Annotated in this window: 43 protein-coding genes, 6 pseudogenes and 1 riboswitch (1 of these 50 running past the window's edge); of the genes and pseudogenes, 31 read left to right on the forward strand and 18 right to left on the reverse strand. The window is 57.0% G+C overall.

Annotation, left to right across the window (positions count from 1 at the left end; genetic code table 11):
* The 5 genes and pseudogenes from HA48_RS22230 to aceK all read left to right on the forward strand — a co-directional run.
* Positions 1–251 (forward strand): hypothetical protein (locus tag HA48_RS22230; RefSeq protein ID WP_208613086.1); only part of this gene is annotated, 251 nt, incomplete at its 5' end.
* A 116-nt stretch (positions 252–367) separates the two neighbouring features.
* On the forward strand, positions 368–1297 hold the full coding sequence (metA, locus tag HA48_RS00005) for a homoserine O-acetyltransferase MetA (RefSeq protein WP_128599205.1): 930 nt from the start codon (positions 368–370) through the stop codon (positions 1295–1297).
* 268 nt (positions 1298–1565) lie between these two features.
* Positions 1566–3163 (forward strand): annotated as a pseudogene (aceB, locus tag HA48_RS00010) (malate synthase A).
* Between the two features lie 16 nt (positions 3164–3179).
* Positions 3180–4482: pseudogene (gene aceA, locus HA48_RS00015) on the forward strand (isocitrate lyase).
* A 47-nt stretch (positions 4483–4529) separates the two neighbouring features.
* Positions 4530–6266 (forward strand): bifunctional isocitrate dehydrogenase kinase/phosphatase, encoded by a 1737-nt coding sequence (gene aceK, locus HA48_RS00020; protein WP_128599207.1) that lies wholly within the window; start codon positions 4530–4532, stop codon positions 6264–6266.
* On the opposite strand, the gene iclR is transcribed toward aceK, so the two are convergent.
* On the reverse strand, positions 6263–7093 hold the full coding sequence (gene iclR / locus HA48_RS00025) for a glyoxylate bypass operon transcriptional repressor IclR (protein ID WP_128599208.1): 831 nt from the start codon (positions 7091–7093) through the stop codon (positions 6263–6265). The two genes, aceK and iclR, sit on opposite strands and share 4 nt — an antisense overlap.
* A gap of 149 nt (positions 7094–7242) precedes the next feature.
* Here iclR and metH point away from each other — a divergent pair, with 149 nt between their 5' ends.
* Positions 7243–10974: a methionine synthase gene (gene metH / locus HA48_RS00030; RefSeq protein ID WP_425270650.1), complete on the forward strand. Its 3732-nt coding sequence runs from the start codon at positions 7243–7245 to the stop codon at positions 10972–10974.
* 137 nt (positions 10975–11111) lie between these two features.
* Here the strand turns inward: metH and HA48_RS00035 are convergent, their stop codons facing one another.
* The 5 genes from HA48_RS00035 to pgi form a co-directional block, all read right to left on the reverse strand.
* The gene (locus HA48_RS00035; RefSeq protein ID WP_128599210.1) at positions 11112–13202 is read right to left on the reverse strand and encodes a YjbH domain-containing protein; all 2091 of its coding nucleotides are present in this window, start codon (positions 13200–13202) and stop codon (positions 11112–11114) included.
* Complete coding sequence (locus HA48_RS00040) at positions 13202–13930, reverse strand: capsule biosynthesis GfcC family protein (protein WP_128599211.1); 729 nt, start codon at positions 13928–13930, stop codon at positions 13202–13204. Before HA48_RS00040 ends, HA48_RS00035 begins: the two co-directional genes overlap by 1 nt.
* Positions 13927–14574 carry a YjbF family lipoprotein gene (locus tag HA48_RS00045; protein WP_128599212.1) on the reverse strand — a complete coding sequence of 216 codons (648 nt, stop codon included), beginning with the start codon at positions 14572–14574 and terminating at the stop codon, positions 13927–13929. The genes HA48_RS00040 and HA48_RS00045 overlap by 4 nt, the downstream gene beginning before the upstream one ends.
* Before the next feature lie 77 nt (positions 14575–14651).
* Positions 14652–14900: an exopolysaccharide production protein YjbE gene (yjbE, locus tag HA48_RS00050; RefSeq protein ID WP_128599213.1), complete on the reverse strand. Its 249-nt coding sequence runs from the start codon at positions 14898–14900 to the stop codon at positions 14652–14654.
* Positions 14901–15422: 522 nt separating this feature from the next.
* Positions 15423–17069, reverse strand: coding sequence for a glucose-6-phosphate isomerase (gene pgi / locus HA48_RS00055; RefSeq protein ID WP_128599214.1), 1647 nt, complete (start codon positions 17067–17069; stop codon positions 15423–15425).
* 401 nt (positions 17070–17470) lie between these two features.
* A riboswitch (Lysine riboswitch) is annotated at positions 17471–17665 on the forward strand.
* A 110-nt stretch (positions 17666–17775) separates the two neighbouring features.
* Here pgi and lysC point away from each other — a divergent pair.
* Positions 17776–19131, forward strand: a complete 1356-nt coding sequence (lysC, locus tag HA48_RS00060; RefSeq protein ID WP_128599215.1) for a lysine-sensitive aspartokinase 3 — start codon at positions 17776–17778, stop codon at positions 19129–19131.
* 260 nt (positions 19132–19391) lie between these two features.
* Entirely contained in the window at positions 19392–20315 is a 924-nt protein-coding gene (panS, locus tag HA48_RS00065) for a ketopantoate/pantoate/pantothenate transporter PanS (RefSeq protein WP_128599216.1), read from the forward strand.
* 256 nt (positions 20316–20571) lie between these two features.
* Here panS and HA48_RS00070 read toward each other — a convergent pair whose 3' ends face one another.
* The 3 genes and pseudogenes from HA48_RS00070 to HA48_RS00080 form a co-directional block, all read right to left on the reverse strand.
* The gene (locus HA48_RS00070; RefSeq protein WP_128599217.1) at positions 20572–20895 is read right to left on the reverse strand and encodes a DUF805 domain-containing protein; all 324 of its coding nucleotides are present in this window, start codon (positions 20893–20895) and stop codon (positions 20572–20574) included.
* Between the two features lie 43 nt (positions 20896–20938).
* Positions 20939–21262, reverse strand: a complete 324-nt coding sequence (locus tag HA48_RS00075) for a hypothetical protein (protein WP_208613087.1) — start codon at positions 21260–21262, stop codon at positions 20939–20941.
* Between the two features lie 334 nt (positions 21263–21596).
* Positions 21597–22189: pseudogene (locus tag HA48_RS00080) on the reverse strand (YhgN family NAAT transporter).
* A 218-nt stretch (positions 22190–22407) separates the two neighbouring features.
* On the opposite strand from HA48_RS00080, the gene asd reads away from it, so the two are divergent.
* The 6 genes and pseudogenes from asd to glgP all read left to right on the forward strand — a co-directional run bounded on the left by asd (position 22408) and on the right by glgP (position 33298).
* On the forward strand, positions 22408–23517 hold the full coding sequence (gene asd, locus HA48_RS00085) for an aspartate-semialdehyde dehydrogenase (RefSeq protein WP_128599218.1): 1110 nt from the start codon (positions 22408–22410) through the stop codon (positions 23515–23517).
* A 358-nt stretch (positions 23518–23875) separates the two neighbouring features.
* Positions 23876–26061, forward strand: a pseudogene (gene glgB / locus HA48_RS00090) (1,4-alpha-glucan branching enzyme).
* Positions 26061–28031, forward strand: a complete 1971-nt coding sequence (gene glgX, locus HA48_RS00095; protein ID WP_128599219.1) for a glycogen debranching protein GlgX — start codon at positions 26061–26063, stop codon at positions 28029–28031. Before glgB ends, glgX begins: the two are co-directional and overlap by 1 nt.
* A 10-nt stretch (positions 28032–28041) precedes the next feature.
* Complete coding sequence (gene glgC / locus HA48_RS00100) at positions 28042–29334, forward strand: glucose-1-phosphate adenylyltransferase (RefSeq protein ID WP_128599220.1); 1293 nt, start codon at positions 28042–28044, stop codon at positions 29332–29334.
* Between the two features lie 63 nt (positions 29335–29397).
* On the forward strand, positions 29398–30831 hold the full coding sequence (gene glgA, locus HA48_RS00105) for a glycogen synthase GlgA (protein ID WP_128599221.1): 1434 nt from the start codon (positions 29398–29400) through the stop codon (positions 30829–30831).
* 19 nt (positions 30832–30850) lie between these two features.
* Positions 30851–33298, forward strand: coding sequence for a glycogen phosphorylase (glgP, locus tag HA48_RS00110; protein ID WP_128599222.1), 2448 nt, complete (start codon positions 30851–30853; stop codon positions 33296–33298).
* A 78-nt stretch (positions 33299–33376) separates the two neighbouring features.
* Here glgP and HA48_RS00115 read toward each other — a convergent pair whose 3' ends face one another.
* A complete protein-coding gene (locus HA48_RS00115) occupies positions 33377–33934 on the reverse strand; it encodes a DcrB family lipoprotein (RefSeq protein WP_128599223.1) in 558 nt (185 codons plus the stop codon).
* Positions 33935–34050: 116 nt separating this feature from the next.
* Positions 34051–34716 carry a 7-cyano-7-deazaguanine/7-aminomethyl-7-deazaguanine transporter gene (locus tag HA48_RS00120; RefSeq protein ID WP_128599224.1) on the reverse strand — a complete coding sequence of 222 codons (666 nt, stop codon included), beginning with the start codon at positions 34714–34716 and terminating at the stop codon, positions 34051–34053.
* Between the two features lie 308 nt (positions 34717–35024).
* Between HA48_RS00120 and tusA the strand changes: the two genes are divergently transcribed.
* Entirely contained in the window at positions 35025–35276 is a 252-nt protein-coding gene (tusA, locus tag HA48_RS00125) for a sulfurtransferase TusA (protein ID WP_128599225.1), read from the forward strand.
* 13 nt (positions 35277–35289) lie between these two features.
* Here tusA and HA48_RS00130 read toward each other — a convergent pair whose 3' ends face one another.
* Both HA48_RS00130 and HA48_RS00135 read right to left on the reverse strand, forming a co-directional pair.
* The gene (locus tag HA48_RS00130; RefSeq protein WP_128599226.1) at positions 35290–37560 is read right to left on the reverse strand and encodes a zinc/cadmium/mercury/lead-transporting ATPase; all 2271 of its coding nucleotides are present in this window, start codon (positions 37558–37560) and stop codon (positions 35290–35292) included.
* A gap of 93 nt (positions 37561–37653) precedes the next feature.
* Positions 37654–38283, reverse strand: coding sequence for a lysoplasmalogenase (locus tag HA48_RS00135; RefSeq protein WP_128599227.1), 630 nt, complete (start codon positions 38281–38283; stop codon positions 37654–37656).
* Between the two features lie 162 nt (positions 38284–38445).
* Here HA48_RS00135 and HA48_RS00140 point away from each other — a divergent pair, with 162 nt between their 5' ends.
* Positions 38446–38802 (forward strand): DUF2500 domain-containing protein, encoded by a 357-nt coding sequence (locus tag HA48_RS00140; protein ID WP_128599228.1) that lies wholly within the window; start codon positions 38446–38448, stop codon positions 38800–38802.
* 22 nt (positions 38803–38824) lie between these two features.
* Here the strand turns inward: HA48_RS00140 and HA48_RS00145 are convergent, their stop codons facing one another.
* Both HA48_RS00145 and rsmD read right to left on the reverse strand, forming a co-directional pair.
* Positions 38825–39094: a DUF1145 family protein gene (locus tag HA48_RS00145; RefSeq protein WP_128599318.1), complete on the reverse strand. Its 270-nt coding sequence runs from the start codon at positions 39092–39094 to the stop codon at positions 38825–38827.
* A complete protein-coding gene (gene rsmD, locus HA48_RS00150) occupies positions 39084–39683 on the reverse strand; it encodes a 16S rRNA (guanine(966)-N(2))-methyltransferase (RefSeq protein ID WP_128599229.1) in 600 nt (199 codons plus the stop codon). The genes HA48_RS00145 and rsmD overlap by 11 nt, the downstream gene beginning before the upstream one ends.
* A 231-nt stretch (positions 39684–39914) precedes the next feature.
* Between rsmD and ftsY the strand changes: the two genes are divergently transcribed.
* From ftsY to rpoH, 4 genes are all read left to right on the forward strand, one after another.
* A complete protein-coding gene (ftsY, locus tag HA48_RS00155) occupies positions 39915–41396 on the forward strand; it encodes a signal recognition particle-docking protein FtsY (RefSeq protein ID WP_128599230.1) in 1482 nt (493 codons plus the stop codon).
* A 5-nt stretch (positions 41397–41401) separates the two neighbouring features.
* Positions 41402–42070: a cell division ATP-binding protein FtsE gene (gene ftsE / locus HA48_RS00160; RefSeq protein ID WP_128599231.1), complete on the forward strand. Its 669-nt coding sequence runs from the start codon at positions 41402–41404 to the stop codon at positions 42068–42070.
* Positions 42060–43046 (forward strand): permease-like cell division protein FtsX, encoded by a 987-nt coding sequence (gene ftsX / locus HA48_RS00165; protein ID WP_128599232.1) that lies wholly within the window; start codon positions 42060–42062, stop codon positions 43044–43046. Before ftsE ends, ftsX begins: the two co-directional genes overlap by 11 nt.
* Positions 43047–43286: 240 nt before the next feature.
* On the forward strand, positions 43287–44144 hold the full coding sequence (rpoH, locus tag HA48_RS00170; RefSeq protein ID WP_128599233.1) for an RNA polymerase sigma factor RpoH: 858 nt from the start codon (positions 43287–43289) through the stop codon (positions 44142–44144).
* A 216-nt stretch (positions 44145–44360) separates the two neighbouring features.
* Here the strand turns inward: rpoH and panM are convergent, their stop codons facing one another.
* Positions 44361–44747 carry an aspartate 1-decarboxylase autocleavage activator PanM gene (panM, locus tag HA48_RS00175; RefSeq protein WP_128599234.1) on the reverse strand — a complete coding sequence of 129 codons (387 nt, stop codon included), beginning with the start codon at positions 44745–44747 and terminating at the stop codon, positions 44361–44363.
* 403 nt (positions 44748–45150) lie between these two features.
* On the opposite strand from panM, the gene HA48_RS00180 reads away from it, so the two are divergent.
* From HA48_RS00180 to ugpQ, 10 genes and pseudogenes are all read left to right on the forward strand, one after another.
* Complete coding sequence (locus HA48_RS00180) at positions 45151–46278, forward strand: branched-chain amino acid ABC transporter substrate-binding protein (protein WP_128599235.1); 1128 nt, start codon at positions 45151–45153, stop codon at positions 46276–46278.
* 171 nt (positions 46279–46449) lie between these two features.
* On the forward strand, positions 46450–47376 hold the full coding sequence (gene livH / locus HA48_RS00185; RefSeq protein WP_010615899.1) for a high-affinity branched-chain amino acid ABC transporter permease LivH: 927 nt from the start codon (positions 46450–46452) through the stop codon (positions 47374–47376).
* A complete protein-coding gene (locus HA48_RS00190; protein WP_128599236.1) occupies positions 47373–48644 on the forward strand; it encodes a high-affinity branched-chain amino acid ABC transporter permease LivM in 1272 nt (423 codons plus the stop codon). The genes livH and HA48_RS00190 overlap by 4 nt, the downstream gene beginning before the upstream one ends.
* A complete protein-coding gene (livG, locus tag HA48_RS00195; protein WP_128599237.1) occupies positions 48641–49408 on the forward strand; it encodes a high-affinity branched-chain amino acid ABC transporter ATP-binding protein LivG in 768 nt (255 codons plus the stop codon). The genes HA48_RS00190 and livG overlap by 4 nt, the downstream gene beginning before the upstream one ends.
* A gap of 1 nt (position 49409) precedes the next feature.
* Positions 49410–50123 (forward strand): high-affinity branched-chain amino acid ABC transporter ATP-binding protein LivF, encoded by a 714-nt coding sequence (gene livF, locus HA48_RS00200; RefSeq protein ID WP_128599238.1) that lies wholly within the window; start codon positions 49410–49412, stop codon positions 50121–50123.
* 242 nt (positions 50124–50365) lie between these two features.
* On the forward strand, positions 50366–51682 hold the full coding sequence (gene ugpB, locus HA48_RS00205) for a sn-glycerol-3-phosphate ABC transporter substrate-binding protein UgpB (protein WP_128599239.1): 1317 nt from the start codon (positions 50366–50368) through the stop codon (positions 51680–51682).
* Between the two features lie 60 nt (positions 51683–51742).
* Positions 51743–52633, forward strand: coding sequence for a sn-glycerol-3-phosphate ABC transporter permease UgpA (gene ugpA, locus HA48_RS00210; RefSeq protein WP_128599240.1), 891 nt, complete (start codon positions 51743–51745; stop codon positions 52631–52633).
* Positions 52630–53472, forward strand: a complete 843-nt coding sequence (ugpE, locus tag HA48_RS00215) for a sn-glycerol-3-phosphate ABC transporter permease UgpE (protein ID WP_128599241.1) — start codon at positions 52630–52632, stop codon at positions 53470–53472. The genes ugpA and ugpE overlap by 4 nt, the downstream gene beginning before the upstream one ends.
* Before the next feature lie 102 nt (positions 53473–53574).
* A pseudogene (ugpC, locus tag HA48_RS00220) lies at positions 53575–54545 on the forward strand (sn-glycerol-3-phosphate ABC transporter ATP-binding protein UgpC).
* A pseudogene (ugpQ, locus tag HA48_RS00225) lies at positions 54542–55284 on the forward strand (glycerophosphodiester phosphodiesterase). Before ugpC ends, ugpQ begins: the two co-directional pseudogenes overlap by 4 nt.
* Here the strand turns inward: ugpQ and HA48_RS00230 are convergent.
* On the reverse strand, positions 55281–55568 hold the full coding sequence (locus HA48_RS00230) for a DUF2756 domain-containing protein (protein WP_128599242.1): 288 nt from the start codon (positions 55566–55568) through the stop codon (positions 55281–55283). The pseudogene ugpQ and the gene HA48_RS00230 overlap by 4 nt on opposite strands.
* Before the next feature lie 201 nt (positions 55569–55769).
* Between HA48_RS00230 and ggt the strand changes: the two genes are divergently transcribed.
* A complete protein-coding gene (ggt, locus tag HA48_RS00235; RefSeq protein WP_128599243.1) occupies positions 55770–57521 on the forward strand; it encodes a gamma-glutamyltransferase in 1752 nt (583 codons plus the stop codon).
* A gap of 85 nt (positions 57522–57606) precedes the next feature.
* On the opposite strand, the gene HA48_RS00240 is transcribed toward ggt, so the two are convergent.
* Positions 57607–57671 carry the end of a GNAT family N-acetyltransferase gene (locus tag HA48_RS00240; RefSeq protein ID WP_128599244.1) on the reverse strand. 430 nt of this gene lie beyond the right edge of the window, so only the last 65 of its 495 coding nucleotides appear in the window; its start codon lies beyond the right edge, outside the window — the gene reads right to left on this strand; the stop codon is at positions 57607–57609.

Here is a 57671-nt window from a genome sequence, read left to right on the forward strand (position 1 = left end):
GACGTTCAGGGCTTTTTTACGTCTGCAGATCGTGCATAACCCTCTTTTTAACCCTCAACATTAGTGTTTTACTCGCCATAGTCTTAGTTCCCGTAAAAAAAATAACCCTGAAAAGTGTTTTAAAATTACTCAATAGCGGTTTTGAAATCACGAATCCGGCGAAAATAGCCGCTAAAAATCATCTCTTGCCCCGCCCTGTACTCTGTTGCGATGTCACAACTGACCGGCCAAAAAATCGTTATCCCATCTAAAGCTGAAACATTTTCATAAAGTGCATGAAGGCTCGACATAATGCACTGACCAGGCTAATCTCGGGCATCTGGATGTCTAAACGTTTATATGGTTATCAGTAAGAGGTAAGCAGGTTATGCCAATCAGGGTCCCCGACGAATTACCGGCAGTGAATTTTTTACGCAATGAAAATGTCTTTGTCATGACCTCATCGCGCGCCAGTGTGCAGGAAATTCGCCCGTTAAAAGTGCTGATCCTTAACCTGATGCCAAAGAAAATCGAAACGGAAAACCAGTTTTTACGCCTGCTATCCAACTCGCCGCTGCAAATTGACGTTCAACTGCTGCGGATCGATAGCCGCGAGTCGCGCAACACGCCCAGCGAGCATCTGAATAACTTTTACTGCAATTTTGAAGACATCCAGCATGACAACTATGATGGCCTTATTGTCACCGGCGCGCCGCTGGGGCTGGTTGATTTCAACGATGTTGCCTACTGGCCGCAGATTCAGCGTGTGCTGCACTGGGCGAATGAGCATGTCACATCAACACTGTTTGTCTGTTGGGCTGTGCAGGCTGCGCTCAACATCCTCTATGGCATTCCTAAGCAGACTCGCCAGAACAAACTCTCCGGCGTGTATGAGCATCAGATTCTGCATCCGCATGCCCTGCTGACGCGTGGCTTTGACGATAACTTCCTTGCACCGCACTCACGTTATGCTGATTTTCCCAGCCAGCTGATTCGTGATTACACCGATCTGGAGCTGTTTGCGGAGTCAGAAAGCACGGGTGCCTATCTCATGGCGAGCAAGGATAAGCGCCTGGCTTTTGTCACCGGCCATCCTGAATATGATGCGCTGACGCTATCCGGTGAATACCATCGTGACTACGAAGCCGGGCTACATCCGGAAGTCCCGTTTAACTACTTCCCGCAGGACAACCCGGAGCTGCCACCGCGCGCCACCTGGCGTAGTCACGGTAACTTACTGTTCTCTAACTGGCTCAACTACTATGTCTACCAGATCACGCCGTTTGATCTTCGTCGTATGAATCCAACACTCGAATAATCCCTTCGTACGCTTGCCGGTTAATGCCGCGACAACCTCTGGCTGTCGCGGCATTTTTTTATCTGCGCTAAATATATGGAAAGTATTGCCTTTAATTCGCTGGATTAAATTACTTTTTAATCAGCTAGTTATTCTATATTTAATTCAAAAATGGAAATAGTTTTTGAAATTAAAATAAAAATCATTATGCTCTGATCTTGCCGGTTAAAAAACACCCTACATAACGATCCGTCTGAGACAGGGCGGATCAAACCAGGAGGCAGCCCGCATGACAGATACGGTTATCAACACACGCTTACCTTTAGCCAGCCCTTTTCCCACGCGGAACAGCAGCTGTTTACGCCACAGGCGATCGATTTCCTGCACTCTCTGATTGCCCGCTTTGCGCCTGAACGTGAACGCTTACTGAAAGCACGTCAGCAGCGTCAGCAACATTACGATCAAGGCGCCCTTCCGGATTTCGATTCGGAAACCGCTTCCATTCGTGAGAGCGAATGGCAGGTACGACCCATTCCACAGCTGCTGCGCGATCGTCGTGTGGAGATCACCGGCCCACCGGATCGCAAAATGGTCATTAACGCGCTGAATGCTAACGTCAATGTGTTTATGGCGGACTTTGAGGATTCGCTGGCGCCAACCTGGCAAAAACTGGTTGAGGGGCAGCTGACGCTGCGCGATGCCGTTAATGGGACCCTAAGTTTTACCAGTGAAACCGGCAAAATCTACCAGCTGCGTTCCGACCCCGCTCTGCTGATGTGTCGCGTCCGCGGGTTGCATCTGGATGAGAAGCACGTTGAGTGGCGCGATCGTGCCATTCCCGGCGGACTGTTCGATTTCGCTCTCTATCTGTTTCATAACGTTGAAGCGCTGCTGGAGAAAGGGCACGGGCCATGGTTTTACCTGCCGAAAACCGAACACGCGAGTGAAGTCGCCTGGTGGCGTGAGATCTTCCGCTTTAGTGAGGATCGTTTTGATCTGCCACGGGGCACGATTAAAGCGACGGTGCTGATTGAAACATTGCCGGCGGTGTTTCAGATGGACGAGATCCTGTGGGAGCTGCGCGATCACATTGTCGGACTGAACTGCGGGCGCTGGGATTACATCTTCAGCTATATCAAAACTCTGGGTCAGCACAGCGATCGTATCCTACCGGATCGCCAGCAAATCAGCATGGATCAGCCTTTCCTGGATGCCTATTCGCGGCTGCTAATCAGAACCTGTCATCGCCGTGGCGCGCTGGCGATGGGCGGCATGTCGGCTTTAATCCCGAGCAAAGATCCCGAGCGTAACGCCTGGGTAATGCAGAAAGTGCAGGAAGATAAAGCACGCGAAGCGGGTAATGGCCACGATGGCACCTGGGTGGCGCATCCCGGTCTGGCTGACATCGCGATGGCGGAGTTTGACCGCCAGCTCGGCGATCGCCCTAACCAGCTGCACGTCAGTCGCGATCAGGATTCCGCCATTACCGCTGAACGCCTGTTGCGCCCCTGCCGTGGTCAGCGAACGGAAGCGGGGATGCGCGCCAATATTCGCGTTGCGCTGCAGTACCTTGAAGCCTGGATCAGCGGCAACGGCTGCGTACCGATCGATGGCCTGATGGAGGATGCCGCCACCGCTGAGATCGCCCGCACCTCTATCTGGCAGTGGATTCACCACAAGCAGATCCTCAGCGACGGTCAGCTGGTAACGGCAGCGCTGTTTGAGCAGTTTCTCGATGAAGAGCTGGCGGCCCTGCGGCACAGCATCGGTGAGGAGCGCTTCCGACAGGGCCGTTATGACGATGCCGCCGCCTTAATGGCGCAGATCACCACAGACAAAGAGTTAGTCCCTTTCCTGACGCTGCCGGGCTACCGCCTGCTGCCCTGAACCTGGAGATAGTGCTATGTCGAATCGTACACAACAGATCGCTCAACTGGAATCGGACTGGCGTGGGACACGCTGGCAGGGCATTACGCGCCCGTACAGCGCTGAAGAGGTTATCAACCTGCGCGGCTCGGTTAACCCGGCCTGTACGCTGGCGGAACGCGGTGCGCACAAACTGTGGGCGCTGTTGAATGGCTCGTCCCGTAAAGGTACATCAACAGCCTTGGCGCTCTCACGGGCGGGCAGGCGGTACAGCAGGCTAAAGCCGGTATTGAGGCGGTCTATCTCTCTGGCTGGCAGGTCGCAGCAGATGCCAATCTCGCCGGGCAGATGTACCCGGACCAATCACTCTACCCGGTGAACTCCGTACCGAACGTGGTGGAGCGTATCAACCAGAGCTTCCAGCGCGCCGATCAGATTCAGTGGGCCAGCGGGCTGTCACCCGACGATGAAGCGTATATTGACTACTTCCTGCCGATAGTAGCGGATGCTGAAGCCGGCTTTGGCGGCGTACTCAATGCCTTTGAACTGATGAAGGCGATGATTCAGGCGGGTGCGGGCGCGGTACATTTTGAGGACCAGCTGGCGGCGGTGAAGAAGTGCGGTCATATGGGCGGCAAAGTGCTGGTGCCTACCCAGGAAGCGATTCAGAAACTGGTGGCTGCCCGTCTGGCTGCGGATGTCATGAATGTGCCCACGGTATTGATAGCGCGTACCGATGCCGATGCCGCTGATCTGATTACGTCAGACTGCGATGCACGTGATGCGCCCTTTATCACTGGCCAGCGCACAGCGGAGGGCTTCTTCCGTACCCGTGCCGGCATTGAGCAGGCGATCGGTCGCGGGCTGGCGTATGCGCCGTACGCCGATGTGCTGTGGTGTGAGACCTCCACGCCGGATCTCGCTCTGGCGCAGCGTTTCGCTGAAGCCATCCATGCGCAGTATCCGGGCAAGCTGCTGGCCTACAACTGCTCGCCATCGTTTAACTGGAAAAAGAACCTCGACGATCGCACTATTGCCCGCTTCCAGCAGGCGCTGAGCGACATGGGTTATCGCTTCCAGTTTATTACTCTGGCCGGCATCCACAGCATGTGTTCAACATGTTCGATCTGGCGCACGCCTACGCGCAGGGTGAAGGCATGCGCCACTATGTAGAGAAAGTGCAGCAGCCGGAGTTCGCCGCGCGCGAAAAAGGCTACACCTTCTCTTCACATCAGCAGGAAGTTGGCACCGGCTATTTTGATCGCATCACCAATGTGATTCAGGGCGGGGAGTCGTCGGTCACCGCGCTCACCGGTTCTACCGAAGCCACACAGTTCTAGCCTTCACGCTGGCCCACGGAGGGGCCTTGTCTGCCGGAGCACTGCCTATGTCACCAGGAGAATCCCTGATCGCCCATACTATCCTGCAGGGTTTTGACGCCCAGTATGGCCGGTTTCTTGATATCACCGCCGGGGCGCAGCAACGCTTTGAGCACGCCGACTGGCATGCGGTGCAGCAGGCCATGAAAGCCCGTATCCACCTTTACGATCACCATGTCGGCCTGGTCGCCAACCAGCTGCGTATTTTGAATGCGCGATCGGACTGGGATGAGGCGTTCTGGCTGCGGGTCAAAAGCCACTATGAAACGCTGCTGCCCGGCTATCCGCGACATGAAATTGCCGAAAGCTTCTTTAACTCGGTGTATTGCCGCTTACAGGGACACAGCCATCTGTTTCCTGAGCGCCTGTTTATCTTTCCGTCGCAGCCCGTGGTGACCGCGCCGGAGCCGCAGCGCCCCATCTCCCGGCTGTACCGTCCGCAGCCGTGCTGGCAGGCGACGCTGCGCCAACTGCTCAACGATATTCCGCTGCGCCTGCCGTGGCAGGATCAGACGCGTGACATCGGCTGGATTGTACGTCATCTGCATGAGCACTTTAGCGCCGCCCAGCTGGCACACGCCACGCTGGACGTGGCCAGTGAGCTGTTTTATCGCAATAAAACCGCGTGGATTGTCGCGCGCCTGCAGCTGAGCGAAGGCGACATCGTGCCGTGCCTGCTGCCGATTCAGCGCGATGATGCCGGACGTTTGTGGATCGACACCTGCCTGACTGACGGCAATGACGCCAGCATTGTGTTCGGCTTTGCCCGCGCCTATTTCATGGTCTATGCGCCGGTACCGGCGGCGCTGGTGACGTGGCTGCAGCCGATTCTGCCGGGTAAAACCGTGGCGGAGCGCTATATGGCTATTGGTTGCCAGAAGCACGGCAAAACCGAGTGCTATCGTGAGTATCTGCACTATCTGGCCCACAGTCAGGAGGATTTCACCGTCGCGCCCGGCATACGCGGCATGGTGATGCTGGTGTTCACGCTGCCGGGCTTCGATCGCGTCTTCAAAGTGATCAAAGATCGTTTTGCGCCGCAGAAAGAGGTGACCGATGCGCAGGTGCGCGCCTGCTACCGCCTGGTGAAAGAGCACGACCGCGTAGGGCGCATGGCTGATACCCAGGAGTTCGAATACTTTGCCCTGCCGCGTGCGCGTATTCCGGCCGCGCTGCTGGCGGAATTTCAGCGTGATATCCCGGAAAAAATCGAGGTACGTGATGATGTCGTGATCATCCGGCATCTGTGGCTGGAGCGGCGCATGGAGCCACTCAATCTGTGGCTCATGCAGGCTACGCCAGCACAGCGCCAGCACGCGATTGAAGAGTATGGCGATGCCATTCGTCAGCTGGCGGCGGCGAATATCTTCCCTGGCGATATGCTGTTTAAAAACTTTGGCATGACGCGCCACGGCCGCGTGGTGTTTTACGATTATGATGAGATTCGCCCGATGACGGAGTTGGTGTTCCGGGATGTGCCGGCCGCGCGTCATGAAGAGGATGAGCTGCAGGCCGAACCCTGGTACAGCGTCGGGCCGGATGATGTGTTTCCGGAGACGTTCCGCTATGCGCTGTGCAGCGAGCCGGCGACCGGCAAACTGTTACAGACTCTGCACCCGCAGCTGTTTGATGCCGGCTGGTGGCGCGCGCTGCAGGCACGCATCCGCGCCGGGCATATTGAAGAGGTGATCGCCTGGCGCGCGGCACAGCGCTTCAGCGCGCGCTACGCCTCGGTAGTCGCTTAACGGCCAGAGTAAGTTTGCGTTACCTGTTTGGCGGCACGAATCACCAGCGCGCCGAGTTCGGTGATGCGGTCATCGGTCATGCGCGCCAGCGGGCCGGAAAGCGAGATCGCTGCAAAAGGCTCGCCATGCTCATCGTAGACAGGCGCGGCAACGCAGCGCAGGCCAAGCGCGTGCTCCTCGTCATCGTGGGAAAAGCCCATCTTGCGGATCAGCGCCAGATTCTCTTTCAGGCTGTGCGGCGACATCAGCGTCTTTGGCGTGTAGTAGTGCAGGCCTTTCTGATGCAGCAGCGCGGTGACCTGTTCATCGCTCAGATGGGCGAGAAACGCTTTACCCGCGCCGGAGGCGTGCATCGGCAGCTTACCGCCGATCGGCGCGGACATACGCATCAGCTGGGTGCACTGCACCTGATCAATAATCACCGCCTGATAATCACTGAGATCCAGCACCGCAAGGTTGACCGTTTCACCGGACTCCTCCATCAGCTTACGCAGCACCGGATGCACGATAGCCAGCAGATTACGGCTCTGCAGGAAGCTGCTGCCGACCACAAACGCGTGAGAGCCGATCGTCCACAGGCCGAGATCGCCCACCTGATGCACAAAGCCCTGCTGCTGCATGGTGGTTAACAGACGATGCGTGGTGGAGTTGGGCAAACCGGCCTGCTGCGCCAGCTCGGTCAGGGCCACGCTACCGTGAGATTCGGCAATCAATTCAAGTAAGCGCAGGCCGCGGGTCAGCGACTGAACCTGGCCGCCGGCCGGGGCACTGGCTGCCGTGGTGGTACGGGGTTTTTTGCCGCGTTTTGCGGGCACCGGGGTTGCCATAACGTCTCCAGATTCACTGCAGTTGTGGAAACCATTTTCGTTTTAAACGGCATGAATGCAAACGCTGGCTTACTGGTCGGATCTGCCAGCGAGCGCTTCCAAAAATGTCACATCTGCCTGACTTTTGCTCACCCTAAAGTTATGCCAGTATGTCTGGCTGGTATCTTAGCCAGCGTAATGACGCGGACGGGGCGAGAGTGAGCAACAAAACAGACAGGCTGCATCAGCAACTGGCACAGCGCATCATGATTCTGGATGGCGGCATGGGCACCATGATCCAGAGCTACAGATTAAGTGAGCAGGAGTTCCGCGGCCGCCGTTTTGCCGACTGGCCTTCTGATTTGAAAGGCAATAACGACCTGCTGGTGCTGACCAAACCGGAGGTGATTCGCGAGATCCACGATGCCTATCTGGCCGCGGGCGCCGATATTCTGGAAACCAACACCTTCAACGCCACCTCCATCGCCATGGCCGATTACGCCATGGAAGCCCTTTCAGCGGAGATCAATTTCGAAGCAGCCAAACTGGCCCGCGCCTGCGCCGACGCGTGGACGGCAAAAACACCGCATCGTCCGCGCTACGTCGCGGGTGTGTTAGGCCCGACCAACCGCACCTGCTCAATCTCACCGGACGTTAACGATCCCGCTTTCCGTAATATCACGTTCAATCAGCTGGTGGAGGCCTACCGTGAATCGACTCACGCGCTGATTGCGGGCGGCGCTGACCTCATCATGATAGAAACGGTGTTTGATACCCTGAACGCCAAGGCGGCGATTTATGCGGTGCAGGCGGAGATGGAAGCGATGGGCGTTGCGCTGCCGCTGATGATCTCCGGCACTATTACCGATGCCTCAGGCCGCACGCTCTCCGGCCAGACCACGGAAGGGTTCTACAACTCGCTGCGCCACGCGGAACCGCTGTCATTTGGCCTGAACTGCGCGCTGGGCCCGGATGAGCTGCGTCAGTACGTGCAGGAGCTGTCGCGCATCGCTGAAGGTTACGTCACCGCGCACCCCAACGCCGGCCTGCCCAACGCGTTTGGTGAATACGATCTGGATGCTGCAACCATGGCCGAACAGATTGGCGAATGGGCACGCGCTGGCTTTCTTAATATCATCGGCGGCTGCTGCGGGACCACGCCGGCACACATTGCTGCCATGGCGGCTGCGGTTGAGGGCGTAACGCCACGTCCGTTGCCGGTGATTCCGGTAGCCTGCCGCCTCTCCGGCCTGGAGCCGCTAAACATTCAGGCCGATTCGCTGTTTGTGAACGTGGGTGAGCGCACCAACGTCACCGGCTCGGCAAAATTTAAGCGCCTGATCAAAGAAGAGAAGTATAACGAAGCGCTGGATGTGGCGCGTCAGCAGGTGGAGAGCGGCGCGCAGATCATCGATATCAACATGGATGAAGGCATGCTGGATGCGGAAGCGGCCATGGTGCGCTTCCTCAATCTGATTGCCGGCGAACCGGATATTGCGCGAGTACCTATCATGATCGACTCCTCAAAATGGGAGGTGATCGAAAAAGGGCTGCAGTGTATCCAGGGCAAGGGCATCGTTAACTCCATCTCCATGAAAGAGGGCGTTGAACCCTTTATTGCGCACGCACGGAAAGTGCGGCGCTACGGTGCGGCGATGGTGGTGATGGCGTTTGACGAGGTCGGTCAGGCAGATACCCGCGCACGTAAAATTGAGATCTGCCGCCGCGCCTACAAGATTCTGACTGAAGAGGTCGGTTTCCCGCCGGAAGATATCATCTTCGACCCCAATATTTTCGCGGTAGCCACCGGCATCGAAGAGCATAACAACTATGCGATGGACTTCATCGGCGCCTGCGAAGATATCAAACGCGAACTGCCGCACGCGATGATCTCCGGTGGGGTATCGAATGTCTCGTTCTCGTTCCGCGGCAATGACCCGGTGCGCGAAGCTATTCACGCGGTATTCCTCTATTACGCTATCCGCAACGGCATGGATATGGGCATCGTGAACGCCGGTCAGCTCGCCATTTACGACGATCTGCCCGCCGAACTGCGCGACGCGGTAGAGGATGTGATCCTGAACCGCCGCGACGATGGCACGGAGCGTCTGCTGGCGCTGGCGGAAAAGTACCGCGCCAGCAAAGGCGATGGCGAGCAGGAGAAGCAGCAGGCGGAGTGGCGCAGCTGGGAGGTAGTTAAGCGGCTTGAATACTCGCTGGTGAAGGGCATCACTGAGTTTATTGAGCAGGACACGGAGGAGGCGCGTCAGGCCGCCGCCCGCCCGATAGAGGTGATTGAAGGGCCGCTGATGTCCGGCATGAACGTGGTCGGCGACCTGTTTGGCGAAGGTAAAATGTTTCTGCCGCAGGTGGTGAAATCGGCGCGCGTAATGAAGCAGGCGGTGGCGTATCTCGAACCCTTTATACATGCCAGCAAAGAGGCCGGACGCAGTAACGGCAAGATCGTGCTGGCGACGGTGAAAGGTGACGTGCACGACATTGGCAAAAATATCGTGGGCGTGGTGTTGCAGTGTAATAACTACGAAATTATTGACCTTGGCGTGATGGTGCCGAGTGACAAAATCCTGAAAACGGCCATAGAAGCGAAGGCCGATATTATCGGGTTGTCCGGGCTGATCACGCCGTCGCTGGATGAGATGGTCAACGTGGCGAAAGAGATGGAGCGTCAGGGCTTCACCCTTCCGCTGCTGATTGGCGGCGCCACCACCTCGAAAGCGCATACGGCGGTAAAGATCGAGCAGAACTACAGCGGCCCGACGGTGTATGTGCAGAATGCTTCACGCACGGTGGGCGTGGTGTCATCCCTGCTCTCCGCGACGCTCCGGGACGATTTCGTGGCCCGTACGCGCAAAGAGTATGAAACGGTGCGCATTCAGCACGCGCGGAAAAAGCCGCGTACGCCGCCGGTCAGTTTGCAAGTGGCGCGTGACAACGCTTACGTCATCGACTGGGAGAGCTACACGCCACCGGTGGCGCACCGCACCGGTGTCAGCACGGTCGATGCCAGTATCGAAACGCTGCGTAACTACATCGACTGGACGCCGTTCTTTATGACCTGGTCGCTGGCCGGCAAATACCCGCGCATTCTGGAAGATGAAGTAGTGGGCGAAGAGGCGCAGCGTCTGTTTGCTGACGCCAACGCCATGCTGGACAGGTTAAGCGAGCAGGGCACGCTGAAGCCACGCGGTGTCGTCGGGATTTTCCCGGCCAACCGGGTTGGCGATGACATTGAAGTGTATCGCGACGAGAACCGCAACACGGTGCTGTGCGTCAGTCATCATCTGCGCCAGCAGACCGAGAAAACCGACTTCGCCAACTACTGCCTGGCGGACTTTGTGGCGCCTAAATTTAGCGGCAAAGCGGATTATCTTGGTGCGTTCGCCGTCACCGGCGGGCTGGAAGAGGATGCGCTGGCTGAGGCGTACGATAAGCAGCACGATGACTACAACAAAATCATGGTGAAAGCGGTGGCCGATCGTCTGGCAGAAGCCTTCGCGGAGTATCTGCATGAGCGGGTACGCAAGGTGATCTGGGGCTTTTCCGCTCATGAGAATTTAAGCAATGAAGAGCTGATTCGTGAAAATTATCAGGGGATTCGTCCGGCGCCAGGCTATCCGGCCTGTCCGGAACATACCGAGAAGGCGCAGATCTGGCAGCTGCTGGATGTGGAGAGCCACACCGGCATGAAGCTGACTGAATCCTTTGCTATGTGGCCCGGCGCGGCGGTTTCTGGCTGGTACTTCAGCCATCCGGAGAGTAAATATTTCGCCGTGGCGCAGATCCAGCGCGATCAGGTAGAGGATTACGCGGCGCGTAAGGGGATGAGCGTCAGTGAGGTCGAGCGCTGGTTAGCGCCCAACCTTGGATACGATGCGGACTGAGCCGTGTTGCGCAAAAAATTGCATAATCCGCCGGTCGCCATTAATGGCGACCCTGCATCGCCTGCTTTTGTCTTTCGTAGGGTGCGCATTCATGCGCACCGGAAAACCTGCGCGGGCGATTACCCCCGCGCGGCTGGTTAATTAAAACGCGCATCGCGATCTGACGTCAGGTCATACAGCTGGTACTTACGGCCCAGCATCTGGCCACCGTCACGCGTCAGCGGTACCCAGTTCACCTGCGCACGACCGCGGGTTGGCGTCACGGTAAACAGATCCATCGGAATCGAAATATAGAAACCTTTGGTGAAATCGCCTTCGCCGTACGCTTCTGCCGACACATTGGTTTTGGTGGCATAGAACCCGACCATCACGCCGCTGTCGAAGCGCTTCGATACATCCAGCGTTACGCCCTTATCCTTCGCCAGATATTGGCCAACGCTGGCTTTCACCAGCACATCCTGCATGAACCACGGACGCCAGTATGCGGTCAGATGACCGGTTGGCGCCTTATAGTCGGTGAACTTCATCATGTTGTCCCAGTCGCGCTGCTTCACGTAGTTTGCATCGAGACCAACCGCCCAGTTGCTGTCCACCGGACGGTACAACACTTCGCTGCCCACGCCGCCATACATGGTCTCCAGGTAACCGCCATACACCTGGCCGTAGAAACCATTGCCCAGATAGCGCATGTAGTTGGCCTGCAAATCATTCACGTAGACGTTGTTCGCCACGTAATCGCGAATGTGCGTGCGCACGCGTGGCAACGTGGAGTCCGCCGGCGCGCCATTGTAGTTAAACTTGTCGTAGTTGTTGGCGATGTTACCAAACAGGCTACCGCCCACCAGCAAGTGGTCGGTCAGCCAGTAATCGACATTGCCCATCACGCCAAGCTGATACATGTAGAAGCTTTCCGGGCCGCCAACCGACTGATTCAGCACCGGCGACAGGCTGTAGTTCAGACGCTCTTTGCGAATGAAAAAGCCCTGCTCGGTGTTACCCGCATCGACCGGCTCTTCACGCGTCTGCTGCAGCGGCTGCTCATGGCCCAGCGGATAGCCGCTTAGCGTGTTGTGCAGGCTGGTTACGCGGGTGCGCGTTGTCACCTGCGGCATATTGAAGCGCGATTCGGTAACATCGATGGTATCGATGCCGGCAGGCAAATTATTCATGATGATGCGGTTAGCGCGATCCACGCCTTCACGCGTATCGCGATATTTGGTCTGCTCACCGGAAACGTACAGCGTGCTGCCGCGGGTTTGAATACGCGGCCCGCTCAGGCCGGCGTTGTACTTCAGCTCCGTCAGTTGGTTCGCGACCACCGTCGGCTCCAGCAGCTCGCCCTGCGGCTGCGGCTGATAAGCCGGTTTGGCGCTGTCGATATGCGACTGATGTAAATCGTTGAAGTTGGTGCGTACCGTTACGCCGAACATAAAGGTGTTGCCGCGCTCGTAGCTGGCATTGATATCTGCCCAGTCGGTAAGGCGATAAATGGCGCCGACGTTTACTTTGCTGCGCTGCTCCAGGCGGCCCGCAAAGTCATCCTGATAGTCGTTCCCTTCATACTCCAGCTTCAGGCGCAGCGGCTGCCACGGCGTCTGATACTCTACGCCGCCAAAGAGGGCAGCCGGGCCGTGAAACATCTGTGAACCATTGATTGAGCCTGCTGAACCGCCGCCGGTGCGGCTGCAGAAACTGTCGCTGTACGAGCAGAACGGGTTCCTGATGCTGCCGCTATTGCCCAGGTAACCCCAGCCGATACCGGCGGTGAAATCAAACGGGCCCCAGGCTTTGCTGGCCACCAGATATTCGCTGTCGAACAGGCCGGTGCCGCCCAAATCGCGCGAGCCAACCGCCACTTCCGGCAGCCAGTAGCTCTCCTGCCACAGGCGTAATTTCACGTCGAACGCTTTATCTTTGTAGCTCTGATTGCCGCTAAACCCCTCTACCGCGCTGTAGCGACGGGTACGTACATCGGTGTAGCGCACGGTGGTCTCCAGCCAGGGAAACAGCTGTAACGACGCGGAGTAGTAGCGATACTGATCGTTATCGCGGAAGTTCAGGCTGAATTCGCCCTCTTTCGCCATACGCGCGGTAGGCGTCTGCATCAGACCAACGCCACCGAAATCCGATTGAGAAGGGCCGATGGGCTGCGGCCAGGTTTCAGCGTGCACCTGGCAAGCCGCAGAGACAGAAACAGCCAGCAGGCTGAGAAGCAGTTGTTTTTTCATCAGTCTGGAATCCGGTGAGTCAGGACGGAGAGCATGCGCGCATTCAAATCAGCCTGGCCCCAGGGCAGGCTCCACGAGGTAAAACCGAGCCAGATCACGCTGCCAGGTTCGACTTCAATGTGGCGTTGATTCCAGTAAGCAATCGGCACCTGCTGTGTTGCGCCAGAGGGCGCAATGACCGTCGCGATGCTGCGTTCGCCGCCGGACAGACGATCGTGGGCTGCCAGGTAGTCCCGCACCGTGCGGCCAGGCTGCCAGCTCTCTTTGCCGGGATTGCTCAGCGCACCGAGCACCAGCACCTGCGTGGGCGGCGCGACGGTATAGAGATCGTAGCTGCCCAGTAACGTGCGGTTGGCTTCGGGACGCAGCCGCACCCAGTCAGGATCGAGTGAGGTAAACAGGCGGCCCGTTATCTGCAGCGTGCTCAGCTGGTGGATCACTGAACCGATAGTTGCCGCCAGCGACTCACCGCTCCCGGCCTGCCAGGCTCGCAGATCGGCCAGCAGCTGTTTCTGCTGCTGCTGCGCGACCACCGTGGCGTCGCGGCTGGCGATCACCGTACCAGGCCACCAGGTCTGCAGCGCCGGATTGGTGACCAGCTGGCTCAGATTCTGAGCGTGATCGATGCGCAGTGACGTCTGGCCATGGACCGTGACCTGACTATCGGCCTGCGCGACACCCATAACGGGCAGGGCCAGTATGGCCAGCAGAGAAGTTATTTTTTTCATGATTTTGCCGGCTTCAGAAGGGTAGTGACAATCGGATACGCGTCAGCGGCGAGCGTCTGCTGCGCCTGCAACACGGTGCCATCGCGGTTATCGATCCAGAATGTGTTCTGCCACGTCGCACCCAGGCTATCGATGCGCACGGTCTCATGCCAGACGCGGCACGCCACCTGTTCACCCGCCAGGTTCAGCACGCTGTCATCGCCGCGCTGAAAGGTTGAGACGGCGGTAGCAGCGCGCACGTTAGCCTGTTCGCGCCACTGGACAACGCGCGTCCAGCCGGCCCCATTGTGCAGATGCAGCGCATCGGTCAGCGGGTCCTGTGCCAGATTGCTGACATCCTCCAGGTTATCGGGCAGGCCAAGGGTTTTCACCAGGCGGCCATGCCGGAACACCAGCATGGCTTTATCCTGTGTAATCCACTTCTGCAGGCCATTTTCGTTGTAGCCCAGCACCACAAAAATACGCGGGCCGTCATTCACACGGGCGTACATGCTGGCGTAGGGCAGGTTTTGTACCTGTTCATCGGTGATGGTGACATCGTCCGGTCCGTTGATGGCCAGCATCACGGTCTGTTCGAGGCCTTTTTGCGTTTGAGTACAGGCCTGCAGCAGCAGGCAAAGCAGCAGCAAAGAGAGTTGGCGCACTGTGTATCCCTGTCTAAATCGAACCAAAAAGCAAAAAATAACCACACGGCTGTGTGGTTATGTTTAAAGGTGCTACATCAACGTGTGGTGCTCGTTGTGGTGGTGGTCGTTGTACCGGTATTGGCACCGTCGCCGCCGCCAGCGGCAGCAACGCCAAGCCCTACTAACGCACCGAGCGCGCCGATACCGACGGCTGTGCTCGCACCGGTCGAGATTGCTCCCGCCTGTGCGCCCGCTGCGGCACCCGCTTCTTCCGGTGCGGCAATCGCAGAGGAGGAGACGGCAACGTAAAGGAGGGCTGCACTGGCAACCATAAGTTTTTTCATAACATTCTGTCCTGCATTTAGATAAAGCATGAATGAAGGATTTACCCGGATTTTGGGCGGGTTCAGTATAGGGCAACAAATTACCAGAGTTCAGCACAAGGAAAAGAGGGCGATCAGGCAAGGCATTTCTGGTGAAAAATAAGGCGAATTGGCGATAGCTGCTTTTTTTAATTGTGCTTTTTTGGCGAAGTGACATGTTTGCGCTGTTACGCGTGGCGCGGCAGGATTTTCTGCTTTTGCATTAAAAATTGGTACGGAATAGGAATATTCAGATTTTCCTGAAAGGCGTTAAATAGAAACCTCAGGATAATCATTAAGATGGATTCGATTTACCCGCTAAACAGATCCATTTTTAACTAAAAATTGCCAGAGGCAATCTTTAAATCTTCCGATTTTCCTTAGGTCACTTTAAGAATTTTCTAAGCGAGTCGCGGCGGGAAAGTCGCAATATTGCGACGGGGATGGATTGACGAACATAAATAAGGCGGCATTTCAGCCGCCTTATTCCGGTTGACCAGTAAATTAACGCCAGGATTTATAGCGGTTAATTAAGCCATTGGTGGAACTGTCATGGCTGGCAATCTGCGCATCATTCTCGAGCTCTGGCAAAATACGGTTCGCCAGCTGTTTGCCCAGCTCAACGCCCCACTGGTCAAAGGTGAAGATATTCAGAATTGCGCCCTGCGTGAAGATTTTATGCTCATACAGCGCAATCAACGCGCCAAGGCTGAACGGCGTAATCTCGCGCAGCAGGATGGAGTTGGTTGGACGGTTACCTTCAAACACCTTGAACGGCACGATATGCGCTACAGATTCAGCAGACTTACCGGCATCGGTAAACTCTTTCTCCACCGCTTCACGGGATTTACCAAACGCCAGCGCTTCGGTCTGCGCGAAGAAGTTCGACAGCAGTTTCGGATGGTGATCGGCCAGCGCGTTGTGGGTTTGCGCCGGTGCAATGAAGTCGCACGGGATCAGTTTGGTTCCCTGGTGAATCAGCTGGTAGAACGCATGCTGACCGTTGGTGCCTGGCTCACCCCAGATAATTGGGCCGGTCTGATAATCCACCGGATTGCCGTCGCGATCGACATACTTACCGTTAGACTCCATATTGCCCTGCTGGAAGTAGGCGGCAAAGCGATGCATGTACTGATCGTATGGCAGGATCGCTTCGGTTTCAGCACCGAAGAAGTTGTTGTACCAGATGCCAATCAGGGCCAGCAGCACCGGCAGGTTCTGCTCAGCTGGCGTGGTGGAGAAGTGCTTATCCATGGCGTGCGCGCCGCTCAGCAGCTGCTCGAAGTTGTCGAAGCCGATAGACAGAATGATCGACAGACCGATTGCCGACCACAGTGAATAGCGGCCGCCAACCCAATCCCAGAACTCAAACATGTTGTCGGTATCGATACCGAATTCACCTACCGCTTTACCGTTGGTCGAGAGGGCGGCAAAGTGCTTCGCTACATGCTGCTGATCGCCTGCGGTTTTCAGGAACCAGTCACGCGCGCTGTGGGCGTTGGTCATGGTTTCCTGCGTGGTGAAGGTTTTTGACGCCACGAGGAACAGGGTGGTTTCCGGGCTCAGCGTCTTCAGCGTTTCGGCGATGTGCGTGCCATCCACGTTAGACACAAAGTGCATGTTGAGGTGATTTTTATACGGGCGCAGCGCTTCGGTCACCATGAAAGGACCCAGGTCCGAGCCACCGATACCGATGTTCACCACATCAGTAATGGGCTTGCCGGTATAACCTTTCCACTCGCCGCTGATGATGCGCTCAGAGAAGGCTTTCATCTTCGCCAGCACCGCATTCACTTCCGGCATCACATCTTTACCATCGACCAGAATAGGCGTATTGCTACGGTTACGCAGGGCAACGTGCAGTACGGCACGATCTTCCGTACGGTTGATCTTCTCGCCTGAGAACATCGATTTAATGGCACCGGCCAGGTCAGTCTCTTTAGCCAGCGCCTGTAATTTGTCGAGGGTTTCCTGGGTGATGCGGTTTTTTGAGAAATCCACCAGCATCTGATCATCAAAGGTGGCAGAGAATTTCGCAAAACGATCGGCATCCTGCGCAAACAGATCGGCGATTTGCACCGACTTCATCTGTTCAAAATGCTGCTGCAGCGCTTGCCAGGCTGCGGTTTGTTTCGGATTGATATTTTTCATGGCAACACTCTTGTTGAAATAAGAACCGTCATTCCCTCCGGGCGCGTCCTGCTGGCCCGGCATGCTTAGCTTCACTTACGGCTTACAAGCTATACCCTAAACAATTCGCGTTTCAGTATGACCACAGTTGCTACTGAAGGGAAAAAATTTGTCACCGTAGCCGCCGTGTTTCAGGTAAATCCGGCGGCAATTGTCCGCGGAATAGCGACAAAAATCCCTGTGCCGCATCAGCAAAAAGTGAGGTTACGACACACCGACTTTTACTTTAGGCTGCTGTCCGCAGGCGCGCTTGTTCAACGATGCGCAAACCCAAGTGTAAAAATGATTTACCCGCGCGCCACAAGGCTGGACAGCAGAACAATTAATCGATAATTTATGCGCGCGACTTGCACCTCCGGGTGCAAGCCAGAAGAGGCGCGTCGCCCAGGCAGTGTGTTCAAGGACCCGTATCCAGCGAGAACACATCAGGGGGTGCGACGCCGAGGTGGCGCAACACGCGGAGTGTTGTGCTGTCGGCTGCAGGGGCTGAATCCTCTGGGTTGTCACCAGAATCGTCCGCAGTCGGACGATTCGCAAGGTGAAGTGCTTTTGGTGACTCATCTCCTGATCTTGTCTGTCCAATTCTGCTCTTCTCTTGTGCCAAGGCTGTTACCCGATCTTCTCTTCCGCGTATGGGAGGAGATAACCTGACACGAGGTTTTGTTACATGTCTCAATCGTTGATCGTGGCAAAATTTGGCGGCACCAGCGTTGCCGATTTCGATGCCATGAACCGCAGCGCGGACATTGTGCTGTCCGATGCCAATACACGCTTAGTGGTGCTCTCGGCTTCTGCCGGTATCACCAACCTGCTGGTCTCTTTAGCGGAGGGACGCGAGCTGGAGCAGCGTGCTTATCTGCTGGATGAAATCCGCACCATTCAATACGCCATCATTGATCGTCTGCAGTCGCCTGAGGTTATCCGTCAGGAGATTGATCGCATGCTGGAGAACATCCTGATGCTGGCGGAAGCCGCTGCGCTCGCCACCTCCACAGCGTTAACCGATGAGCTGGTCAGCCACGGTGAGCTGATGTCCACGCTGCTGTTTGTGGAGATCCTGCGTGAGCGCCAGGTGAACGCTGAGTGGTTTGATGTGCGTAAAGTGATGCGCACCAGCGATCGCTTTGGACGCGCTGAGCCAGATGTGGCGGCGTTAAAAGCGTTGACCGCCGTGCAGCTGGCGCCACGCATTGCGGAAGCGCTGGTGATTACCCAGGGCTTTATTGGCAGTGAAGATAAGGGCCGAACTACCACGCTGGGCCGTGGCGGCAGCGATTATACCGCTGCACTGCTGGGTGAAGCGCTGCATGCGGCGCGGATAGATATCTGGACTGACGTCGCCGGCATTTATACGACCGACCCACGCGTGGTACCGGCGGCGAAACGTATCGAGGAGATCACCTTCGAAGAAGCGGCTGAAATGGCGATCTTCGGTGCCAAAGTGCTGCATCCGGCGACCTTGCTGCCCGCTGTGCGCAGCGACATCCCGGTGTTTGTCGGCTCAAGCAAAAATCCGGCTGCAGGGGGTACGCGCGTCTGCAATGAGACCAAAAACCCGCCGCTGTTCCGCGCGCTGGCGCTGCGTCGTAAGCAGACCCTGATGACGTTGCACAGTCTGAACATGCTGCATGCACACGGCTTCCTCGCCGAAGTGTTTGCCATCCTCGCGCGCCACAATATCTCTGTCGATCTGGTCACCACCTCCGAAGTGAGCGTGGCGCTGACGCTGGATACCACCGGCTCCACCAGCAGCACCGACAGTCTGCTGACACAGGCGCTGCTGACCGAGCTGTCATCGCTGTGCCGCGTAGAGGTTGAAGAGAACCTTGCGCTGGTGGCGATTATTGGTAATAACCTGTCGAAAGCCTGCGGCGTGGGCAAAGAGGTGTTTGGTGCGCTGGAGCCCTTCAATCTGCGCATGATCTGCTACGGCGCCAGCAGCTACAATCTGTGCTTCCTGGTACCCACGCCGGATGCTGAAGAAGTTGTGCGTGCGCTGCACAAGAATCTTTTTGGCTCCTGATACGCCAGGCTCACCTGTTAAGCCGGACAATGTCCGGCTTTTTTATTGCCTGGTGCGCAGCCTGACGGCTTTTCGGAGAGATTGCAGCGTAATTTCCAGGCCAGCAGGCTGATTTCCAGCAGCCGATAGGCATTTAGGCTGCTCTGCGTACCTCAGGATAATGAAATGTTATGATCCGCTGTCTGCCTGCGGTCGTTCCCCGCAGTGCACTTCATCTGTGGCAAATCACACTATAAAGAAAACGCTAAGGACATCGCTTCATGCTCGCCAAACTTACCCGCCTGTTCCCACTCTGGGCCGTGCTGCTCTCCGTTGCGGCCTACTATTCGCCGTCAACTTTCCTCGGTATTGGTCCGTGGGTCACTTATCTGCTGATGCTGATTATGTTCGGCATGGGCGTAACGCTAAATATTGACGATTTTAAACGCGTGCTGGTGCGTCCGGCGCCGGTTGTTGCCGGCACCTTCCTGCACTATCTGGTGATGCCGCTGGCGGCCTGGGCGCTGGCGAAGCTGTTCCAGATGCCGCCGGATCTGGCTGCCGGCATGATTCTGGTGGGCAGCGTTGCCAGTGGCACCGCATCCAACGTGATGATCTATCTGGCGAAAGGGGATGTAGCGCTGTCGGTTACCATCTCATCGGTTTCTGCGCTGGTGGGCGTCTTTGCTACGCCGCTGCTGACGCGCTTCTACGTGGATACGCACATTCAGGTGGATGTGGTTGGCATGCTGCTAAGCATCGTGAAAATTGTGGTGATCCCGATTAGCCTCGGCCTGATCATCCACCATTCGATGAACAGCGTGGTACGCCGCGTTGAGCCTTATCTGCCGGCGTTTTCGATGGTCTGTATTCTGCTGATCATCAGTGCGGTGGTCGCGGGCAGTCAGGGCTTTATCGGTTCGGTGGGCCTGATGGTGATTGCAGCGGTGATATTGCACAACGCGATTGGTCTGCTCGGTGGTTACTGGGGCGGTAAGCTGTTTGGGTTTGATGAATCCACCTGCCGCACGCTGGCGCTGGAGGTCGGTATGCAGAACTCTGGCCTGGCGGCCACGCTGGGCAAGCTCTACTTCTCACCGCTGGCGGCCCTGCCTGGCGCGCTGTTCTCGGTCTGGCACAACCTCTCCGGTTCTCTGCTGGCGGGTTACTGGTCGGGTAAAACGATTGAGAAGAAGCAGAAATAATGGGTTATGCATATTGGTCGCCATCAATGGCGATCGGTTAAGTATCATAGATCTGTTGATACCGGTGCGCATAAATGCGCGCCCTACAAAAAAAACCGCAATGACCTTGTACGGTCGCCATTCATGGCGACCGTACATGCTTATCGGACAAGTGTGTCGCCATAAATGGCAATTCAACAATATTCGACCGGTGCGCTAACGCGTACCTTTAAAATATGAAAAAATTTACTTAATCCTCTTCATGGGCCAGACCGATTTATTCTTTTTTTACTGATGCAGGAAAAGCCAGAAAGGGGAAGAGTAAATAAGGTGCAACGATTAAAAGAATAAACACTCCCCGTGAATATCCCGCATCGTTTATTCTTCTGCTGCCACAAGCCAGCGATGGCATAACAAAGAGCAGTAAAGGAATCCATGCTATTTCATTAGTGAGTGAAGCAAACATGCTAAGATAACAACAAAACCAGATAATCTGGAACATCATAAAAGCGATGTAATATAAGCGGCTATCTTTGCCACTATAATCAAACGTCTTAATCAATCCATTTTTTATTGGTGTTAATAAGAGAGTCAGCGCCATTTTTTTCTAACCACCATAAAAATGATGAGAGACAGCAAGGCTGCTAAAGCATAAGCGGTAGCAAGGCTAAAATTATCAATATGTACCCCGCATAATCCAGTGCGAACCGGGTGTCTTTATCAGCGGAGTTATGTTGGATGAGATGTGCGCCTGATAATATTTTTATTCGCTGCCACAAGGAAATGTTATCTGCAGTGATTTTATGACCTTCGAGATACACGTCCTGTTTGCGATAAAGTTGGTAAACCATTTTGTGAACCTGGATCAGCGAGGCGCCAATACCATGCCAGTTAAGCGCATCACGGTTGTAGATCCGTTCGATGATAATGAATATCCCGGTTCCTTTATAAGATTCAATATTGTTCATAGCGTCATCCTCCTTGAGTTAGTGGATTATAACTAATGATTAGAGTTGCTTACAATAAAAAATCAGGAGACTTGTCTATTGTATACCGGGAGATAGCAATGGTTAACGCATGTTATCTCTGGTACTGCTTTGTTTATAAAGGACTTATTCACTTTTCATGATGGTTGCCTGTAAACAGGCAACCCATTTTTATTATTTGGATTACTAATTTTTTATAATATTACCATTAGCGTTTTAGAGAACTCTGCGTCGCGATACCCGGGCATCGCGGTACTGTTCTCGTCAGCCCACCTGTGCCGCCAGTGAATCAGCAGAACCGCCAGCACGCCAAACACTACAGCTTCAGGTAAACCCGAATCCCGTCCAGGAACATCTGCGTCGCCAGCATAATTAATATCAGCCCCATCAGGCGCTCAAGCGCGTTAACGCCCTTATCACCGAGCAGGCGCAGGAATAGGCCGGACATCAGTAAAATTGCCACGGTTACGCCCCAGGCGATCAGCAGCGCGCCCACCAGGTGCGTCATTTGATGGGGATACTGATGCGAAAGCAGCATCAGTGTCGCCAGCAGTGACGGGCCGGCAACCAGCGGAATCGCCAGCGGCACCAGGAAGGGCTCTTCACCGGCCGGCAGGCCGCTGGTACTGGTCTCGCCAGAGGGAAAAATCATGCGGATAGCGATCAAAAACAGAATTACGCCGCCGGAGATCGACACGGTTTCGGTGCGCAGATTCAGGAAGGTCAGAATGCGCTCGCCGGCAAACAAAAACAGCAGCATCAGTGCCAGGGCGATTAGCAGCTCGCGGATCAGTACCACACGGCGACGCTTTGGCTCCAGATGCTTCAGCACCGACATAAAGATCGGCAGGTTGCCCAGCGGTCCATAATCAACAACAGCAGTATGGTCGCGGATATCATCTCAGTCATTATTAGTAAACCATCCCTTCAGGTCGGCCACGGCCGTTATTAGTTGTACTGCTGAAAAAGTTAGCGCAATCGAATTAATTCACTTGCCAGAAGTGCTGCATTTTGTAGAGTTGAGGGTCCCAGGTAAACCTGAATTACGCAGACTGGCGTATAAACCGCGTCAGATCTTTTACTCGCACCATACAGGCCTCGGCCAGAGCTCCTGAGACGGACAGAAAATGAAGAATGTAGGTTTTATTGGTTGGCGTGGCATGGTCGGCTCTGTGCTGATGTCACGCATGAGCGAAGAACGTGATTTCGATGTCATCAATCCGGTCTTCTTCTCCACGTCGCAACTGGGTCAGGCTGCGCCAGCGTTTGGCGGCAAGTCCACCGGGGCGCTGCAGGATGCTTTTGATATTGAGGCGCTGAAGGCGCTGGATATTATTATCACCTGCCAGGGCGGCGACTATACCAGTGAAGTCTACCCGAAGCTGCGTGAGAGCGGCTGGCAGGGCTACTGGATTGATGCGGCTTCCACGCTGCGCATGAAAGAGGATGCCATCATCATTCTCGATCCGGTCAACCATCAGGTGATTCGCCAGGGGCTGGATAACGGCATCAAAACCTTCGTGGGCGGTAATTGTACCGTCAGCCTGATGCTGATGTCGCTCGGCGGCCTGTTCGCGAACGATCTGGTAGAGTGGGCATCAGTGGCCACTTACCAGGCCGCGTCCGGCGGCGGCGCGCGGCATATGCGTGAACTGCTGACGCAGATGGGCATGCTGCACGATCACGTAGCCAAATCGCTCCAGGACCCGGCATCCGCGATTCTCGATATTGAACGTAGCGTCACCGATTTCACCCGCTCCGGCACGCTGCCGACGGATAACTTTGGCGTGCCGCTGGCGGGCAGCCTGATTCCGTGGATCGACAAGCAGCTCGACAACGGCCAGAGCCGCGAAGAGTGGAAAGGTCAGGCCGAAACCAACAAGATCCTCAATACGGGGAACATCATTCCGGTTGATGGCCTGTGCGTGCGCGTTGGCGCGCTGCGCTGCCACAGCCAGGCGTTTACGCTGAAACTGAAAAAAGATGTGCCGCTGAACGAAATCGAGCAGCTGCTGGCTGCGCACAACGAGTGGGTGAAAGTAGTCCCTAACGATCGTGAGATCACGATGCGTGAACTGACCCCTGCAGCGGTAACCGGCACGCTGACAACTCCGGTGGGCCGTCTGCGTAAGCTGAACATGGGGCCGGAGTACCTTTCTGCCTTCACCGTGGGCGATCAGCTCCTGTGGGGCGCGGCCGAACCGCTGCGTCGCATGCTGCGTCTGCTTATCGACTAAGCGCAGCGGCAAACCAGTCAGGCCGGGGGTTCCCGGCCTTTTTTATAACGTCCGGCTGCAAAACTTAATGCAAATTGCGCCCGACAAGTGATCCGCTTCCCCTTTTTGCTCGTCAGATAAGAATTTTTTGCGTTCCTCCCTGGCAACTGCCAACCCCAAGCTATGATTTAACAGTAATGTGCCGGTTGTTAACTGTTTTTACTTTGTGAATTGAATAGTTGTTGTACACGGCAGACATCTTTTCCATGGACGGTGTCCTTGCTTGCTGCTGTATGTATGGCTCAATGAAAAGCAGCGCACCAGTAGCGACATTGTCGTCTCTGCGGTCGCCTGCGCCAAAAATCATAGGAAGAAAGTCATGTCAGAGCTTCCCGATCGCCAGGCGATCAATGCCCTTTTTGCCGGGAATTATGCCGATCCCTTTTCTATCCTTGGGATGCACCAGACGCTACAGGGTCTGGAAGTGCGTGCGCTGCTGCCGGATGCATCCGAAGTGTGGGTCATCGAAACCAATACCGGGCGCAAATGTGCCCAGCTTAAATGCCTTGATTCACGCGGCTTTTTCAGCGGCGTGATTCCGCGTCGTAAAAATCTGTTCCGTTACCAGCTGGCGGTGAACTGGCACGGCCAGCAAAACCTGATTGATGATGCCTATCGCTTTGGTCCGCTGCTGCCGGAGATGGATGCCTGGCTGCTGGCGGAAGGCACGCACCTGCGCCCTTACGAAACCATGGGGGCCCATGGCACCACCATTGATGGCGTAAGCGGTACGCGCTTCGCCGTCTGGGCGCCAATGCGCGCCGCGTCTCCGTAGTGGGTGAATTCAACTTCTGGGATGGCCGCCGCCACCCTATGCGATTCCGCCGCGAACTCGGCATCTGGGAGCTGTTTGTTCCTGGCGCAGTCAATGGCCAGCTGTATAAATATGAGATCATCGATAACAGCGGGCAGATGCGCATAAAAGCCGATCCGTTCGCGTTCGAGGCGCAGATGCGTCCGCAGACCGCCTCCATGATCTGTAGCCTGCCGCCGAAAGTCGAGATGCAGCCACAGCGCAAAGTGGCCAACGGATTTGATCAACCTATCTCCATTTACGAAGTGCACCTTGGTTCGTGGCGCCGGCACACGGACAACAATTTCTGGCTGAGCTACAAAGAGCTGGCCGAGCAGTTGATCCCTTACGTCAAAGAGATGGGCTTTACCCATATTGAGCTGCTGCCGATCAACGAACACCCATTTGATGGCAGCTGGGGCTATCAGCCCCTTGGCATGTATGCGCCGACGCGGCGTTTCGGAACGCGCGATGAGTTCCGCCATTTCGTTGCGGCGGCGCATGATGCGGGCATCAACGTGCTGCTCGACTGGGTGCCGGGCCACTTCCCCAGCGACGATTTCGGCCTGGCGAAGTTCGACGGCACCGAACTGTATGAGCACAGCGATCCGCGCGAAGGTTTCCATCAGGACTGGAATACGCTGATTTATAACTTTGGCCGTCGCGAAGTCAGTAACTACTTATCCGGCAATGCGCTGTACTGGGTGGAGCGTTTTGGCATTGATGGCCTGCGCGTTGATGCCGTGGCCTCAATGATCTATCGCGACTACAGCCGGAAAGAGGGCGAGTGGGTACCCAATCACTTTGGTGGGCGTGAAAACCTCGAAGCCATCGCTTTCCTGCGCACCACGAACCGTACGCTGGGACGCGCGGCTGCGGGCAGCATCAGCGTGGCAGAAGAGTCTACCGACTATCCGGGCGTCACCCGTCCATCAGAGGATGGCGGTCTGGGCTTCTGGTTCAAATGGAACCTGGGCTGGATGCACGACACGCTGGATTACATGAAGCTCGATCCGGTGCATCGTCGTTATCACCACCATCTGCTGACGTTCGGCATGCTCTACAACTACACCGAAAACTTCGTGTTGCCGCTGTCGCATGACGAAGTGGTTCACGGCAAAAAATCGATCCTCGATCGTATGCCGGGCGATTCATGGCAGAAGTTCGCCAACCTGCGCGCCTACTACGGCTGGATGTGGGGCTTCCCGGGCAAGAAGCTGCAATTCATGGGCAATGAGTTCGCGCAGGGGCGCGAGTGGAACCATGACAGCAGCCTCGACTGGCATCTGCTGGAGGGCCTGGATAACTGGCATCACGGCGTGCAGCGCCTGGTGCGCGATCTTAACCACAGCTACCGTCACTACACACCGCTCTACCAGCTCGATTTTGACCCGAACGGTTTTGAGTGGCTGGTGGTGGACGATCATGAAAACTCGGTATTTGTATTTGTGCGCCGCGATCGCGACGGTAACGAACTCATTGTTGCCAGTAACTTTACGCCAGTGCCGCGCCATGATTACCGCTTCGGCGTCAATCAATCAGGCGGCTGGCGCGAAGTGCTGAATACCGATCAGCACGACTATCATGGTAGCGATGTGCGTAATCACGGCATTGTGCACACGGACGCGATTGAGAGTCACGGTCGTGCGCAGTCGCTGAGCGTGTCGCTGCCGCCGCTGTCCACCATCTGGCTGGTGCGGGAGGGCGACTGATGCTCCTGCCGGGCCAGCCATCGCCACCCGGTGCGCACTACGATGGGCGCGGCGTTAACTTCACGCTGTTTTCGCGTCATGCACAGCAGGTTGAGCTGTGCCTGTTTGACGCGCACGGCGTGGAGCAGCGCTATGCGTTGCCTGCACGCAGCGGCGATATCTGGCACGGCTATTTTCCGGCGCTGCAACCCGGCCAGCGTTATGGCTATCGGGTTCACGGCCCGTGGGCGCCCCGGCAGGGCCACCGTTTCAATCCCGCCAAACTGCTGATCGATCCCTGTGCCAAAGCCGTAAGTGGCACGGTGCCGGACGATGCACGTTTGTCAGGCGGCGAAGCGCAGCGCGACGACGCAGATAGCGCCGCCGTAGCGCCGAAATCGCTGGTGATAAGCGATGACTTTGACTGGCAGGACGATCGCGCGCCATGCACGCCGTGGGGAAAGACGGTGATCTATGAGGCCCACGTGCGTGGATTAACGCAGCAGCATCCGGAAATTCCGGAAACGCTGCGCGGGACATATGCGGCGCTCGGTCATCCTGCTATGGTGAGTTACCTGCGCCACCTGGGAATTACCGCGCTGGAGCTGCTGCCGGTGGCGGCGTTTGCCAGCGAGCCGCGCTTACAGCGCCTGGGCCTGAGCAATTACTGGGGCTATAACCCGATTGCGCTCTGGGCGCTGCATCCCGATTACGCGGCGGGTAATAACCCGCTGCGTGAGTTTCAGCAGGCGGTGAAGGCGCTGCATGCCGCAGGCATTGAGGTGATTCTGGATGTGGTGTTTAACCACAGCGCCGAGCTGGAAGAGATCGGCCCGACGCTCTCGCTGCGCGGCGTGGATAACGCCAGCTACTACTGGCTGGATGAGCACGGGGCGTATCAAAACTGGACCGGCTGCGGTAATACGCTAAACCTCAGCCATCCGCAGGTACTGGCCTGGGCGCTGGATGCGCTGCGCTACTGGGTGCAAACCTGCCATATTGATGGCTTCCGCTTTGATCTTGCCAGCGTACTGGGGCGCACCCCTGAATATCGTCAGGACGCGCCGCTCTTTGCCGCCATACAGGCCTGCCCGATTCTGTCGCAGGTGAAGCTGATCGCCGAGCCCTGGGATATCGGCCCGGGGGGATATCAGGTGGGCAACTTTCCCGTCGGCTTTGGCGAATGGAACGATCACTTTCGTGATACGGCCCGGCGGTACTGGCTGCACGGTGAGCTGAGCAACGGTGAATTTGCCCGCCGCTTTGCCGCCTCCAGCGATGTTTTTCAGCGTGCGGGCCGTCTGCCGCACGCCAGTATTAACCTGATTACCGCCCACGACGGCTTCACGCTGCGCGATGTGGTGAGCTTTAACCAGAAACATAATCAGGCCAACGGCGAGGACAATCGCGATGGCAGCAGCAGTAACTTCAGCCACAACCACGGGCAGGAGGGGCTGCAGGTCCATTTCGATATCGTTGAGCGGCGGCGGCGCAGCGTGCATGCGCTGCTGACTACGCTGCTGCTGGCGCAGGGGACACCGATGCTGCTGGCCGGTGATGAACGCGGCCACAGCCAGCATGGCAACAATAATGCCTATTGCCAGGACAATCCGCTGACCTGGCTAAACTGGCATCAGGATGACCTGGGACTGATCGATTTCACTGCCGCGTTAATTCGCCTGCGCCAGCAAATTCCGGCGCTGACGGCGGATCGCTGGTGGCAGGAGGGCGATGGGGATGTGCAGTGGTTGAATGCCAGCGGCAAACTACTGGAGAGGGATGAGTGGGAACAGGGGGCGCACAGGGTGCAGATCCTGCTCTCCAGCCGCTGGTTACTGACCATCAACGCCACGGACTCGGTGAGTAACCTTGCCTTACCAGACGGAGAGTGGCATGCCATACCTCCTTTCGCCGGGGAAGATAACCCTATCCTGACAACTGTCTGGCACGGTCCCGCACACGGCGTGTGTGTGTTCCTGAAGCAATCATAAGGAGTCAGACATGGTGAAATTAGACAGAACCGATCCTTTAATGCTGGCGCGCCAGCTCCCTACCCAAACGGTTGCCCTGATCCTTGCTGGCGGGCGCGGTACGCGCCTGAAAGATCTCACGGCCAAACGGGCCAAACCTGCCGTGCACTTCGGCGGGAAGTTCCGCATCATCGATTTTGCGCTCTCTAACTGTATTAACTCGGGCATCCGGCGCATCGGCGTGATTACGCAATACCAGTCGCATACGCTGACGCAACACATTCAGCGTGGCTGGTCACTGTTCAACGAAGAGATGAACGAATTTGTCGATCTGCTGCCGGCCCAGCAGCGCGCCTCTACTGAGCACTGGTATCGCGGCACGGCAGATGCGGTGACGCAAAACCTCGATATCATTCGCCGCTACAACGCGCAGTACATCGTGATTCTCGCAGGCGATCACATCTACAAAATGGACTACTCGCGCATGCTGCTCGACCACGTCGATCGCAACGCGAAGTGTACCATTGCCTGCTTGCCGGTTCCGCTGCATGAAGCCACGGCGTTTGGTGTGATGGCAGTGGACGCCGACAACAACGTGGTCGATTTCGTGGAAAAACCGCCGAAGCCGCCCTCAATGCCAGGCGATGACACCAAAGCACTCGCCAGTATGGGTATCTATGTTTTCAATGCCGACTATCTTTATCAGTTGCTGGAAGAGGATCTCCAGGTTGCCGACTCCAGTCACGACTTTGGTAAAGATCTGCTGCCGAAGATTGTTGCGAGCGGCGAGGCGTATGCGCACTCGTTCACGCTTTCGTGCGTGCAGAACGATGAAAACGCCGAGCCGTACTGGCGCGATGTCGGAACGCTGGAAGCCTACTGGCGTGCCAATCTCGATCTGGCATCGGTAACGCCAGAGCTGGACATGTACGACCATGAATGGCCGATTCGCACCCATATGGAGCCGCTGCCACCCGCGAAGTTTGTACAGGATCGCTCCGGCAGTCACGGCATGACGATGAACTCGCTGGTCTCCGGCGGTTGCATCATCTCCGGCTCCGTGGTGGTGAATTCGGTTTTATTCCCGCGCGTGCGGATTAATTCATTTTGCAACATCGACTCTACGGTGCTGTTGCCCGATGTGGTGATTGGCCGGTCCTGCCGACTGCGGCGCTGCGTGGTAGATCGCGCCTGCGTTATTCCGGAAGGCATGGTGATTGGCGAGAACCCTGACGAAGACAGCCGCCGTTTTTACCGTTCAGAAGAGGGCATCGTTCTGGTGACGCGCGCCATGCTGGCCAAATTAGCCACAGCGGGTCAATAAGTGACGAAAGGGCATAAAACATTGCCGCGTGGAACGCGGGCGATAACACAATAGGGGTTCAGGATGCAGGTTTTACATGTCTGTTCAGAGCTATTTCCACTGCTTAAAACCGGTGGATTGGCTGATGTCGTCGGCGCATTACCTCAGGCGCAAATTGCCGATGGTACGGATACGCGGGTGCTGATTCCCGCGTTTCCGGATCTGCGTAAAGGGATTCCTGATACTGAAATCACGGCGGAACTGCAAACGTTCGCCGGACCGGTACGCTTACTCTTCGGGCAGTTCAACGGTGTGGGCATCTACCTGATTGACGCACCAGGCCTGTACGATCGTCCCGGTAGCCCGTATCACGATACATCGCAGTTCGCTTACGTCGATAACTACCTGCGTTTTGCCCTGCTGGGCTGGATGGCAGCAGAGATTGCCAGCGGGCTGGATACTTACTGGCAGCCGGACATCGTGCATGCGCATGACTGGCATGCGGGCCTGGCACCGGCCTATATCGCTGCACGCGGACGCCCGGCCAAAACCGTGTTCACCGTGCACAACCTGGCGTATCAGGGGCTGTTTTCCGCCCGGCATCTGGACGAGATTGAAATTCCTCGTGCCTATTTTGATATGCACGGGCTGGAGTTCTTCGGACAGATCTCCTACCTGAAAGCCGGACTGTTTTTTGCCGATCATATAACCGCAGTAAGCCCGACGTATGCTCTGGAGATCACGCGCCCGGAGTTTGGTTATGGCATGGAGTCACTGCTGGAACAGCGGCTGAAAGAGGGGCGGCTGAGCGGCATTCTTAACGGTGTCGATCCCGGCATCTGGGACCCGGCGCATGATCTGCTGCTCACCGCACGGTATGACCGCGACACGCTGGAAAGCAAAGCCGAAAACAAGCGCCAGCTGCAAATTGCTATGGGGCTGAAGGTTGATGACAAAGTCCCGGTGTTCTGCGTAATCAGCCGTCTGACTAAGCAGAAAGGGTTGGATCTGGTGCTGGAGGCGCTGCCAGGGCTGCTGGCGCAGGGCGGTCAGCTGGTGCTGCTCGGGCAGGGCGACGCCGAGCTGCAGCAGGGTTTTCTTGCGGCAGCGGCAGAGCACCCCGGCAGCGTTGGCGTGCAGATCGGTTATCACGAAGCGTTTTCGCACCGCATCGTCGGGGGTGCCGATGTGATTATGGTACCGAGCCGCTTCGAGCCGTGCGGCCTGACGCAGCTCTACGGCCTGAAGTACGGCACGCTGCCGCTGGTACGCCGCACCGGTGGCCTGGCGGATACGGTGCAGGATAGCTCGCTGGAGAACCTCGCGGATGGCGTCGCCAGCGGTTTTAGCTTTGAAGACAGTAACGCCTGGTCGCTGCTGCGGGCGATCCGGCGCGCCTTTGTTCTCTGGTCGCGTCCTTCACTCTGGCGCTATGTTCAGCGCCAGGCCATGGGGATGGATTTTAGCTGGCAGGTAGCAGCACAAGCCTACCGCGATCTTTATCAACGCTTGCTGTAACGAGATTGGGATACCGGATATGAATGCACCTTTCACCTATGCTTCACCCACGCTGACGGTTGATGCACTCAAGCACTCAATCGCCTATAAGCTGATGTTTACTATTGGTAAAGATCCGTCGATCGCCAATAAGCATGAGTGGCTGAACGCTTCGCTGTTAGCGGTGCGCGATCGTATGGTGGAGCGCTGGCTGCGTTCCAGCCGTGCGCAGCTGTCCCAGGATGTGCGGCAGGTGTATTACCTGTCGATGGAGTTTTTGATGGGGCGCACGCTGGGCAATGCGCTGCTGGCGATGGGCATTTATGACGATCTCAATCAGGCGCTGGATGAGATGGGGTTGGATCTTAGCGAACTGATGGAAGAGGAGAACGATCCCGGCCTCGGTAACGGTGGTCTGGGGCGCCTGGCCGCCTGCTTCCTCGATTCGCTTGCCACCCTGGGTCTGCCAGGACGGGGTTACGGCATTCGTTACGACTACGGCATGTTTAAACAGAACATTGTGGATGGTCAGCAGCGTGAATCCCCCGACTACTGGCTGGAGTATGGTAACCCGTGGGAGTTCCAGCGTCACAATACGCGCTACAAAGTGCGCTTTGGCGGGCGTCTGCAGCACGAAGGCGCGCGCGTACGCTGGGTGGAAACCGAAGAGATCGTGGCGATGGCCTATGATCAAATCATTCCCGGTTTTGATACGGATGCCACCAACACGCTGCGGCTGTGGGGTGCGCAGGCGAGTAACGAGATCAACCTCGGCAAATTTAATCAGGGCGATTACTTTGCCGCCGTGGAGGATAAAAACCACTCGGAGAACGTGTCGCGCGTGCTCTATCCGGATGACTCCACTTACTCCGGGCGCGAGCTGCGTCTGCGCCAGGAGTACTTCCTCGTCTCCTCAACGGTGCAGGACATTCTGCATCGTCACTGGCAGATGCATGAAACCTGGGACAATCTGGCGGATAAGATCGCCATCCACCTGAATGATACGCACCCGGTGCTGGCGATTCCTGAGCTGATGCGTCTGCTGATGGATGAGCATAAATTCAGCTGGGACGATGCGTTTGAAGTGACCTGTCAGGTATTCTCCTACACCAACCATACGCTGATGAGCGAAGCGCTGGAGACCTGGCCGGTGGATATGCTCGGCAAGATCCTGCCGCGCCACCTCAGCATCATTTTCGAAATCAACGACTACTTCCTGAAAACTATTCAGGACTACTACCCGGAAGATTGGGATCTGATGTCGCGCATCTCGATCATCGATGAAAATGATGGCCGCCGCGTGCGCATGGCATGGCTGGCGGTCGTGGTCAGCCATAAAGTGAACGGCGTCTCCGAACTGCACTCAAATCTGATGGTGCAGTCGCTGTTCGCGGATTTTGCTCGCCTGTTCCCGGGCCGCTTCTGCAATAAAACCAACGGCGTAACGCCACGGCGCTGGCTGGCACTGGCGAATCCGGCGCTGTCAGACGTGCTGGACAATGCCATTGGCCGCAACTGGCGTACCGATCTCGGCCAGCTCAACGAGCTGGTACCGCATGTCGACTATCCGGCCTTTATTGAACAGATTGCTGACGCCAAGTTTGCCAACAAAAAACGGCTGGCGGAGTGGGTAGCGAAAAACATGGATATCGTGCTCGATCCCCATGCGCTATTTGATGTGCAGATTAAACGTATCCACGAATATAAACGCCAGCTGCTGAATGTGCTGCACGTGGTGACGCGCTATAACCGCATCAAAGCCGATCCCAATGCAAACTGGGTGCCGCGCGTAAATATTTTTGCCGGTAAAGCCGCCTCGGCCTATTACGTTGCCAAGCACATTATTCACCTGATCAACGATGTGGCTAACGTGATCAACAACGATCCGCAGGTGAAGAACAAGCTTAAAGTTGTGTTTGTGCCAAATTACGGCGTGAGCCTGGCGCAGATCATTATTCCGGCGGCGGATCTCTCGGAACAGATCTCTACTGCAGGAACGGAAGCCTCCGGCACCAGTAATATGAAGTTTGCGCTGAACGGCGCGCTGACAATCGGCACGCTGGACGGCGCGAACGTTGAGATGCGTGAGCACGTAGGCGAAGAGAATATCTTTATCTTCGGCAATACGACGCCGCAGGTGGAGAAGCTGCGCAAAGAGGGTTATAACCCGCGCAAATATTACGAAGAGGATGCCGAGCTGCACCAGGCGCTGACGCAGATTGCCAGCGGCGTGTTCAGTCCGCAGGAGCCGGGGCGCTATCGCAGTCTGTTCGATGCGCTGGTGAACTTTGGCGATCACTATCAGCTGCTGGCGGATTACCGCAGTTACGTCGATACCCAGGATAAGGTGGATAAGCTCTATCGCCAGCCGGAAGAGTGGCAGCGGCGCGCGGCCCTGAATATTGCCAACATGGGCTATTTCTCAGCCGACCGCACCATTCAGGAGTATGCCGATGAGATCTGGCATATTTCACCGGTAAGGCTGTAAAAAAGGTCGCCATAAATGGCGACCCTATGAAAGATGTACGACGCTCGTAGGGTGCGCATAAATGCGCACCTGGCGAGATTACTTCAGCGTAATGCTCTTCACAATGCTGTCCGCATCGCTCTGCGCCTGCTGCTGGTTGTCAGCGGGCAGGGTAATCTGCAGCGTCAGCAATTTTCCGTCCACTTTCGCCAGAATAACCGAGGACCATGAGGTCTGATTATTGGCGGAGATCACCGTGTCCAGCTGCTGTGCCGGCTGATCTTTCAGGGTTACCGCTTTATTAGACACCACCTGTAGCTGTGGATCGCGGTTACGCTGCTGCTGCTCCAGACGCTGTGACAGCGCATCAAGCGTTTCGTTAGTCGGGTCGCCGGCAATCACGATAATCGCGCGCTGTCCGGTTTCATCGGCATACACGTGCATGTTGGTCGATTCAGAGCCCAGTTTACCGCTCTTATCTGACATACCGGCGGGCAGGCTGAAGCTCAGTTTGCCATCCATCAGGTTAACCGTCTGTGCGGACTGGCTGGCCGTCGCACCGCTGTTGTTTGCCGCTGCGTCATCTTTCTTCTGGTCACAAGCCGCAAGGCCGATTACCAGCAGACCAATACCTGCATATTTCACTAAGTTACGCATTCTTATCCCTTTCATCAGATCCTAATCAGGCGTTATACAAGCGGATTTACCGGCCAAAAGCAACCAACGCTTTGTCAGGAGATCTTAGCCTGCTGCAGCGTTTCGTCTACGTGCAATTAGCCGAAATTCATCCGGCGCTGATTTTGTCGCTCCGCCAGACGTTTCAGCGCCGCGTTAAGCAGCACGCCGTAAGCGGGCAGGAAGAAAATCATGCAGATTAAGACCTTGAAGCTGTAATCGACCAGCGCGATCTCGACCCAGTGCGCAGACATAAACGGGTCCGGACTTTTGTAGAAAGCGATGAAGAAGAAAGCCAGCGTATCGCTGATATTGCCAAGGAACATGGCGCAGGCCGGCGCGATCCACCACTGCGGAAGCTGACGCAGCCGGTTAAACACGTGCACATCCAGAATCTGGCCAAGGGCATACGCCATAAAGCTGGCGCAGGCGATACGGGCAACAAACAGATTCACCTCTGCCAGCGACGCCCAGCCCTGCCATTCACCCTGGAAAAACACGCATGACACGACATAAGAGATAAACAGCGCCGGGATCATGACCGCCAGAATAATGCGCCGCGCCAGCGGGGCACCAAAGATGCGTACGGTAAGATCGGTCGCCAGGAAGATAAACGGAAAGCTGAACGCACCCCAGGTGGTGTGGAACCCGAAAATAGCCACCGGCAGCTGCACCAGATAGTTACTGGAGGTGATCACCAGCAGGTGAAAGAGCGACAGCCAAAACAGCGCATGCATGCGCTGACGTGCAGAGAAGTTGATCATATGAACCTTTTTAGTAATGGGGTTAGGGAACCCATCCCTTCCTCTTCATACTTCAGTTTTCATGTGCGTTGGCTGCACCAGCTCACTCCGGTCACTCACTGTAGTAAGCTCCCGGGGATGATCCGGCTTGCCGCCTTCCTGAAACCTGAATTATTTTGAGGAATTGGCAGTAACGTTTAAAAATCGGTCGGCATCTTAACGCGTTGCGCAACGAATGCAATGGTTAATTTTAGCGCAATCGTTATCGCCTTGCGCTGCTGCGCCAGCGCGCTAGAATGAGCGCCCACACTGAACAAAGACAGAGAATCATGAGCGATCCTTTTTCTGCGCCGGACCATACGCTTGATGCACTGGGTCTGCGCTGCCCGGAGCCGGTAATGATGGTGCGTAAAACCGTGCGCGGCATGCAGCCGGGTGAAACACTGTTGATCATCGCTGACGATCCCGCCACAACGCGTGATATCCCCGGCTTTTGCCGCTTTATGGACCATCCGTTGCTGGCACAGCAGACAGAAACGCTGCCGTATCAGTATCTGATTCAGAAAGGTGCGGATGCCTGAGCAACGGCATCCGTTAACCCTGGCGCTGACGCAGCAGACGTAACGCGTTCGCCGTCACCAGCGCCGTTGCGCCTGAATCCGCCAGCACCGCCAGCCACAGCCCGGTAAAGCCGAGCAGCGTGGTCACGAGGAAAATTGCCTTCAGGCCCAGCGCCAGCGCAATGTTCTGACGGATAATGGCGCGCGTGCGCCGCGCCAGCACCAGTATGCGGGGCAGAACCGTCAGGCGATTTTGCGTGAGCGCCGCGTCTGCGGCTTCCAGCGCGACATCGGTGCCGCTGCCCATGGCGATGCCGATCGTTGCCGCTTTCATTGCCGGCGCATCATTAATGCCGTCACCTACCATGGCCAGCGACTGCTGTTCACTCAGCTGGCGCACCGCCGTGACCTTATCGGCAGGTAACAAGCCGGCGCGATAATCGATACCCGCTTCGGCAGCAATCGCCGCGGCGGCTCGCGGGTTATCGCCGGTCAACATCAGGCTGTGAATACCCAGCGCGTTCAGCGCGTTCAGGGCACTGATTGCATCGTCACGCAGCGGATCCTGTAACGCCAGCACGCCCAGCGGCTGCTGATCTTCCAGCAGCACTACCACGGTTTTACCCTGGCTCTCCAGCTGCGAAATTATCTGCTGGCGGGAGTCGCTCAGCGTTGTGACCTCGCGCGGGGCCAGCAGCTGATACAGGACACCCTCGATCTGTGCGCGAATGCCGCTGCCGGCCAGCGTTTGCTGCTGCTGCGCCTGCGGCAGTGCCAGCTGACGCTGTTCAGCCTCTGTCACGATTGCCTGAGCCAGCGGATGGCTGGCGCCATACTCAACAGCGGCGGCCAGGCGGAGCAGCTGAGAGGGCGTCATGTCGTCAAAGGGCTGCACATCCGTTACCTGCGGCTTACCGGCGGTTAACGTACCGGTTTTATCAAAGGCGATAGCCTGAATGCGGCTGAGCCGCTCCAGTGCCGCGCCACCCTTAATCAGCGCGCCCTGGCGGGCTGCAGCGGCTAATCCGGAGGTGATGGCCGCAGGCGTCGAGATCACCAGTGCACACGGGCAGCCAATCAGCAGCAGCGTCAGCCCCTTATAGATCCACGGCAGCCATGCGCCCGCGCCCAGCAGCGGCGGCAGCACCATCACCAGCAGCGCCAGCAGCATGATCGCCGGGGTATAGAGGCGACTAAAGCGATCGATAAAGCGCTCAACCGGTGCGCGGTGGCTTTCCGCTTCCTCAATCAGCTGCAGGATACGGTCGATCGCGCTGTTGCCTGGCTGCGAGACCACTTTCAGCTGCACCAGCCGATCAACGCTGGTGGCGCCCGCCATCACGGTTTCGCCGGGCGCACGCGTAACCGGCAGCGACTCGCCGGTCAGAGCGCTCTCATCAAAGCTGGCGCGGCTATGCAGTAGCTCACCGTCAACGGGTAAGCGACCGCCGGCAGCGACCTCAATGACGTCGCCAGGCTGCACGTTGTCCAGAGCCACCTGTTCGCGCCGCCCGTGGGTAATGCGCATCGCGGTATCCGGCCGCAACGCCATCAGTGCCGTCACGCCGCGGCGTGCGCGCGTGGCCGCATAGGCCTCAAGCCGTTCGCCCAGCTGAAACAGCAGCAGCACCATCGCGGCTTCAGCATGCGCACCAATGATCAGCGCGCCGGCGGCGGCAATCGTCATCAGGGTTTCAATGCTGAACGGCGAGCCGCTGCGCAGCAATTTCCACGCGCTGCGTGCGACCGGTGCCAGACCCAGCAGCGTGGTGACAATAAACAGGCGATCGCCCCACAGGGGAGAAGCCTGGCTCAGCAGCCAGCTGGCCAGCATCATGAGTGCCAGCAGCAGCAGGCCTGCATTATCGCGCCAGCCGCGCGGCGGGGCGGGGACATCGGTTGCGGTGAGCGTGAAGCCGGCATTTTTTACTGCCTGCTCAATTGCTGGCCCAATGTTGCCCGTGGCTTCGACCAACAGTTTTTCACTGGCAAAGATGACGCGGGCGCGCTGTACCTGGGGCAGTTTTTGTACGGCGGTTTCGATTTTGCGTGCGCAGCTCGGGCAATCCATTCCGGCAATGTGCCAGCGGAGTGGGTGAGAAGCCGTCAGGGCCCTGTCGCTTTCGGTGTCATCGCCGCCCGGACTGCCTTCATCGCTGGCGCAGCAGTGGCAATCATCACCTGTGGCAACAGGTTGTAGAGCGGAGAGCGTGGCGGGAGCCGGTTTGACGCTGCGAATGGCGCACAGCGGCTGCGGTTTGCTGTGCGTTTTACCACAGCGGCAAGAGTGAGCGTGTTGATGCATGTGACCTCCGGATTCAGGCGCGGGTCGATGCCCGCGTCCTGCATGCTACACTCTGGAGTGGACTCCAGAGTCAAGCATCACGTGTCACGCTTTTCAGTAGAGCCACAGCGAGCGCACGATCATAAAGTGACCGGCAAAGTAACAGGCGGCGACAATGGCGCTATCGGCGCTGAAACGGCGGCGATAGTGGGTGATAAACCAGACAATATTGGCTAATAGCAGCAAACCGGCGCCGATCAGCAGTGAGAAGCTGTAGTCGGTAGGGCGGAAGAAGTAGTTCTCTGCTGCCATCCAGTTCATCACCAGCGTCATGCCTATCAGCGTACAGATCGGCCAGCGCAACTCCTCCAGCTTCGACCAGATCACCCCAATCACAATGACGCCGATAATCAGGAAGGTGAGCGGAATCGGCCAGAAGAAACTCATGGTCATGTGGGCAGCGAAGCTGATGGTATAAAGCAGATGGGACAGGAAAAATGCCCCCAGCGCATAGAGCATCTGCTGGCGCGGCAGCAGCGTCAGGGCATCGCCAACCAGCGTGGCGACCAGCCCGGCAAGGATCAGATAATCGGTGGTGTTAAGCGTCGGTGCCTGCCAGGCCCAGGCTACCAGCAAGAGCAGCGTAACGGGTTTGAACAACCAGCGCTGCCACTGCGGGCCGCGGTAGGAGGCGTCCACGTACAGCCAACCGGAAAAAAGGACTGCAAGGAAAGACCAAAGCATTTTTTCTCCCTTTTGCAGGCAATGCGCCCGCTTTGATGAATTTTCCCAAAATCGCGATCTCAGTTTAAGTTACCGCTGGCAAATGTGACAATCGGCTAACTCCGGATGTATGCTTTGTCGTCTTTATTTGTGCCACTTACCACGCAAAGTGCGAGAGAAAACATGAGCAAACCACCGCTAATCTTTTTTATCGTTCTGGCGATTATTGCCATCCTGGCGACCCGTCAGTTTATCAAGCAGCGCCGCGAAGCCGCGGTCAATGACGCCTCACCGGTGCGCTCAATGAGCGTGCAGGTAAAGACCAAACGTGAGTTTCCGGCACCCAATCGCCGTTCGCGTCAGCGGGAGGAAATTGTGGCGGAAGAGATGAAATATGAAGCCTGGTTCCATCCGCTGAACGGCGCGGGTGACTTTAAAGTGAACGTGAACGCCAGTGATTATCATCAGATGGATAAAGGCGTGAAGGGTGAGCTGAAGATGCAGGGCAGCCGGTTCGTCAGTTTTACGCCCGCGCAGTAACGCAGCGGACGTATGGCTGTGATTAGCTCTTCGGGTAGTGCTTTTTCTGCCATGCCAGCAGTTCAAAAACGCCAAAGAAGAAGATTTTTGCCTGGGTCGCCCCGCTCAGCTTTGGCGCCTCTTTCGGCTGCGTGGCACGCAGCAGCACCAGCTGCAAGCCATGCATAATCACCATAAAGAACAGCGCCACATGCACAAAATAGCGCAGCGGCGTGGGGAACGGATGCACCAGATTAAGCAGCAGAAATGCCCAGACGCACAGCATCAGTAAACGGCCCAGATTAAGCCACATCATGCTTCTCCTGTTGACGTTGATAGAGGCGATAAGCCACCTGGCCGGCAATCTTCTCGCGATACAGATTCCAGCTGGCGGGTGCCACTGGCGTGCCATGTTCCACTTCGCTCTCCACGTAGATCAGTGCCTCTTCAGCCAGCCAGCCGTTGTTCTCCAGCAGCGTCAGGGTTTCCAGCAGCAATCCTTTACGGAACGGCGGATCAACAAATACCACGTCAAACGGCTCGCCCGGTTGGCTGAGCCACTGCAGTGTATTGGTCTGCACCACGTTGCCTGTGGTGGCGCGCAGCGTATGCAGGTTTTGCGACAGCTGCTGCGCAACATTGCGCTCCAGCTCCAGCAAGGTCGCGGAGGCGGCATAGCGCGACAGCGCCTCAAGGCCCAGCGCGCCGCTGCCGGCAAAGCAATCCAGGCAGCGCGCCTGCTGGATATCAGCCGCCAGCCAGTTAAACAGGGTTTCGCGTACGCGATCGGTGGTGGGGCGCAGGCCGGCGCTATCCGGCACGGGCAGTTTGCGGCCGCGCCACTGTCCGCCAATGATACGGATCTGACCTGCTGCGCCGCTGTTGCGGGGGGATTTACTCATTTCGCTCACAACTCGTCATAATTTGTTGCGTAGTTTAACGGGCGTAGCAGGCAGAAGAAACGTTAAAAAAGGGTGCTGTGGTGCGCTGGCTGGAAAGTGTTAGACTACTGAGTTGGTATCGTGCGCGTAATTGCCTGATTTTTACGCCGCTCACGAGCTGAAAATTGAATTTTTTATCCCCTGGGAACAGCGTGCTACCGGGAATAAGCCATCGAGGAGTGTGGTCACACAATGGCAAAAGAGAAAAAACGCGGCTTTTTTTCCTGGCTAGGCTTTGGCAAAGAAGAACAGACACCGCAGCCGGCGGAAGAGCAAACGGCAGAAGAGCAGCTACAGGAGCAGCCAGCCGACGCCCCGGTTCAGGAGCCCGTTGCGGAAGAGAGCGCGTTAGCAAGCGCCGAAGCGCAGGCGGAAGAGACCGTTGCCGTCACGGCGCAGGTTGCAGAGCAGCAGGCTGAGCCAGAAGCAAAAGAAGCAGAGACCGCGCCGCAGGCTGATGTGGTGATCGGTGCGGTTGAAGAGGAGGTGCTGCCGGAAGAGGAGATTCAACCGGATGTCGCGCCGATCGAAGAGGAGCCGCAGGCAGAAGAGCTGATCATTGACGCGCCGGTGGAAGAGGCGATGGCGCCGGAAGCGGAAGAGGTGCCACTCAGCGATGAAGAGCTGGAAGCGCTGGCGCTGGCTGAAACCTACGTAGAGGATGCCGAAGAGGCCGCGCAGGCTGAAGATACCGTCAGCGATCTGCCGCTGGCCGCGGCGCCAATTATTGTGCAGGAGCAGGAGCGTCCGACTAAAGAGGGCTTCTTTGCCCGTCTGAAACGCAGCCTGGTCAAAACCCGTGCAAATCTCGGCTCCGGCTTTATCAGCCTGTTCCGGGGTAAAAAAATCGATGATGATCTCTTCGAAGAGTTAGAAGAGCAGCTGCTGATTGCGGATGTGGGCGTAGAGACAACCCGTCGCATTATCACCAGCCTGACACAACAGGCTAACCGCAAACAGCTTCGTGATGCTGAAGCGCTCTACGGTCTGCTGAAAGCCGAAATGGCAGGCATTCTGGAGAAGGTCGATCAGCCGCTGGATATCGAAGGCAAAACGCCGTTCGTGATTTTAATGGTTGGCGTTAACGGCGTAGGTAAAACTACCACCATCGGTAAGCTGGCGCGCCAGTATCAGGCGCAGGGCAAATCGGTGATGCTGGCGGCTGGCGACACCTTCCGTGCGGCGGCGGTTGAGCAGCTGCAGGTGTGGGGGCAGCGCAATAACATTCCGGTGGTAGCGCAGCACACCGGTGCCGATTCCGCTTCGGTCATCTTTGATGCTATTCAGGCTGCCAAATCGCGCAACGTCGACGTGCTGATTGCCGATACGGCCGGACGTTTGCAGAACAAAGCGCACCTGATGGAAGAGCTGAAGAAGATCACCCGCGTGATGAAAAAGCTGGACGAGAATGCGCCGCATGAAGTGATGCTAACGCTGGACGCCAGCACCGGGCAGAACGCCATCAGCCAGGCCAAACTCTTTAATGAGGCGGTCGGCCTGAGCGGCATTGCCCTGACCAAACTTGATGGCACCGCCAAAGGTGGCGTGATCTTCTCGATTGCCGATCAGTTTGGCATTCCGATTCGCTATATCGGTGTCGGGGAAGGCATCGAGGATTTACGGCCGTTTAAGGCCGAAGACTTTATTGAGGCACTGTTTGCCCGAGAGGAATGATTGGGATGATTCGCTTTGAAGAGGTCAGTAAGGCTTATCTGGGAGGACGCCAGGCGCTGCAGGGGGTGGATTTTCATCTGCGTCCCGGCGAAATGGCGTTCCTGACCGGCCACTCAGGCGCGGGAAAGAGTACGTTACTGAAGCTGATTTGTGGCATTGAGCGCCCGAGTGCCGGGCAGATCTGGTTCAGCGGCCATGATATTTCGCGACTGCGTCACAGCGAAGTGCCCTTTCTGCGCCGCCAGATTGGCATGATCTTCCAGGATCACCACTTGCTGATGGATCGCTCGGTATACGACAACGTGGCGATTCCGCTGATTATCTCTGGCGCCAGCGGCGAAGATATTCGTCGTCGCGTCTCGGCAGCGTTGGATAAAGTCGGCCTGCTCGACAAAGCGAAAAGCTACCCGATTCAGCTCTCCGGCGGTGAACAGCAGCGCGTCGGTATTGCCCGCGCGGTGGTGAACAAGCCGGCAGTACTGCTGGCGGATGAACCGACCGGTAACCTCGATAATGCGCTGTCGGAAGATATCCTGCGCCTGTTCGAGGAGTTTAATCGCGTTGGCGTCACGGTGCTGATGGCGACGCACGATATCGGGCTGATTTCACGGCGCAACTACCGCGTAATGACGCTTAATCAGGGACGTCTGCACGGAGGCCACGATGGTCAATAAACGCAACAAGCGTCCGGCTGCGCCAAAAGCCGCGAAGCAGCCCTCGAAGAGCAAAGCGCTAAAAGGCGGCTGGCAGGAGCAGTGGCGCTATGCGTGGCGCGGGACGCTGTCGGATATGTATCGTCAGCCCCTGGCAACGCTGCTGACGGTGATGGTCATCGCTATCTCGCTGACGCTGCCCAGCGTCTGTTATATGGTGTGGAAAAACGTCAGCCAGGCCGCCACGCAGTGGTATCCGGCACCGCAGCTGACGGTCTATCTGGACAAAGCACTGGATGATACCGCAGCAGAGAGCGTAACCGCCCAGCTGAAGCAGCTGGATGGCGTGGATAACGTCAATTATCTGACGCGTGAAGAGGCGCTGAACGAGTTCCGCAACTGGTCCGGGTTTGGTGGGGCGATGGATATGCTGGAGCAGAATCCTCTGCCGGCTGTGGCTATCATCACGCCAAAACTCAACTTCCAGAATTCAGATACCATGGCGAATCTGCGCGATCGCGTGGCGAAAGTGCAGGGCGTGCAGGAAGTGCGCATGGATGACAGCTGGTTTGCCCGCTTAGCCGCGTTGACCGGGCTGGTCGGCCAAATCGCCTCCATGATTGGCCTGCTGATGGTGGTAGCGGTGTTCCTGGTCATCGGCAACAGCGTGCGTCTCAGCATCTTTGCCCGTCGCGATACCATTAACGTACAGAAGTTAATTGGCGCCACCGATGGCTTTATTCTGCGCCCCTTCCTCTACGGTGGTGCACTGCTGGGCTTCAGCGGGGCCGTGCTGTCGCTGATCCTGTCTGAAGTACTGGTGCTGCGGCTGCAATCGGTCGTGGCGCAGGTGGCTTCCGTGTTCGGTACAACTTTTGCGCTGGAAGGCTTCTCATGGGATGAGGGATTACTGCTGCTGCTTGTCGCCGCCATTATTGGCTGGATTGCAGCATGGCTGGCAACGGTTCAACATTTACGTCGATTTACGCCGCAGTAACCACCAGCAACGTTTTTTTGGTATACTCTTCCTCTGCTGCCGACGACCTGGGAGCAGAGGAATTCTCCGATTTTCCCCGCCGTCATCTGTGTGTAAAATATTCACTGCTATAATTGAACTTGTGGATAACTTTGTCGTCCAAGTAGCACAGATTGCTTTTGGTTTTCCCGCGGCGTTGACATAATGTAACGTCTGCGCAGGGAAACGTGCAGCAAGTCCATTGAATTTGTGAGGGTTTGAATGACCAAAGAAATGCAAACTTTAGCGATTGCTCCTCTGGGCAACCTGGAATCATACGTCCGGGCTGCTAACCATTGGCCGGTCCTGACCGCCGAAGAGGAAAAAGCACTGGCTGAGAAGCTGCATTACCAGGGCGATCTGGATGCAGCCAAGACGCTGATCCTGTCTCACCTGCGCTTTGTTGTTCATATCGCGCGTAACTACTCCGGTTACGGCCTGCCGCAGGCGGACCTCATCCAGGAGGGTAACATTGGCCTGATGAAGGCGGTGCGCCGCTTTAACCCGGAAGTCGGGGTGCGTCTGGTCTCCTTTGCCGTGCACTGGATCAAAGCAGAGATTCACGAATACGTGCTGCGTAACTGGCGTATCGTGAAAGTTGCCACCACCAAAGCACAGCGCAAACTATTCTTTAACCTGCGTAAAACCAAGCAGCGTCTGGGCTGGTTCAATCAGGATGAAGTAGAGATGGTTGCGCGTGAGCTGGGCGTGAGCAGCAAAGATGTGCTGGAGATGGAGTCCCGCATGGCGGCGCAGGACATGACGTTTGATATGTCCTCTGACGATGATGCTGGCGAAGGCAAGCCGATGGCACCGGTGCTGTATCTGCAGGATAAAACGTCTGACTTTGCCGATGGCATTGAAGAGGACAACTGGGATGCGCATGCAGCCGATAAGCTGAGCGATGCCATGCTGAGTCTCGACGAGCGCAGCCAGCATATCATCCGTGCCCGCTGGCTGGATGATGACAACAAAACCACGCTGCAGGAGCTGGCCGATAAGTACGGCGTCTCCGCCGAGCGCGTGCGACAGCTGGAAAAGAACGCCATGAAGAAACTGCGTATGGCGATTGAAGCCTGATAAGCATCAGGAAGAGAGAGGGCGACCAGCGTGGTCGCCCTTTTTTATGCGCGTCATAAAGGCAGCTGGCAGGCCGGCTGCGTGAGGACCGCCATAAATGGCGCTCCTGGAGTTTGTGCGGCGGGTGGAACGGTTGCCATGAATAGCGACCCTACAAGGTTAATGCGGGCGCAGGGTGCGCATTGATGCGCACCGTCATCCGAACGCGGGAGACGTCTACCGCACCCAGCCATCGCTCTGCGCACGAAACCCACACGCCTGCATAAATGCGGCGCGTACGCTCTGATCGTTATTACCGTCATCAGCGATCCACCAGTGCGCCAGCGCGCTGTTCTGCGCAATGGTCTCTTCAAGCAAATACTGCCCGACACCGCGCCGGCGCGTTACATCCCGCACTTCCAGATGAGTAATCTTGCCCAGCGTGCCGCGAATCTCCAGCAGTAATCCCGCCAGCAGGCGATCGTTAAACCGCGCAGCATAGAGCCGGTTCGTTTCACTTAAGTTTGCTTCCAGCTGGCTAATATCCAGCTGTGACCACACTTTGGCTAAATCCAGTCGATCCTGCGGCGTTAACGTGCTGATACGCTGAATAGTGAGCTTCATAACCCTTACCTGTACTGGCTGAAAGGGCTTAGTGTAGCGAAAGTAGACAGTCAGAGCGCTGTCACTTTTTTGCGATGAAAAGAGGTCAAACAGCGGTCAGTTTGCCAGGATTGTGGAGTAAGCCCGCAATGATCGTTGAAAAAGCCAGCATAACGCGCTGGCAAGCTGGTGAAAATCCGGCTATAACAACCAGACGAATCTGCTGTGCAGGGCAACTAATACTGAATGTGTCAGTTGATTTACAGAAGAAAATTCCTGTTTAATAACCTGAAAAATAAAGTCTTCTTAACAATAAATGCCAGATAAGAGCGCTAACTCATTATTCTGAAATCAGTTTTCCTCTTTGACTGGCTGAAAATAAACCAAACACCACAGACACGACACAACAGATGGGGAAGTTCGCATGAAAATGAGTAAAGGACGCGCGTTACTGGCGGGTTGCGTAGCGCTGGCGATGAGCCATGCGGTACTGGCAAAAGATATCAAAATTGCGATTGTCGGTGCGGCGACCGGTCCGGTAGCGCAGTACGGTGATATGCAGTTCACCGGTGCAGCGCAGGCTATTAAAGACATCAACGCTAAAGGCGGCGTCAACGGCGACAAACTGGTTGGCGTTGAATATGACGATGCCTGTGACCCGAAACAGGCGGTTGCGGTCGCGAACAAAGTCGTGAACGATGGCATCAAATACGTTATTGGTCACCTGTGCTCCTCCTCTACTCAGCCTGCGTCAGACATCTATAACGACGAAGGCATTCTGATGATCACCCCGGCAGCGACAGCGCCAGAACTGACCGCGCGCGGCTACGCGGACGTTATGCGTACCACCGGTCTGGACTCCGATCAGGGCCCCACGGCGGCAACCTACATCCTGGAGCAGATCAAACCCAAGCGTATTGCTGTAGTGCATGACAAACAGCAGTATGGCCAGGGTCTGGCAGAGTCCGTGCAGAAAACCCTGAAAGCCAAAGGCGGCAATGTAGTGCTGTTTGAAGGTATCACCGCCGGCGATAAAGATTTCTCTACGCTGATTGCGCGCCTGAAGAAAGAGAACGTCGATTTCGTCTACTACGGGGGTTACTACCCGGAGCTGGGCCAGATTCTGCGCCAGGCGAAAACTGCCGGTCTGAACGCGGGCTTCATGGGCCCGGAAGGGGTGGGCAACGCCTCGCTGTCTAACATTGCCGGCGACGCGTCAGAAGGTCTGTATGTCACGCTGCCTAAGCGTTACGACCAGCTGCCAGAGAACAAAGCGATTGTTGATGCGATCAAAACCAATACCGCGTCGAATCGTAAAGATCCAACCGGACCGTTCGTCTGGACAACCTATGCCGCGATTCAGTCGCTGGTGGCCGGTATTGAACGCAGCAAGAGCGATGAGCCGGATGCGATTGCGAAGAACCTGAAAGAGGGTGCCGCGGTGCCAACCGTGATGGGCAACCTGAACTGGGACGAGAAGGGCGATCTGAAAGGTTTCGAGTTCGGCGTCTTTAAATGGCACAAAGACGGCTCCTCTACCGCAGTTAAGTAATGCCATAGCGTTCTCCTCCCGCATGCGGGCAGGGCACAAACTATCCCCCTCTCGCGTGCGGGAGGGGTAGGGAGAGAGAGCGGTACCGGACGTTCGGGCCGCTCTCTCTGACCCTGACCCTCCTCCACCGTGGATGAGGGAATTTATTTCGCTCCAGATCAGGTCCTCACTATGTCCGAGCAGTTTCTCTATTTCATTCAGCAGATGTTCAACGGGGTCACACTCGGGAGCACCTACGCGCTGATCGCCATCGGTTACACCATGGTTTACGGCATCATCGGCATGATCAACTTCGCCCACGGCGAGGTGTATATGATCGGCAGCTATGTCTCCTTTATTGTGATTGCCGCCCTGATGATGATGGGCATCGACACCTCGTGGCTAATGATCGCTGCCGGGTTCGTGATGGCAGTGATCATCTCCAGCGCCTATGGCTGGAGTATTGAGCGCGTGGCGTATAAGCCGGTGCGATCCTCCAAGCGTCTGATCGCGCTGATCTCGGCGATTGGTATGTCGATCTTTCTGCAAAACTACGTCAGCCTGACGCAGGGCTCGCGCGATCTGGCGCTGCCAAGTCTGATCACCGGCCAGTGGACGCTGGGTGAGAGCAACGGCTTTGCCGCCACGCTCACCACCATGCAGCTGGTTATCTGGGTGGTGACCTTCCTGGCGATGCTGGCGCTGACGCTGTTTATCCGTTACTCGCGCATGGGCCGTGCCTGCCGCGCCTGTGCCGAAGATCTGAAGATGGCCAGCCTGTTAGGGATTAACACCGACCGCGTGATTTCACTCACCTTCGTGATTGGCGCGGCGATGGCGGCGGTTGCGGGCGTGCTGCTCGGTCAGTTCTACGGCTCCATCAACCCGTTCATCGGCTTTATGGCTGGCATGAAGGCCTTCACCGCAGCGGTACTGGGCGGCATCGGTAGTATTCCGGGCGCGATGATTGGTGGCCTGGTACTCGGCATCGCGGAAGCGCTGACCTCAGCCTATCTCTCTACCGAATACAAAGACGTAGTGTCGTTTGCGCTGCTGATTGTGGTGCTGCTGGTGATGCCAACCGGCATCCTGGGCCGTCCGGAGGTGGAGAAAGTATGAAACGCCTCGGTCTGGTTAACGCCGTGGTCTCCACGGTAATGTTACTGGTGCTTGCCAGCTTCTTTATGGGCATGCGCCTCGATCTCGACGGCACCAAACTGGTGGTCGCCAATGCCGGCGCGGTGCGCTGGAACTGGATTTTCATCGGCTGTGCCGTGGTATTTGTCTTCCAGCTGCTGCGTCCGCTGTTCCAAAATACGCTGAAGCGCAGCGGTAAAGGTCTGGTCCTGCCGGGCTTTGATGGCTCCACGCCGAAGCAAAAACTGCTGATGCTGCTGGTTATCGTGGCCGCCGTCGCCTGGCCGTTCGTTGTCTCACGCGGTAGCGTGGATATTGCCACCTTAACGCTGATTTATGTGATGCTCGGTCTCGGCCTTAATGTAGTTGTTGGTCTCTCCGGCCTGCTGGTGCTTGGCTACGGCGGCTTCTATGCCATCGGGGCCTACACCTTTGCGCTGCTGAATCACTACTATGGTTTCGGCTTCTGGGAGAGCCTGCCGCTGGCGGGGATAGTCGCCGGTGCCTTTGGTCTGCTGCTGGGTTTCCCGGTGCTGCGTCTGCGCGGTGACTATCTGGCGATTGTGACGCTCGGTTTTGGTGAGATCGTGCGTATTCTTCTGCTGAACAGCACCTCTATTACCGGCGGTCCGAACGGCATTGCACAGATCCCCAAACCCAGCCTGTTTGGTATTGAGTTTGGCCGGCGCGTCAGCGAAGGCGGCTGGACCACCTTTCACGACCTCACGGGGCTGGCGTATAACCCGAACCATCGCGTGATCTTCCTCTATCTGGTGGCGCTGCTGCTGGTGGTGCTGACGCTGTTCGTCATTAACCGTCTGCTGCGCATGCCGCTGGGACGCGCGTGGGAAGCCCTGCGTGAAGATGAGATCGCCTGTCGCTCGCTGGGTCTGAGCCCGACGCGCATCAAACTCACCGCGTTTACCATCAGCGCCGTGTTTGCCGGCTTCGCCGGTACGCTGTTTGCCGCACGCCAGGGGTTTGTCAGCCCGGAATCCTTCACCTTTGTGGAGTCGGCATTTGTGCTGGCGATTGTGGTGCTGGGCGGCATGGGCTCGCAGCTGGCGGTGATCCTCGCGGCGGTGCTGCTGGTGGTATCGCGTGAGCTGATGCGTGATCTGAATGAGTACAGCATGCTGGTACTGGGTGGTTTAATGGTGCTGATGATGATCTGGCGTCCGCAGGGGCTGCTGCCGATGAAGCGTCCGCATCTGAAATTGAAGCAGGCGAAACAAGGAGAGCAGGCATGAGTCAGCCTTTATTAGCCGTAGAGGGCCTGATGATGCGCTTCGGCGGCCTGCTGGCCGTGAACAACGTAGCGCTGGAGCTGCATCCGCAGGAGATCGTCTCACTGATCGGCCCGAACGGGGCTGGCAAAACCACGGTGTTCAACTGCCTGACCGGCTTCTACAAGCCCACCGGTGGCAGCATCCGGCTGCGCGATCAGCAGCTTCAGGGACTGCCGGGGCAGAAAATTGCGCGCATGGGCATCGTACGTACCTTCCAGCACGTGCGCCTGTTCCGTGAGATGACGGTGATTGAAAATCTGCTGGTAGCCCAGCATCAGCACCTGAAAAGCGGCGTATTCTCCGGCCTGTTCAAAACCCCGGCGTTCCGTCGCGGTGAGAGTGAAGCGCTGGATCGTGCCGCCACCTGGCTGGAGCGGATCGGTCTGCTGGAGCTGGCCAACCGTCAGGCCGGCAACCTCGCTTACGGCCAGCAGCGCCGGCTGGAGATCGCGCGCTGTATGGTTACGCGCCCGGAGATTCTGATGCTCGACGAACCCGCTGCCGGCCTCAACCCGCGTGAAACCCACGAGCTGGATGAGCTGATTGCGGAGCTGCGCGGCGAGCATAAAGTTACGGTGCTGCTGATTGAGCACGATATGAAGCTGGTGATGGGCATCTCCGACCGCATCTATGTGGTCAACCAGGGCACGCCGCTGGCGAACGGCACGCCGGAAGAGGTGCGTAACAACCCGGATGTGATCCGTGCTTATTTAGGTGAGGCGTAAGATGGCGAACCCGATTTTAACGTTGCAGGGAGTCAGCGCCCACTACGGTCCGATTCAGGCACTGCACAACATCAATCTGCATATCAATCAGGGTGAGATCGTCACGCTGATTGGGGCCAACGGCGCGGGGAAAACCACGCTGCTCGGCACGCTGTGTGGCGAACCGCGCGCCACCAGCGGCACCATCACTTTTGATGGCAAGATCATTACAGACTGGCAGACCGCAAAGATCATGCGCGAAGCGATTGCGATCGTGCCGGAAGGGCGCCGCGTGTTTTCGCGCATGACGGTGGAAGAGAACCTGGCAATGGGCGGCTTTTTCGCCACGCGTCAGCAGTATCAGGAGCGTATCGAGCGCGTTTACCACCTGTTTCCCCGGCTGGCCGAGCGTAAGCTGCAGCGCGCCGGCACCATGTCCGGTGGTGAGCAGCAGATGCTGGCGATTGGCCGTGCGCTGATGAGCCAGCCGCGTCTGCTGCTGCTGGATGAGCCGTCACTGGGGCTAGCGCCGATCATTATTCAGCAGATTTTCGATACCATCGAGCAGCTGCGTAAAGAGGGCATGACTATCTTCCTCGTGGAGCAGAACGCCAACCAGGCATTGAAGCTGGCCGATCGTGGCTACGTGCTGGAGAACGGGCATGTGGTGCTGGAGGATAGCGGGGAAGCGTTACTTTCCAACGAAGCGGTACGCAGCGCTTACTTAGGCGCGTGACCTGGCTTACTTGTCAGATTGCGGTTGGGCAGTGCCCGCAATCTGACTGCGCCGCCGACGGCCATCAACTCAGGTGCGGAATAACGAATCATTCCGCGCCACCCTATAATCCACTACCGCTACGCTTGCCTGTCACGATGCTGTCATAAACCTGTTATTTTTCCGTCATTTCCCCGTGTCATGTTACTTCGCGAACAAAATATGCGTGATTTCGCGCGCGTCTAACAGCACAGGAAAACTTTATGTCCGCTTTTACGCTTCGTCCCCGCCTGATAAGTCTCTTGCTCGGTCTGGCGCTCAGCGGTAATGCGCTGGCTGCTACTGAGATCCCTTTCTGGCACTCCATGGAAGGTGAGTTAGGCAAAGAGGTCGACTCTCTGGCACAGCGCTTCAACCAGGCGCATCCGGATTACAAAATCGTTCCGACTTATAAAGGCAACTACGAGCAGAGCCTGGCCGCAGGGATTGCCGCGGTGCGGAGCGGCAAAGCGCCGGCGATTCTGCAGGTGTACGAAGTGGGCACGGCCACCATGATGGCCTCGAAAGCCATTGTTCCTGTGCATGAGGTCTTTAAAGACGCGGGCGTGCAGATGGACCCGAAACAGTTTGTGCCGGCCGTGGCGGGCTACTACAGCGACAGCAACGGCCAGCTGATCTCCCAGCCCTTCAACAGCTCCACGCCAGTGCTCTACTACAACAAAGACGCCTTTAAAAAAGCGGGCCTGAACCCGGATGAGCCGCCGAAAACCTGGCAGGCGCTGGCAAAAGACGCCGAAGCGCTACGTAAAGCGGGCCTGACCTGTGGTTACGCCAGCGGCTGGCAGGGCTGGATTCAGATTGAGAACTTCAGCGCCTGGCATGCACTGCCGGTGGCCACTAAAAACAACGGCTTTGATGGCACCGATGCGGTGCTGGAATTTAATAAGCCGGTGCAGGTGCGCCATATCCAGATGCTGGAAGAGATGAACAAGAAGGGCGATTTCACCTACTTCGGCCGTAAAGATGAGTCGACCGCGAAGTTCTACAACGGTGACTGCGGCATTACCACTGCCTCTTCCGGCTCACTGGCGGATATCAAGCACTACGCGAAGTTCAACTTCGGCGTAGGCATGATGCCGTACGATGAAACCGTACCCAACGCGCCGCAGAACGCCATTATCGGCGGTGCCAGCCTGTGGGTGATGAAAGGCAAAGATGCCAGCACCTACAAAGGCGCAGCGGAGTTTATGAAGTTCCTCGCCCAGCCGGAAATCGCTGCGGAGTGGCACCAGAAAACCGGCTACCTGCCGATCACTACCGCCGCTTATGAGCTGACCAAACAGCAGGGCTTCTATGATAAGAACCCGGGCGCGGATATCGCTACGCGCCAGATGCTGAACAAAGATCCGCTGCCGTTCACCAAAGGGATGCGCCTCGGCAACATGCCGCAGATTCGTACCATCGTAGACGAAGAGCTGGAGGGCGTATGGACCGGCAAACAGGCGCCTCAGGCTGCGCTGGATAACGCCGTTAAACGCGGTAATGAACTGCTGCGTCGCTTTGAGCAGCAGGTGAAGTAATTCCGTTGTTCCGGGATGGGCGCGCGGCGTCCGTCCCGACTCTTTTCTGGCGAGTCTGCTATGTCCTCATCATCACGACCGGTTTTCCGCTCCCGCTTTTTGCCCTATCTGCTGGTGGCGCCGCAGCTGATCATCACGGCGATCTTTTTCCTGTGGCCAGCCGCAGAAGCGCTGTGGTATTCGCTGCAGAGCATTGACCCCTTTGGTATCTCCAGCACCTTTGTCGGTCTGGAGAACTTTAAACGTCTGTTCAGCGACGACTACTATCTGGCATCGTTCTGGACCACTCTTGTGTTCAGCGCCCTGGTCACGGTGTGCGGCATGACCTTTTCACTGCTGCTGGCGGCGCTGGTGGATTACGTTATCCGCCTGAAGAAGCTCTATCAAACGCTGCTGCTGCTGCCGTATGCGGTCGCGCCAGTGGTGGCCGCGGTGCTGTGGATGTTCCTGTTTAACCCCGGTCTTGGCCTGTTCAGCCACCTGCTGAACCAGATGGGCTATAACTGGAACTACGCGCAAAACAGCGGTCAGGCGATGTTTCTGATCGTGCTGGCGTCCATCTGGCAGCAGATGAGTTACAACTTCCTGTTCTTCTTTGCTGCACTGCAATCCATCCCTAAATCACTGGTGGAAGCGGCGGCGATTGACGGCGCCGGGCCGGTACGCCGCTTCTTTAATCTGTCACTGCCGCTGATTACGCCGGTGAGCTTCTTCCTGCTGGTAGTCAATCTGGTGTACGCCTTCTTTGATACCTTCCCGGTGATCGATGCGGCCACCGGCGGCGGTCCGGTGCAGGCGACCACGACGTTAATCTATAAAATCTATCGCGAAGGCTTTACCGGGCTGGATCTCTCCTCCTCTGCCGCGCAGTCGGTCGTGCTGATGCTGCTGGTGATTGGCCTGACTATTCTGCAGTTCCGCTTTGTCGAGCGTAAGGTGCAATACCAATGATTGAGAATCGACGCGGGCTGGATATCTTCAGCCATACCCTGTTGGCGCTGGGCGTGCTGACTATTCTGTTCCCGCTGTATGTGGCGTTTGTCGCGGCCACGCTGGATAACGACGCGGTCTATCAGGTGCCGATGACGCTGGTGCCGGGCAGTCACCTGTGGGAGAACGTCTCCCGCATCTGGACACAGGGCGTCAACGGCAGCGCCGCCTTTGGCATGATGATGCTCAACAGCCTGATCATGGCGCTGGGTATTACTATCGGCAAAATTGCGGTCTCCATGCTCTCGGCGTTCGCGCTGGTGTGGTTCCGCTTTCCGCTGCGCACGCTGTTCTTCTGGCTGATATTTATCACCCTGATGCTGCCGGTAGAGGTGCGTATCTTCCCGACGGTTGAGGTGATCTCAACGCTACACATGCTTGACAGCTACAGCGGATTAACCCTGCCGCTGATGGCGTCCGCCACCGCGACATTCCTGTTCCGCCAGTTCTTTATGTCGCTGCCGGATGAGCTGATCGAAGCGGCCCGCATTGATGGCGCCAGCCCGATGCGCTTTTTTTGGGATATCGTGTTGCCGCTGTCAAAAACCAACCTTGCGGCCCTGTTTGTTATCACCTTTATCTACGGCTGGAACCAGTATCTGTGGCCGCTGCTGATCATCAACGACGCCACGCTGAGTACGGCAGTCGCCGGGGTAAAAAGCATGATCAACACCAGCGGCGGGCCCACGCAGTGGAACGAAGTGATGGCGGCAATGTTATTAACCCTGATTCCACCGGTTGTGGTGGTGCTTGTGATGCAGCGTGCCTTTGTACGCGGCCTGGTGGAGAGTGAGAAATAGATGGCAGGCGTAACCTTACAGACCGTCACCAAATCGTACGACGGCAAAAATCAGATCATCCAGCCGCTGAATATCACCATTAACGACGGCGAATTTATGGTGATGGTGGGGCCTTCCGGCTGCGGTAAATCAACGCTGCTGCGCATGGTGGCCGGGCTGGAGCGCGTCTCCTCGGGCGATATCTATATCGACGACCAGCGCGTAACCGACATGGAGCCCAAAGATCGCGGCATCGCATGGTGTTCCAGAACTACGCGCTCTATCCGCATATGACCGTGGGTGAAAACATGGCCTATGGCCTGAAAATTCGCGGCATGGGCAAACAGCAGATCGAGCAGCGCGTGATGGAAGCGGCGCGCAGTCTGGAGCTGGATCACCTGCTGCATCGTCGCCCGCGTGAGCTCTCTGGCGGCCAGCGTCAGCGTGTGGCAATGGGGCGCGCCATCGTACGGGAGCCCGCCGTGTTCCTGTTTGATGAGCCCTTGTCGAACCTGGATGCGCGCCTGCGCGTACAGATGCGCCTGGAGCTGCAGCAGCTGCACCGTCGTCTGCAAACCACCAGCCTGTATGTCACGCACGATCAGGTTGAAGCGATGACGCTGGCGCAGCGCGTGATGGTGATGAACAAAGGCGTGGTTGAGCAGGTGGGCACGCCGGTTGAGGTATACGAGCGTCCGGCCAGCCAGTTTGTTGCTTCGTTTATCGGTGCACCGGCGATGAACCTGCTGTCGGGGCAGATCAACAGTGACGGCACGCGCTTTACGCTGGACGCGCTTAACAGCCTGCCACTGGGTGAGAGCAAAGCCAAATGGGCGAACCGCCCGCTGACGCTGGGCATCCGTCCGGAGCATATTCAGATCAGCAGTCGTGCGGCCGGCGGTATTCCGCTGGTGGTGGATACGCTGGAAATTCTGGGGGCGGATAACCTTGCTCACGGCCATATTGGCAACGCGCGGCTGGTGGTGCGTTTACCGCACAGCGAACGTCCGCAGGCGGGCAGCAGCTTATGGCTGCAACTGCCGCCAGATGCGTTACACTTCTTCGATTCTACCCATGGAAAGCGTCTGGAATGAGTCAATATAACTGGCCGTATCCGCACATTGTCGCGCATCGCGGCGGCGGCAAACTGGCCCCGGAAAACACCCTCGCAGCAATCGATGTTGGTGCAGAGTATGGTCACACGATGATCGAGTTTGATGCCAAACTCTCGCAGGATCGGCAGATTTTCCTGCTGCACGATGACACGCTGGATCGCACCAGTAATGGCTGGGGCGTGGCGGGTGAGTTACCCTGGGAGAAGCTGGCACAGCTGGATGCCGGCAGCTGGTTCAGTCGTGAGTTCAACGGCGAGCCGCTGGCGCTGCTGAGTGATGTCGCCGCACGCTGCCGTCAGCATCAGCTGATGGCCAATATTGAGATCAAACCCACCACCGGCAAAGCGGTGGAAACCGGACGCGACGTGGCGCTGGCCGCGCGTGAACTGTGGCAGGGACAGACGGCGCCGCTGCTGTCGTCGTTCTCCTGCGAGGCGCTGGAAGCGGCCATGCAGGCGGCACGGAGCTGCCGCGCGGTTTACTGCTGGATGAGTGGCACGATGACTGGCAGGCGCTGACTTCGGCGCTGGCGTGCGTCTCCATTCACCTTAACTATCGTCTGCTGGATGCGCACCGTACCGCGCAACTTAAGGCGGCCGGGTTACGTATTCTGGTTTATACCGTGAACCAGCCCGCGCGGGCGCGCGAGCTGCTGAGCTGGGGCGTTGACGCCATCTGTACCGATCGCATCGATATCATCGGCCCCGACTTCCGTTAATTCCCGCTCTGAGAACCGTTCTGCTGGCCCGGCTGCGACTGAATCACGCGCTCCCGGGCACTGTCGCGCCGCTCCTGCAGTTTACGCTGCAACTCCTGATTCTGCTGCTGCTGATCCTGACGCAGTTTTTGCTGCTGCTGTTGCTGCTGCGTACGCATCTGCGACTGCATGCGCTGCTGGCTCGGGTTGTAACCCGGCTGGTTAGGTTGATTAGTGTTGTTCAGCATATTCGCCATGCTGCTTAACGGCAGCAGGGCGGCAATCACGATGAGCCATTTTTTCATGGTAATCCTCCATCAAGGCGGCTTGCTGTGTGAGGGGGCTGCCAACGGGCAGCACTCGCCGCAATCATAAGTCTATGCGATATCACAAACTGCATAACCAGGAGTGCACCTAATTTGGCTTAACTGCTATCTTTTTTGTGCGTTTGCAAACACTTGCATCAATCAATAACAAATGTAAACAACTGAAAGGGTGGGGACAGGATGAGGATACAGAGCGGCATGCGTCAGCTTGGCTGGGCGCTGTTGATGAGTTTTACCGTGGTGCAGGGCGCGCAGGCGGCACCCGCCAGTGCGCCGCCGGTATCGTACGGCGTGGACAGCGACACCTTTCACCCGGTGAAAGCGCAGCACGGCATGGTGGCTTCGGTGGATGCGATGGCCACGCAGGTGGGTGTCGATATCCTCAAACAGGGCGGTAACGCTGTCGATGCAGCCATTGCGGTCGGTTTTGCGCTGGCGGTGACGCATCCGCAGGCCGGTAACCTCGGCGGCGGGGGCTTTATGCTACTGCGCACGGCATCAGGCCGCGCGACGGCAATCGACTTCCGCGAGATGGCACCGGCGCGCGCCTCACGCGATATGTTCCTCGACAAGCAGGGCAATGCGGACAGTAAGTTATCACTCACTTCTCATCTGGCCTCCGGTACGCCGGGCACGGTGGCGGGCTTTGCGCTGGCGGCGCAGAAGTACGGCACGCTCCCGCTCAGTACGCTGCTGGCGCCGGCCATCAAACTGGCGCGCGAGGGCATTATCGTGAACGATGCGCTGGCTGACGATCTCGCCACGTATGGTAAAGAGAACATTATTAATCACGCCAATAGCCGCGCGATTTTCTACAAAGCCGACGGGCAGCCTTACCAGAAGGGCGATCGTCTGGTGCAGAAAAATCTTGCGCACAGTCTGCAGCTGATTGCGCAGCAGGGGCCGGATGCGTTTTATAAAGGCACCATTGCCGATGAGATTGCCGGCGAGATGGCGCAGCACGGCGGGCTGATTGGCAAGCCGGATCTGGCCGCCTATCGTGCGGTGGAGCGCAAGCCGGTCAGCGGCACTTATCGCGGCTATGAGGTGTTCTCTATGCCGCCGCCGTCATCGGGCGGTATTCACATCGTGCAGATCCTCAATATCCTGGAAAACTTTGATCTGGCGAAGTGGGGCTTCGGCAGTGCCGATGCGATCCAGGTGATGGCCGAGGCGGAGAAATATGCCTATGCCGACCGCTCGGAGTATCTGGGTGACCCGGATTTCGTGAAGGTGCCACAGCAGGCGCTGACCAGCAAAGCCTATGCGAAGACGCTGGCACAGCAGATTGACGTCAATAAAGCGCGTCCGTCGGCGGAGATCAAGCCAGGCAAACTTGAACCCTATGAGAGCAATCAGACCACGCACTTCTCGGTGGTGGATAAAGAGGGCAATGCGGTCGCCGTCACCTATACGCTGAATACCTATTTTGGCAGCGGTATCGTGGCCGGTAACAGCGGCATTCTGATGAATAATGAGATGGATGACTTCTCTGCCAAGCCGGGCACACCGAATGTGTACGGTCTGGTCGGTGGTGAGGCCAATGCGGTGCAGCCAGCCAAGCGCCCGCTCTCCTCTATGTCACCGACGATTGTGGCGAAAGACGGCAAAACCTGGCTGGTGACCGGCAGTCCGGGCGGCAGCCGCATTATCACTACCGTGCTGCAGATGGTGGTGAACAGCATCGATTTTGGCATGAACGTGGCGGAAGCCACCAATGCACCACGTTTCCACCATCAGTGGCTGCCGGATCAGCTGCGCGTTGAGAAGGGGTTCAGCCCGGATACGCTGCGTCTGCTGGAGGCGAAAGGTCAGCATGTGAAAGTGCTGCCGGCGATGGGCAGCACGCAGAGCATTATGATCGGCCCGGATGGCATGCGTTACGGTGCATCCGATCCACGCTCGGTGGATGATCTAAGCGCAGGATATTGATGTGATGGCGGCCTGTGGGCCGCCAGAGCCTGCATCTGTTTAATCGTAGTGGTGGCCTACAGGGCCGCCAAAATCGCGCACGCTGCTAACCTTTCACGCGCGCCATGTAGTGCGCATCAATCCGCTCACCATTACGCACGGCGAAACGCT

It is taken from the genome of Pantoea wallisii, from assembly GCF_002095485.1.
Taxonomy (GTDB): Bacteria; Pseudomonadota; Gammaproteobacteria; order Enterobacterales; family Enterobacteriaceae; genus Pantoea; species Pantoea wallisii.

Coding starts and splice junctions, on each gene's coding strand:
- livF (WP_128599238.1), top strand. CDS start 49,410: ATGGCGAACCCGATTTTAACGTTGCAGGGAGTCAGCGCCCACTACGGT.
- ggt (WP_128599243.1), top strand. CDS start 55,770: ATGAGGATACAGAGCGGCATGCGTCAGCTTGGCTGGGCGCTGTTGATG.
- livG (WP_128599237.1), top strand. CDS start 48,641: ATGAGTCAGCCTTTATTAGCCGTAGAGGGCCTGATGATGCGCTTCGGC.
- ugpE (WP_128599241.1), top strand. CDS start 52,630: ATGATTGAGAATCGACGCGGGCTGGATATCTTCAGCCATACCCTGTTG.
- aceK (WP_128599207.1), top strand. CDS start 4,530: ATGTCACCAGGAGAATCCCTGATCGCCCATACTATCCTGCAGGGTTTT.
- iclR (WP_128599208.1), bottom strand. CDS start 7,093: ATGGCAACCCCGGTGCCCGCAAAACGCGGCAAAAAACCCCGTACCACC.
- glgP (WP_128599222.1), top strand. CDS start 30,851: ATGAATGCACCTTTCACCTATGCTTCACCCACGCTGACGGTTGATGCA.
- ugpA (WP_128599240.1), top strand. CDS start 51,743: ATGTCCTCATCATCACGACCGGTTTTCCGCTCCCGCTTTTTGCCCTAT.
- yjbE (WP_128599213.1), bottom strand. CDS start 14,900: ATGAAAAAACTTATGGTTGCCAGTGCAGCCCTCCTTTACGTTGCCGTC.
- HA48_RS00120 (WP_128599224.1), bottom strand. CDS start 34,716: ATGATCAACTTCTCTGCACGTCAGCGCATGCATGCGCTGTTTTGGCTG.
- rpoH (WP_128599233.1), top strand. CDS start 43,287: ATGACCAAAGAAATGCAAACTTTAGCGATTGCTCCTCTGGGCAACCTG.
- HA48_RS00135 (WP_128599227.1), bottom strand. CDS start 38,283: ATGCTTTGGTCTTTCCTTGCAGTCCTTTTTTCCGGTTGGCTGTACGTG.
- panM (WP_128599234.1), bottom strand. CDS start 44,747: ATGAAGCTCACTATTCAGCGTATCAGCACGTTAACGCCGCAGGATCGA.
- HA48_RS00190 (WP_128599236.1), top strand. CDS start 47,373: ATGAAACGCCTCGGTCTGGTTAACGCCGTGGTCTCCACGGTAATGTTA.
- lysC (WP_128599215.1), top strand. CDS start 17,776: ATGTCTCAATCGTTGATCGTGGCAAAATTTGGCGGCACCAGCGTTGCC.
- HA48_RS00035 (WP_128599210.1), bottom strand. CDS start 13,202: ATGAAAAAACAACTGCTTCTCAGCCTGCTGGCTGTTTCTGTCTCTGCG.
- HA48_RS00040 (WP_128599211.1), bottom strand. CDS start 13,930: ATGAAAAAAATAACTTCTCTGCTGGCCATACTGGCCCTGCCCGTTATG.
- HA48_RS00230 (WP_128599242.1), bottom strand. CDS start 55,568: ATGAAAAAATGGCTCATCGTGATTGCCGCCCTGCTGCCGTTAAGCAGC.
- ugpB (WP_128599239.1), top strand. CDS start 50,366: ATGTCCGCTTTTACGCTTCGTCCCCGCCTGATAAGTCTCTTGCTCGGT.
- ftsX (WP_128599232.1), top strand. CDS start 42,060: ATGGTCAATAAACGCAACAAGCGTCCGGCTGCGCCAAAAGCCGCGAAG.
- asd (WP_128599218.1), top strand. CDS start 22,408: ATGAAGAATGTAGGTTTTATTGGTTGGCGTGGCATGGTCGGCTCTGTG.
- HA48_RS00070 (WP_128599217.1), bottom strand. CDS start 20,895: ATGGCGCTGACTCTCTTATTAACACCAATAAAAAATGGATTGATTAAG.
- HA48_RS00140 (WP_128599228.1), top strand. CDS start 38,446: ATGAGCAAACCACCGCTAATCTTTTTTATCGTTCTGGCGATTATTGCC.
- rsmD (WP_128599229.1), bottom strand. CDS start 39,683: ATGAGTAAATCCCCCCGCAACAGCGGCGCAGCAGGTCAGATCCGTATC.
- HA48_RS00145 (WP_128599318.1), bottom strand. CDS start 39,094: ATGTGGCTTAATCTGGGCCGTTTACTGATGCTGTGCGTCTGGGCATTT.
- tusA (WP_128599225.1), top strand. CDS start 35,025: ATGAGCGATCCTTTTTCTGCGCCGGACCATACGCTTGATGCACTGGGT.
- HA48_RS00180 (WP_128599235.1), top strand. CDS start 45,151: ATGAAAATGAGTAAAGGACGCGCGTTACTGGCGGGTTGCGTAGCGCTG.
- glgA (WP_128599221.1), top strand. CDS start 29,398: ATGCAGGTTTTACATGTCTGTTCAGAGCTATTTCCACTGCTTAAAACC.
- glgX (WP_128599219.1), top strand. CDS start 26,061: ATGCTCCTGCCGGGCCAGCCATCGCCACCCGGTGCGCACTACGATGGG.
- HA48_RS00130 (WP_128599226.1), bottom strand. CDS start 37,560: ATGCATCAACACGCTCACTCTTGCCGCTGTGGTAAAACGCACAGCAAA.
- glgC (WP_128599220.1), top strand. CDS start 28,042: ATGGTGAAATTAGACAGAACCGATCCTTTAATGCTGGCGCGCCAGCTC.
- ftsE (WP_128599231.1), top strand. CDS start 41,402: ATGATTCGCTTTGAAGAGGTCAGTAAGGCTTATCTGGGAGGACGCCAG.
- panS (WP_128599216.1), top strand. CDS start 19,392: ATGCTCGCCAAACTTACCCGCCTGTTCCCACTCTGGGCCGTGCTGCTC.
- pgi (WP_128599214.1), bottom strand. CDS start 17,069: ATGAAAAATATCAATCCGAAACAAACCGCAGCCTGGCAAGCGCTGCAG.
- HA48_RS00115 (WP_128599223.1), bottom strand. CDS start 33,934: ATGCGTAACTTAGTGAAATATGCAGGTATTGGTCTGCTGGTAATCGGC.
- metH (WP_425270650.1), top strand. CDS start 7,243: ATGTCTGGCTGGTATCTTAGCCAGCGTAATGACGCGGACGGGGCGAGA.
- ftsY (WP_128599230.1), top strand. CDS start 39,915: ATGGCAAAAGAGAAAAAACGCGGCTTTTTTTCCTGGCTAGGCTTTGGC.
- HA48_RS00075 (WP_208613087.1), bottom strand. CDS start 21,262: ATGAACAATATTGAATCTTATAAAGGAACCGGGATATTCATTATCATC.
- metA (WP_128599205.1), top strand. CDS start 368: ATGCCAATCAGGGTCCCCGACGAATTACCGGCAGTGAATTTTTTACGC.
- livH (WP_010615899.1), top strand. CDS start 46,450: ATGTCCGAGCAGTTTCTCTATTTCATTCAGCAGATGTTCAACGGGGTC.